The organism is Pseudomonas sp. WS 5078, assembly GCF_012985745.1.
In the GTDB taxonomy this organism is placed as follows: domain Bacteria; phylum Pseudomonadota; class Gammaproteobacteria; order Pseudomonadales; family Pseudomonadaceae; genus Aquipseudomonas; species Aquipseudomonas lundensis_A.
In genome coordinates, this window is sequence record NZ_JAAQWX010000001.1 from 572464 (window position 1) to 630134 (window position 57671).

Annotated in this window: 48 protein-coding genes (1 of these 48 running past the window's edge); 29 read left to right on the forward strand and 19 right to left on the reverse strand. The window is 53.7% G+C overall.

Annotated elements, in window-relative coordinates; translation table 11 throughout:
* The first annotated feature begins 266 nt into the window (after window positions 1–266).
* From HBN68_RS02665 to HBN68_RS02675, 3 genes are all read left to right on the forward strand, one after another.
* Window positions 267–1262, forward strand: coding sequence for a hypothetical protein (locus HBN68_RS02665; RefSeq protein WP_094988635.1), 996 nt, complete (start codon window positions 267–269; stop codon window positions 1260–1262).
* A gap of 359 nt (window positions 1263–1621) precedes the next feature.
* Window positions 1622–2860: a hypothetical protein gene (locus HBN68_RS02670; protein WP_141228730.1), complete on the forward strand. Its 1239-nt coding sequence runs from the start codon at window positions 1622–1624 to the stop codon at window positions 2858–2860.
* Window positions 2861–2957: 97 nt separating this feature from the next.
* The gene (locus HBN68_RS02675; RefSeq protein ID WP_094988638.1) at window positions 2958–3200 is read left to right on the forward strand and encodes a hypothetical protein; all 243 of its coding nucleotides are present in this window, start codon (window positions 2958–2960) and stop codon (window positions 3198–3200) included.
* A gap of 173 nt (window positions 3201–3373) precedes the next feature.
* Here HBN68_RS02675 and HBN68_RS02680 read toward each other — a convergent pair whose 3' ends face one another.
* From HBN68_RS02680 to HBN68_RS02690, 3 genes are read right to left on the reverse strand one after another with little or no spacing between them, the layout of a single operon-like run.
* Window positions 3374–6568, reverse strand: coding sequence for a hypothetical protein (locus HBN68_RS02680; protein WP_094988639.1), 3195 nt, complete (start codon window positions 6566–6568; stop codon window positions 3374–3376).
* A 10-nt stretch (window positions 6569–6578) separates the two neighbouring features.
* Window positions 6579–7994 carry a hypothetical protein gene (locus HBN68_RS02685; RefSeq protein WP_094988640.1) on the reverse strand — a complete coding sequence of 472 codons (1416 nt, stop codon included), beginning with the start codon at window positions 7992–7994 and terminating at the stop codon, window positions 6579–6581.
* A gap of 9 nt (window positions 7995–8003) precedes the next feature.
* Window positions 8004–9080 carry a WYL domain-containing protein gene (locus HBN68_RS02690; protein WP_094988641.1) on the reverse strand — a complete coding sequence of 359 codons (1077 nt, stop codon included), beginning with the start codon at window positions 9078–9080 and terminating at the stop codon, window positions 8004–8006.
* A gap of 602 nt (window positions 9081–9682) precedes the next feature.
* On the opposite strand from HBN68_RS02690, the gene HBN68_RS02695 reads away from it, so the two are divergent.
* The 3 genes from HBN68_RS02695 to HBN68_RS02705 all read left to right on the forward strand — a co-directional run bounded on the left by HBN68_RS02695 (window position 9683) and on the right by HBN68_RS02705 (window position 11919).
* Window positions 9683–10057 (forward strand): helix-turn-helix transcriptional regulator, encoded by a 375-nt coding sequence (locus tag HBN68_RS02695; protein ID WP_094988642.1) that lies wholly within the window; start codon window positions 9683–9685, stop codon window positions 10055–10057.
* A 344-nt stretch (window positions 10058–10401) separates the two neighbouring features.
* Complete coding sequence (locus HBN68_RS02700) at window positions 10402–10986, forward strand: hypothetical protein (RefSeq protein ID WP_139048432.1); 585 nt, start codon at window positions 10402–10404, stop codon at window positions 10984–10986.
* Between the two features lie 243 nt (window positions 10987–11229).
* Window positions 11230–11919 carry a hypothetical protein gene (locus HBN68_RS02705; RefSeq protein ID WP_047296908.1) on the forward strand — a complete coding sequence of 230 codons (690 nt, stop codon included), beginning with the start codon at window positions 11230–11232 and terminating at the stop codon, window positions 11917–11919.
* A 106-nt stretch (window positions 11920–12025) separates the two neighbouring features.
* Here HBN68_RS02705 and HBN68_RS02710 read toward each other — a convergent pair whose 3' ends face one another.
* Entirely contained in the window at window positions 12026–13354 is a 1329-nt protein-coding gene (locus HBN68_RS02710; RefSeq protein WP_047296909.1) for an anti-phage deoxyguanosine triphosphatase, read from the reverse strand.
* Between the two features lie 642 nt (window positions 13355–13996).
* Here HBN68_RS02710 and HBN68_RS02715 point away from each other — a divergent pair.
* Both HBN68_RS02715 and HBN68_RS02720 read left to right on the forward strand, forming a co-directional pair.
* A complete protein-coding gene (locus HBN68_RS02715; protein ID WP_262373386.1) occupies window positions 13997–14635 on the forward strand; it encodes a DNA adenine methylase in 639 nt (212 codons plus the stop codon).
* The gene (locus HBN68_RS02720) at window positions 14635–15468 is read left to right on the forward strand and encodes an 8-oxoguanine DNA glycosylase (protein WP_047296914.1); all 834 of its coding nucleotides are present in this window, start codon (window positions 14635–14637) and stop codon (window positions 15466–15468) included. The genes HBN68_RS02715 and HBN68_RS02720 overlap by 1 nt, the downstream gene beginning before the upstream one ends.
* A 592-nt stretch (window positions 15469–16060) precedes the next feature.
* Here HBN68_RS02720 and HBN68_RS02730 read toward each other — a convergent pair.
* The 14 genes from HBN68_RS02730 to dnaA form a co-directional block, all read right to left on the reverse strand.
* Window positions 16061–16666, reverse strand: a complete 606-nt coding sequence (locus tag HBN68_RS02730) for a 7-cyano-7-deazaguanine synthase (RefSeq protein ID WP_047296918.1) — start codon at window positions 16664–16666, stop codon at window positions 16061–16063.
* Complete coding sequence (locus HBN68_RS02735) at window positions 16663–17874, reverse strand: PfkB family carbohydrate kinase (protein ID WP_034139948.1); 1212 nt, start codon at window positions 17872–17874, stop codon at window positions 16663–16665. Before HBN68_RS02735 ends, HBN68_RS02730 begins: the two co-directional genes overlap by 4 nt.
* Window positions 17875–17894: 20 nt before the next feature.
* Window positions 17895–18215, reverse strand: coding sequence for a hypothetical protein (locus HBN68_RS02740; protein ID WP_047296922.1), 321 nt, complete (start codon window positions 18213–18215; stop codon window positions 17895–17897).
* A 204-nt stretch (window positions 18216–18419) separates the two neighbouring features.
* Window positions 18420–20324, reverse strand: coding sequence for an ATP-dependent helicase (locus tag HBN68_RS02745; protein ID WP_047296924.1), 1905 nt, complete (start codon window positions 20322–20324; stop codon window positions 18420–18422).
* A 2-nt stretch (window positions 20325–20326) separates the two neighbouring features.
* Window positions 20327–22309 (reverse strand): AAA family ATPase, encoded by a 1983-nt coding sequence (locus HBN68_RS02750; protein WP_047296926.1) that lies wholly within the window; start codon window positions 22307–22309, stop codon window positions 20327–20329.
* Window positions 22310–22502: 193 nt separating this feature from the next.
* Window positions 22503–24329, reverse strand: coding sequence for a TniQ family protein (locus HBN68_RS02755; RefSeq protein WP_080963860.1), 1827 nt, complete (start codon window positions 24327–24329; stop codon window positions 22503–22505).
* On the reverse strand, window positions 24329–25426 hold the full coding sequence (locus tag HBN68_RS02760) for a TniQ family protein (protein ID WP_094988644.1): 1098 nt from the start codon (window positions 25424–25426) through the stop codon (window positions 24329–24331). The genes HBN68_RS02755 and HBN68_RS02760 overlap by 1 nt, the downstream gene beginning before the upstream one ends.
* Before the next feature lie 36 nt (window positions 25427–25462).
* Window positions 25463–26398: a TniB family NTP-binding protein gene (locus tag HBN68_RS02765; protein ID WP_047296586.1), complete on the reverse strand. Its 936-nt coding sequence runs from the start codon at window positions 26396–26398 to the stop codon at window positions 25463–25465.
* Entirely contained in the window at window positions 26395–28356 is a 1962-nt protein-coding gene (locus HBN68_RS02770; RefSeq protein WP_047296584.1) for a DDE-type integrase/transposase/recombinase, read from the reverse strand. The genes HBN68_RS02765 and HBN68_RS02770 overlap by 4 nt, the downstream gene beginning before the upstream one ends.
* Complete coding sequence (locus HBN68_RS02775) at window positions 28337–28975, reverse strand: hypothetical protein (RefSeq protein ID WP_047296582.1); 639 nt, start codon at window positions 28973–28975, stop codon at window positions 28337–28339. The genes HBN68_RS02770 and HBN68_RS02775 overlap by 20 nt, the downstream gene beginning before the upstream one ends.
* Window positions 28976–29637: 662 nt before the next feature.
* The gene (gyrB, locus tag HBN68_RS02780) at window positions 29638–32055 is read right to left on the reverse strand and encodes a DNA topoisomerase (ATP-hydrolyzing) subunit B (protein ID WP_169962470.1); all 2418 of its coding nucleotides are present in this window, start codon (window positions 32053–32055) and stop codon (window positions 29638–29640) included.
* A 5-nt stretch (window positions 32056–32060) separates the two neighbouring features.
* The gene (gene recF / locus HBN68_RS02785; RefSeq protein ID WP_094995129.1) at window positions 32061–33164 is read right to left on the reverse strand and encodes a DNA replication/repair protein RecF; all 1104 of its coding nucleotides are present in this window, start codon (window positions 33162–33164) and stop codon (window positions 32061–32063) included.
* 21 nt (window positions 33165–33185) lie between these two features.
* Complete coding sequence (gene dnaN / locus HBN68_RS02790; protein WP_047278985.1) at window positions 33186–34289, reverse strand: DNA polymerase III subunit beta; 1104 nt, start codon at window positions 34287–34289, stop codon at window positions 33186–33188.
* 38 nt (window positions 34290–34327) lie between these two features.
* On the reverse strand, window positions 34328–35845 hold the full coding sequence (gene dnaA / locus HBN68_RS02795) for a chromosomal replication initiator protein DnaA (protein ID WP_169962472.1): 1518 nt from the start codon (window positions 35843–35845) through the stop codon (window positions 34328–34330).
* Between the two features lie 563 nt (window positions 35846–36408).
* Between dnaA and rpmH the strand changes: the two genes are divergently transcribed.
* The 21 genes from rpmH (at window position 36409) to glmS (ending at window position 56952) form a co-directional block, all read left to right on the forward strand.
* On the forward strand, window positions 36409–36543 hold the full coding sequence (gene rpmH / locus HBN68_RS02800) for a 50S ribosomal protein L34 (RefSeq protein WP_003213577.1): 135 nt from the start codon (window positions 36409–36411) through the stop codon (window positions 36541–36543).
* Between the two features lie 16 nt (window positions 36544–36559).
* Entirely contained in the window at window positions 36560–36961 is a 402-nt protein-coding gene (rnpA, locus tag HBN68_RS02805) for a ribonuclease P protein component (protein ID WP_202969404.1), read from the forward strand.
* On the forward strand, window positions 36954–37199 hold the full coding sequence (yidD, locus tag HBN68_RS02810) for a membrane protein insertion efficiency factor YidD (protein WP_094995127.1): 246 nt from the start codon (window positions 36954–36956) through the stop codon (window positions 37197–37199). The genes rnpA and yidD overlap by 8 nt, the downstream gene beginning before the upstream one ends.
* Window positions 37200–37201: 2 nt before the next feature.
* The gene (yidC, locus tag HBN68_RS02815) at window positions 37202–38887 is read left to right on the forward strand and encodes a membrane protein insertase YidC (RefSeq protein WP_094995126.1); all 1686 of its coding nucleotides are present in this window, start codon (window positions 37202–37204) and stop codon (window positions 38885–38887) included.
* Window positions 38888–38968: 81 nt separating this feature from the next.
* On the forward strand, window positions 38969–40336 hold the full coding sequence (gene mnmE, locus HBN68_RS02820; protein WP_169962474.1) for a tRNA uridine-5-carboxymethylaminomethyl(34) synthesis GTPase MnmE: 1368 nt from the start codon (window positions 38969–38971) through the stop codon (window positions 40334–40336).
* 778 nt (window positions 40337–41114) lie between these two features.
* Entirely contained in the window at window positions 41115–43007 is a 1893-nt protein-coding gene (mnmG, locus tag HBN68_RS02825; RefSeq protein ID WP_094995132.1) for a tRNA uridine-5-carboxymethylaminomethyl(34) synthesis enzyme MnmG, read from the forward strand.
* Window positions 43004–43648: a 16S rRNA (guanine(527)-N(7))-methyltransferase RsmG gene (rsmG, locus tag HBN68_RS02830; protein ID WP_094995124.1), complete on the forward strand. Its 645-nt coding sequence runs from the start codon at window positions 43004–43006 to the stop codon at window positions 43646–43648. Before mnmG ends, rsmG begins: the two co-directional genes overlap by 4 nt.
* Before the next feature lie 18 nt (window positions 43649–43666).
* The gene (locus tag HBN68_RS02835) at window positions 43667–44458 is read left to right on the forward strand and encodes a ParA family protein (RefSeq protein ID WP_094995123.1); all 792 of its coding nucleotides are present in this window, start codon (window positions 43667–43669) and stop codon (window positions 44456–44458) included.
* A 9-nt stretch (window positions 44459–44467) separates the two neighbouring features.
* The gene (locus tag HBN68_RS02840; protein WP_094995122.1) at window positions 44468–45340 is read left to right on the forward strand and encodes a ParB/RepB/Spo0J family partition protein; all 873 of its coding nucleotides are present in this window, start codon (window positions 44468–44470) and stop codon (window positions 45338–45340) included.
* 147 nt (window positions 45341–45487) lie between these two features.
* Window positions 45488–45895, forward strand: a complete 408-nt coding sequence (locus tag HBN68_RS02845) for a F0F1 ATP synthase subunit I (protein WP_003437994.1) — start codon at window positions 45488–45490, stop codon at window positions 45893–45895.
* A gap of 16 nt (window positions 45896–45911) precedes the next feature.
* Entirely contained in the window at window positions 45912–46781 is an 870-nt protein-coding gene (gene atpB, locus HBN68_RS02850; RefSeq protein WP_047279004.1) for a F0F1 ATP synthase subunit A, read from the forward strand.
* A 120-nt stretch (window positions 46782–46901) separates the two neighbouring features.
* The gene (atpE, locus tag HBN68_RS02855; protein ID WP_002555987.1) at window positions 46902–47159 is read left to right on the forward strand and encodes a F0F1 ATP synthase subunit C; all 258 of its coding nucleotides are present in this window, start codon (window positions 46902–46904) and stop codon (window positions 47157–47159) included.
* 57 nt (window positions 47160–47216) lie between these two features.
* Window positions 47217–47687 (forward strand): F0F1 ATP synthase subunit B, encoded by a 471-nt coding sequence (locus tag HBN68_RS02860; RefSeq protein WP_047279006.1) that lies wholly within the window; start codon window positions 47217–47219, stop codon window positions 47685–47687.
* A gap of 12 nt (window positions 47688–47699) precedes the next feature.
* The gene (locus HBN68_RS02865; protein ID WP_047279008.1) at window positions 47700–48236 is read left to right on the forward strand and encodes a F0F1 ATP synthase subunit delta; all 537 of its coding nucleotides are present in this window, start codon (window positions 47700–47702) and stop codon (window positions 48234–48236) included.
* Window positions 48237–48257: 21 nt separating this feature from the next.
* Complete coding sequence (atpA, locus tag HBN68_RS02870; protein WP_094995121.1) at window positions 48258–49802, forward strand: F0F1 ATP synthase subunit alpha; 1545 nt, start codon at window positions 48258–48260, stop codon at window positions 49800–49802.
* 50 nt (window positions 49803–49852) lie between these two features.
* The gene (gene atpG, locus HBN68_RS02875) at window positions 49853–50713 is read left to right on the forward strand and encodes a F0F1 ATP synthase subunit gamma (protein ID WP_019409117.1); all 861 of its coding nucleotides are present in this window, start codon (window positions 49853–49855) and stop codon (window positions 50711–50713) included.
* Between the two features lie 27 nt (window positions 50714–50740).
* Window positions 50741–52117, forward strand: coding sequence for a F0F1 ATP synthase subunit beta (gene atpD, locus HBN68_RS02880; protein ID WP_047279012.1), 1377 nt, complete (start codon window positions 50741–50743; stop codon window positions 52115–52117).
* A gap of 44 nt (window positions 52118–52161) precedes the next feature.
* Window positions 52162–52590 (forward strand): F0F1 ATP synthase subunit epsilon, encoded by a 429-nt coding sequence (locus HBN68_RS02885; protein ID WP_094995120.1) that lies wholly within the window; start codon window positions 52162–52164, stop codon window positions 52588–52590.
* 114 nt (window positions 52591–52704) lie between these two features.
* The gene (glmU, locus tag HBN68_RS02890) at window positions 52705–54072 is read left to right on the forward strand and encodes a bifunctional UDP-N-acetylglucosamine diphosphorylase/glucosamine-1-phosphate N-acetyltransferase GlmU (RefSeq protein WP_169962476.1); all 1368 of its coding nucleotides are present in this window, start codon (window positions 52705–52707) and stop codon (window positions 54070–54072) included.
* A 267-nt stretch (window positions 54073–54339) separates the two neighbouring features.
* Window positions 54340–55107: a DeoR family transcriptional regulator gene (locus tag HBN68_RS02895; RefSeq protein ID WP_094995118.1), complete on the forward strand. Its 768-nt coding sequence runs from the start codon at window positions 54340–54342 to the stop codon at window positions 55105–55107.
* 9 nt (window positions 55108–55116) lie between these two features.
* Window positions 55117–56952, forward strand: coding sequence for a glutamine--fructose-6-phosphate transaminase (isomerizing) (glmS, locus tag HBN68_RS02900; protein ID WP_169962478.1), 1836 nt, complete (start codon window positions 55117–55119; stop codon window positions 56950–56952).
* Window positions 56953–57150: 198 nt separating this feature from the next.
* On the opposite strand, the gene HBN68_RS02905 is transcribed toward glmS, so the two are convergent.
* On the reverse strand, window positions 57151–57671 hold the 3' portion of the coding sequence (locus HBN68_RS02905; protein ID WP_169962480.1) for a bifunctional GNAT family N-acetyltransferase/nucleoside diphosphate kinase regulator. 442 nt of this gene lie beyond the right edge of the window; 521 of the gene's 963 nt are visible here — the last part of the coding sequence; its start codon lies off the right edge, out of view — the gene reads right to left on this strand; its stop codon occupies window positions 57151–57153.

Sequence of the window (57671 nt, forward strand, 5' to 3'; positions counted from 1 at the left end):
CTGTCTTCACAGATCTAACAATCGGCAGCAGTTCAACCAAGTCGGCATTCACTGCATCTCACTCACACCCATCAGGCTTGTTGGCTCCTTCGTGTTCGTCGCTAGGGCCTGGTAACCCTCGCCCCCCACCCCGAGTCGTCAAGAACAGTTACCGTTAGATTATTTAGTGCACTGTATGCACACACAGGCTGGTTGCATAACCACTATCTGGCGGATTAACATCATGCTTCGTGGTAACGCCTCGCCCATGAATTGTGGAGTAGTCCATGTCCTCATTGCTCAAAGTAACTCACGAAATCAAATATCTGGACGAAATCAAAAGTCTTTTCACTATTGATTTTGAAGGACTATTGACCAAGGAAACATACAGCCATCCCCTGCGCTCATATCATTTGATCAGGTCAGAAGCACGGTGTCAGTTTCTCAAAAAAGGCAGCCGGTGCGGACAGGAACATTCACGAGGCTTCGCTGTGGAATGCAAAGATGGTCAGCACGTTTTAATCGGGAATTGCTGCGCTTTTAATCACCTTGGTCTCGATGACGATCAAGTTAAAAATACGTTTCGCCAATTATCCTCCGTAGAACGCATATCCATTCGCAGCCACAGAATAGGTAAAATGCTTGATCAGAGGTCTGAACTCCTCTCGCGTATTAAAAGCGCTCTTAAACAGCTGCGTTCGCTACAGCTAGATATATTTAAAATACATAAAGAATTTCCACCTTCGGTTATCGAAAACCTAGTGGAGCGCTGGCGCCGTGACTCTCTCCAGGTGACATGGGAATACCAAATCACCAAGAGGGACGAAAACGCGAAAGGCAGAGATGCTTTTGAACGTCGGTGGTATCCCCATATCTGCGGTTTTATAAAAGGGCTCGGTCTTTGGCTAGACCTTGATGCGCAAAAATACCAAGAAAGGTTGTATGCATTTCTTCATGAGGTCGAAGCCTTACCTACCAAAAAAAACCTATCCAAGGCTGATCTTGACTCCTCAGAGGCTGTTTTTCGAGAGCTTGGCGCAATCTCAGTTATTGAACGCGAGATCAGTGATCAACAAAAATTGCTCATTGATTTTCTTGAGCCCACCAACCTTCTGTTAACCGTACAGCTCGTTAAAAACCAAGCTCTTAGAGCAAAGAACGTCGAAGCAGTACAGAGGCTAACTTCGACGTTACTCGGAGTACGCCCCGATCATTTTGTAGCGACGCTTGATCAAGATATAAAGCAGCACTACGGTGCGACAGGCATACGTATCGCATCGTAATTAGAAGTGCCGCTCTACGCACCGAGCGTCAAAAATACTACCCACTACCTAACTTCCAGTTTTAGGCTTCCAGGCCGATAACAGATGTGAAGATAGTCAAAGAGGAACCTCACTCATGGCATTCGGATCACAAAACAGCGCCGCGCTAAATGTAGCAAGTCAGGCGGGTATAATTACGAAAGGCAAAGACATCTTTGACTCTTCTCATAACTGCGGCCGCGAGATGGGCTTCGAGTTGATGGGTGATCATTGGTGCTTTGGGATTCACGGCACTTGTTTCTTTGGTGACTTTTTATATCTTGTGAGCGTTTGATATGACTGCAATAGCGCTTTTGAACGCTGAGACGGACCCACATATTGTGGCTGACACACTGTTAAGTGTGGACGGGGAGGACCCACGGAAAATCAAAAAAATCTGGCTGCCTGCCCTTGGAGACGTGCAGTCGCAGTGGGGAGAAGGAGGTGATCGGTGGCATATATCGAGACTAGCACGGAAGACATTTGTTCTCCCCAATAACTCAGGAGTATTGGCGTTCGCAGGGTCGTGCACACCCGCTATTCATTTCCTCGACAATCTGTCCGAAGCATTTCGTAATAAGTATCAATATGACGAGTGCGCGAGAGTTGATAAAGAGCTGATAGATCGTGTCTTAAAACACTCACCGCGAGCAGGAGAGTTTTGGCTGCTAGGGGTCTTAATTGATGCGTCCGGCCATCGCACCCCCTATACACATAATTCGGTCAAGCGAATCGACACCCAGTTCTTTGGCGTCTGCTATGCAGCAGGAAGTGGGGCAGAGCTTGTTGGACAACTTATTGAGAGGGAGGACCACCGACTTCAGGGTGTGAAGACAGCTTCTGGGGCCGCGCTTTGGAGGACAACCGAGTACCTGGCTGAGAGCATCTCCTGCGAAATGCTCTATCGAGAAAGTGACTACCTAAACGGACTGGCGGTGAACTCACCGATCAGCGTTGGCTGCGGTGGTTTCTACGAGTGGTACAAAGTGCTGCCGCAGGGGGTCAAACCAATGAAATCCAGAGTAGATATTCATGTATCACTGCTCGACAAACAAAAACTGGTAATTACGCGAATTTATTTTTGCGAACAAATGCAAAACCCTAAGTTACGGCTCGTTGATTCAGCATTGCCGTCGCAAGATTATTATTTGTCGATCTTTAATTTGGGGCTCAAGCCTTGCGAAATCCCCATGGAGATGGAACTGACCGAATGGATGACAATTGTTCCTGAGGAAACTGTCGGAGTCCTGGTGCGTTCCTTTTTTAATAGCGACGGTATTGAAGTAGGTGCCACAGCACGCCAACTATCCGCAAGCGTATCTCCTAAGTCTGCAAAGCATCTGTTTGGTGAACCTCTCGATGTAGCTCGCGTTCGGCTTATTGTCTATTCTGGTGGGGTCGCGACCCTGAGCGCCGTGACCTCCTCGGCTGGAGAGCTGCCAAGCGCTCGCGTATTGGAAGTCAATGGCCGTGTCGCACTCGCATTAAACCAGACGACTATTACTGCGTTGTTGGAAGCGGCGTCACGTCTGTCGAATATCAATGATGAATGCGTCGATACGGATAAAGCTGCTGTTTAGATAGGCAGCATCTGGCCCTCACCAACCCTGCTGACGGGGCTCGAACTAAAGTTTTTTAATAGAGCCGAAAACTACTTTCTACCGAGGAAATTATTCAGTGGTTCGAGAGACTATTCGCATTACGATCAAACGTGGACTTTCAGCTGTTGCCGCAATGCTCAGCTTGGTTTCTGGAATGTTCTGGCATATTTCTGCCAAGCAACAGATGGACGCACTTGATGCATCGGCTGAGGCTGCCCGAAAGCTCACTGAACTTTCTATTCAATTTAACGTTTGGGCAGCGTACATGGCCGTAATTACCGGTATTTGTTTAGCCTGCGCTCTTTATTTTGAGGACTAACCTAACCAACTACACCTAGGGTGTTACCGCCAATGCACTTTTGACCCAGGGTCAACAACGCATCAGCGCCAACACGCTGGCCCGTCAGCGATGGGGTCAGGGCGACCCTGCCGCTGGCGAACCAGCTGTTGCAGCCTTGTACCTGGCTTCACCCCGATGGGGCGCCGGGTTCATCACTTGACCTGGCGGACGAAGGTTCCGACGCGCAGGTAGGTTTCGTGGGAGTCAGGCGCGTAAACGCACAGGGCGCCCTGGTCGTTGGCCGCGAAATACTTCCAAGTACCGTCCTCCAGCATGATTTCGTTGAACGCTTGCCCGTCGTGGCTAACGTGTATGCGTTGATGGTTATTGCGCGACGGGAACAGACTCAGGTCTTTGAGGTGGTAGCTGGTCTCGATAGTGAGCGCGTCCGACTGGCGCTTCCAGTCGTAGCCCTTCTGCGAAGTCAGCAGGTTGCCCCAGGAGAAGCACATCAGTTTGCCGCCCATTGCGGTGACCAGCGGATCATGGAAGGAGAGGTTGTCTTCAGGCCAAGTGCAGTTGCGCCAGCCCTTGCCCTGCACGTAGTACATCACCGACGAACTGGTGTTGGTCTTCTTCTTCACCATAGTGTAAAAGCTGCTGTACTTGCAGAACGCCAGCAGGCACGCCGTGCCCGGTATTACACGCAGATACTCTACTTGCTCGCCCTCGGACAGGTTCAGGCGACTATCCCAGCGTTTCCAGTTCGCGCCAGGTCCGTCGGCGCAGAAGAACAGCGCTTTTTCGTAGTTCGAGGTCTTGGTCGAGTCGAACAGGAAACCCTTATCGGTGTATTCGAACTCGGTGCGCTCTGTGAAACGCCAGAGCCATTGCCCATTGAACGAAACCAGATCTTCAGTGGCGGAAAACGTGTAGCTATCACTGACATCCGGGTACTGCGAACGTTTCCAGGTCAGGGCGTCGTGGGAGTAATAGAACACCTCTGAGCCCACCATCAGTACCCAAGTCCCGTCAATCACGTCGAGCCGGCGAATCCAGATGCGTTCATCGTCCACATTGGGCTTGACTGCCTGCCAATGCTCGCCGTCTTCGCTGCGGTAGAACTGTTCGTCATTGTCCACGATCAGCCACACCTTGCCATCAGTCTTGATATGGCGAATCTCTTCCGGATCGCAGGGAGGGTTTTCCATATCGTGCCAGTCAATCGCAAACAAGTGTCGCTTGCCGTCGTGCTCAAAGGTGACGGATTGTTTTTCCAACGCCTCGCGCAATTTCTGATGTTCGCGCTCCTCCTCCTTGCGTACCCTGGCCAGCACTACTGAGCTATCGAAATCGCCCCTGCGGAAGTAGCCGAGCTGATCATCCGCATCAGAGCAGGCATCGGAGAATGCCGTTAGCGTCCGGTCGATTTGGCGTTCGCAGTCGTCCAACTGGTGGTACCAGTCATCGTTTTCTGCAGAGTTGTCCAGGTCGTAGTCGGACCAGGAGATCTTGTTCTCGAACTCGATACGCGGCAGGCCCCATTGGGCGATCACGCGGTTGGCGGCGCTCAGTGCCGGGGCATTCGTAGCGATGAAGTCCTGTGCCTTGCGGCGTATGTCGTTGAGGCTGGACAGGACAGACTTGCGGCCGATGGTATAGGCTGCACTACTTGCAGCCGTCGCCATTTTTCCAAGGAAACCGTCATCGAGCGAGCCCATGAACGACGACCAATCGGTGGACTTGCTGGTGGCGGTCATGAGATCCATGGTCATGTTTGAGGCGTCCATGCTGGCGGCATAGAGCTGTTTCTCTGTGGCGATCCAAGACTGCTCGAAGCGCAACGCGCGATATCGCACGACGTTCTTCCAGCCCTGGGTCAGCTTGGCCAGGCCTGTTGCCGCCTTCAGCAGCTCCGCTTCGTCGCTCTCATTGAGCAGCGACAGTACCAGCGGTAGGCTTTCCTTGAAGTTGCCAGGCTTCAGGGCGGTCAAGATCCGCAGGATGCGCGGGTTCTCAACCTTCTTGCGGCACAAGGTCAGTAGGAAGAAGGCGTCGATGAGCCATGTGTATGCCTTATCATCGTCATTAAGGAGAGTTTGCAACGCTGATAGGTGTTCACGCTCCTTCATCGGATTGTCGGCGATGCCGAGAATCTGTGAGACCACCTCCGGGCAGGCACTGTGTTCGGCCAACAGTCCGAGAAACTCCTGGCCCGCGCCGTCCAGCGAGGCCGCGTTGTCGAAGCACAGCGCGAACAGGCGCAGGTAGGTGCGGCGCGCTTCGTCGTCAGCCTTGTCGAGGAAACTGTGGGCCTTGATGTCCGGCAAGTCGGAGGTTAGCGACAGGGTTTCAGGTTGCTCCTCGTCCGCAGGGCCGTCGGCGCTAACGTTGAAACCGTTTTGCTCCTTGTAGATGTCCAGCGCTACCAGGCTGCCGCCAATGACTTCGCCGATCAGGTCACGAACACCATAGTTGGTGTAGAGACCGCCGAATTCGTTGCCAAAGAATCGCGAGATGATTTTCTCCCGGGCCTCGTCGCTATTGCACAGCTCATCGTCGGTGAGGTCGATGATCTTTTCGTATTCCTCGGAGAGGAAGTAGAGTGCGTTGAAGCCAAGCCCCGAGATGTTTTTCTGGATGAAGTGCGAGTCCAGCACGTGGTCTTCGTTTACCGACAGTTCAATCATGCTGCGGTAGCGATCAATACCGAAGACCTCGATCTGGTCGATCACCTCGATAATGAACCCCAGCAGTTCGACTTCGTCATCGCAGTTGACCCCGAGTTTTTCCAGGGTGACCACCAAGTGATTGACATCGCGCTCGGTCAATTCGATGTCGCGATGGGCACGCATGAAGTCATAGGTCAGGTGCAAAATCAGCAGGTTGCTCGGAATGGATTTAAAGCGGCGCTTATTCGCCTCAATGTTCAGCGACCAGCTGTGGAAGCTAGTGCTGTTCTCGACGGTCTTCAGCCGGCTGTTGATCCGGTCGATGGCGGTTTCTAGAAAATCCCGAGTCTCGATGATGTAGTCGTTCATCGTGCCCAGGTTGTTGCGGATGACCGCGATGCTCTGCGCGTTGATTAGGTTCTGCTGTTGCAGTTGCTTGAGGTAGTGCCAGGCGTACTTCTGTATTTGCAGGGTGTCGACCTGATTCAGCAACTGGTTCTCGCTGGTCTTACCGCTGAGGCTGCTGGCGAAACGCTTAAGGAAGCCGGCCCCCGACTGTTTGTTCAACCGCTCTTGGCTACTCGTGATCAGACGCGAGGCATCCAGGGCCAGTTGCTGGGTTAAGGCAGCATTGGCTTTGTGGCGGTTGACGAGGGTGGTCACTGCCTCTAGCTCGGGCCCTTGCAGCGGCTCGTGGAAAATCTGCTCTTGTAGCTCTGTCGTTGTCTCGCTCATGGTTCCGGCCTTAAAGGGTGTTAATCTTGTTTTTCAGTCGTTTGCTTTGCGCTTCCAAGGTCTTGACCTGAGCGGCGAAGTGTTTCTCCGACAGATAAAGCCCCTTGCGAAAGTCGCCGTAGAACTGTTGCGAGACCTGCAGGTATTCCAGAGCTTCATGAACAGCGACGCCGTTGCTGACCACGCGCTCCGTGGCAACCAAGGTCAGCTGGAAGCTCTTCTCGATGTGGTTGTCCACAGCAATGTTCATCGCCAGTGTCGTGATCAAGCCGCCCACGATGCTGCCTACCAGCGCGCCAGCGGGACCGCCTATGGCACCAATCGCCGCCCCCACCGAGGCACCGCTTACACCGGCGCCTGTCAGCAGCAAACCCTTTCCGGTGCGGGCTTCCAGTTCTTCGGCGGTGATCCTGCCGACGGCGAACAACACTAGGTTCTGCACCACGTCCACCGCACAGACCGCCGCCCCGGCAATGCCACTATTAGCGAAGGTACGTTTGAACACCGAGCCGGCGAACAGACCAGGCATCGAGCGGGCTGCGATGCTGACACTCGCAGAGGCCACACCAGCCTTTAGCGCGCTGTCGCCGGCAGCGATGGCCGTGTTTTGTAGGATCAGCACGGTGGCCCGTTCGGCGGTGATCTCGCCATCTCTGACCTGACGGATGTACTGGAAGGTATTGATACTGCCGGCGATGACTGTGGTTACGATGGCCGCCGACCCTGCCGCGCGCATGCTTTGCTGGAAGGTCGCCTTGTTCAGGTAGCCCGTCTGCACGCTCTCATGCAGCTCTTTGCCGGAGGTCGACCCGGATCCGACGTGCTCAGCATCGCGCTTGCTCAACCCTGTGGACTGGACTCCCTCGGCGTCGAGGCGGCCAGCGGCCTTGTCATGCACTTTTTCGGCGGCCCGGGCGACCTCGGGGCGGGTGTCCCGATTTTTCAGCATGTCCTTGTGAGCTGACAGCTTGATGCCTTCAATCTGGTCGGACGGCCCGAGGAACACGTCGGCATTCTCGTAACGGTGAACCCCGTCCTTGCTTGAGCGAAACGCCTTCTGCGTGGCATCGGCGTTCTTGAAGTATTTCAGCTGTGCGCCCTGCAGTTGCGTATCGCCTTTCATGATGACGATGTCGTGAGTCATGTCGTTCTTCGCCAGCGGTGTTTTGGCGAAGTTATCGGTAAAGGCTCGCACATCCTTGTCCTTGAGGATGGCGTCTAGGTTGAACGACTCAGCGTGCCAGGTCTCCGCCGCGAAACCGCCCTTAATCGCTTTGTTCTGGGCGGTGGAAGCGATCTTGGCCATTATGTCATTGGTCTGGCTGATCTCGCCGACCATACGGCCGATCTTTTCCCCGGCCTGGGTGGGCCAGATCGGGCAAAGGCTGACCGAATGACTGATAAGTTTGTTTTCCTGCTTATCCATGAGAGAGCCTCAGACGTTGTGCTGAACGACGGCAGTGCCGACGCTGGAGTGAGTAGAGGCGGCAGAGACAAGCGCGTCCTCGTTCAGATAGAACTGCTGCATTGATTTCAGGCGCTGACGGATCTCGTCGACCCAGACCTGGGGTGCATGGACACGAATGTTCTCGTTGAGGCCGAAGATCCACCACAGGGTCTCGCGGTCCAGCGGGATCCTGGCACACAAGCGTTTCCAAGCCTGGTCGGGGAGGTCATGGAGGGATTGCTCGTCACTGAGTGGCGTCTCACTCAGTAACTCGGCAATTTGGGGGTGGATGTCCGCGACCAACTCAACGCACTCATCGCCCTGGCGTTGGCTGAAGCGCCCTCTGGCGATGTAGTCGTCGATGTTGAAGTTGGATTGCTCCCTGGCCTCGGCTTCCAGCATGCGGATCGACTGGATCCGGTGCAGGGCAAACTGGCGCACGTCGTCATAACCGTCCACCGATGCCAGCATGTAACTAATGGCATGCCGGGAGACGAGCCCGGCCGGGTGCAGAACCAGATGCTTTACACCACCTTTACTACGGCTGCGGTAGGCGACTTCGATCTGTCGACGTTCTAACAGGCTCCCCGAAACCGCTCGCCAGACCTCCAGAGCGATCTCCGCTGGCAGGAGAGTCTTGCCGTTGGGTATCGCACGGACGCGACGCGCCCAGTCTGCCAAGCCGTTGTTGCCCACATCACCGAGGAAATGCCGAGCTCGGCGAAACTGCGGGTTGAGCTGGTCGAGAACAGTCTGTGGCAGCAGTGTTGCCAGATGGCTTTCGGACAGGCATAGGGCAAGCGCGGTCGGCGCGTCCATGTCCTCCAGCCTCAGCGGTGCGTTTCGGGTGAAGCTCCAACGGAAGGGTGATTCACTCTCGTCACATAGCAACGAGAACGGCAGGGAGAGCCGGTTAAGGTCCCGCTGGATAGAGCGCAGCGTGACGGAAAAACCCTTGTCATGCAGCTTCTCCAGCAGGGTGGTGCTGGCTATACGCTGCGGCTCGGTAGGAATGAGGCGCAGCAGAGCGAACAGCCTGAGCAGCGTATCCTTCGCTTGAGACATAGAGACTACCTTGTTGTGCATCAGTCGCTGACGCCAGATTGGCCACGATGCTAATAAAAATGATGGCGCAGTGCTACTTCTCTAGCGTCGCACATGACTAAAGTCAGATGGGCACCCAACCCGTTCAGTGGCCTTCAGGCGCGTGGGCTTCCTTGTAACGCTTCAAGTCTTGGTATTCGCGGTATAGCTCACAGGCCTTCTTCAGCACAACAACACAACCGATGGCGGCAAGTAGGTTCTTCATGACAGTGGGCTCCTGGTGTTTTTTGCATCTTGTTATGGGGGAGCGACAAATCGTGTCGTCGCGGAGAGCTGTACACGGTCATAGCCGACTCTCCCTGACAAATAACGCGGCCGCGTTGAGGAGGCACTGATGGATGGCACTGCGGTCAGCCTGACTATCTAGGTAGCCGAGTCGATCGACTCGGGAGAGAGAAAACTGTAATCCCAGTACACGAAACGTGATGGCCCTTGACCAAGCTCGTCCAGAGCATTGCTGAGGATCTAGAGCAGCGAAAGCGATACTCAAACTATCTTACCCTTGAAATTAAGGGCAACCTAAAATACACTTTCGCTATCGCCACTCACCCCAGGTGCTCCCCATGCTTCCTTCACCCACTTCTCCCGACTTTCCTGCTGCCCTGAAAGCTCGGCGCGAACTCCTTGGATTGAGCCGCGCCGAGCTTGCCCGAAAGGCCAATATTCATGGCGTGATGCCCCGTCGCTATGAAGAATCTGACTGCGGGGAATTTGCGAGCCCCCGTGCCGACACATGGAAGAAGCTGAACGAGATTCTCTATCCCGAATTCACCATGAGTGCCGCGGTACTACAGGAGTCGTCCGAATCAACGACCAACACCAATACGCCAAGTGTTCCCTCTGGTGTCCGCGGTTTGAGCATCGCAGAGGCCAAAGCTGGCTTGGCAATCACCTTTGGGGTGGACATCGAACGTATCGAGATAATCATTCGCGGCTAAAGTACTGCACTCATCAGCATACAATTACAACTTAAGGGCAACTTATGAATACCCAGATCGCCGAGTGGGATGAGGCTTCGCGAGTCCTCAAGCAAAACGTCGCGGTAATGCCACTGGGACAGGAGTTCACGATTCGGCAGATAATCGGGAAACCATCCTGGGCACCGTTGCAACGTAAGACGCGTCATGACTTTGGCCGACACGTGCGGCGGAATCTTGAACAGTACGGGTTGGTGTTCGCACGCATGGCCGGACGAGTCCTCGTATACAAAAAGTCCCCTGTCTGAACCTGGCTTGGAGGTGTCTACGAAACCAGAGGCGATTCACTGAATTGGAATAGACATTTGACTACGATTGTTTGGGATAAAAAAGTGCTTGCAGCCGACAGAGCACACACAGGCGTATTTAAAACAACTTATAAAAGAAAGATTTTTTCGCCGGAAATCGAAACTTTTTTTGAGGGCTCGCAACTGATGGCTTTTGGCGGCGCAGGTCAATCAATGTATCTAAATACCTTCGAAAATATGTTACTGAAACAGCGTAGTACTTCGGTTAGCCAAGTAATGAATCAGCTAGCACAAGATGCTGCGCTTTCCGTGAAAGATATTAACACGAGCCTTCTTATCCTTACTGTTGATGCATGTTATAAAGTTTGGCTTGATGGGAAAAACCCCTTGTATGAGAACGTCACAAACACCTCAGTTGCCATTGGTTCAGGCGCTCGTTATGCACGCTCAATTTTGCCAAAAGCTGGAGCTTTCGCTGCTCTTGCAAGAGCTGCTCGTCGTGACAAGAAAACAAGCTGCCGCATCGACTGGATTGGCAAGGCTCCGGGAAGTAAGATTAAGTCAGCCTCGTATCGGGATCAGATTTGGGCACTGCTTAAAGATCGTATTCTGCTACGAAATTCATTCTCAGAAAATGATTAAGACTGTCACCTCTTTGAAATGGCTCCTCCCTTGCCACCGGATTGTAGGCCAGTAACCAAATTCGGACTTGTCCAAGCCTCTCGGATGGCGCCCAGCAGCTGGCTTCGGCTATACGCCAACTTGCTAGCAAGGCCCTACAGCTCTAAGATCGAACTGTATTAAGGGATAGCGCCGCACGCGATGAGCTGTGGATAAGTAGTATGACCGAATCCTTGGATTAGGCTATCAGGAAGGTAGATCTCAATGGATATCCCATCTCAGCATGTTTTTGAGGTGCTTTCAGGAAAAGGCATAGACGAGCTACATCATGCAAATAGTATCGCGACTGCTTGCCAGTTCTTAAGAAGCAAAGCTTTGATGTCTCGGGGCACCGTGGAGCGTATGGGATTGACGCAGACTGCGCAGTCCTCTGACGATGTAGATAAGCGATACAGCATCTGGTTTGATGTCTTTCTTGACTCCGTAGATATTCATGCGAGAGCAGGTCGTGCCAACGCCTATGGTCCTGTTCTTTTTGTCTTCGATCTCGCACTCATTGATCGAAACAAGACAGGCCGAATCTGGGTAACAAAAGAAAATCCGACAAAGTGGGCAGGGAAGTCGGACGAAGAAAGATGGTTCCAGAGCAAAAAAGAGTTAAATAACGATTTCGTCAGAGGAAGGTTCGATCAGATGATCGTATTGCGGCACTGTGGCGGATCACTGCCATTCGGTCGGCATCTGAAGAAAATCATCCTGGATGATCCAAAGCTGAAAACTGATGAGAACGTCAACATATATAGCATGGCAGTTGGAGCTCTTAGGCTTGCGATGCAAGATGCCAACATCGATGTTCCCATTGAGCGCAGGAGATGCAAAGCGCAATGTAAATGCAAGGCTCACTGGAGCGGTGACGATGAGCGTCTCTTTAAAATGTTTGATCCAAAGACCTAACTGATATTTCAATGTCGATGCTCAACACACTTTAAAAAAGCCCCCGGAAGATCCAAAAATCTAGCGGGGGTTTTGTTAGAAGACAAAATTTAGCTGCGCACCAAATTTACAATCTGTCAAAAATCGACCCTTTATGAGGGTAATAGATCTTTTCGTACAAACGGGTTGCATATTCATCTGTCATGCCAGAGATATAGTCACAAATAACTCGATTTTTTTGGCCGGCACTTTCTCCGCTGACATATCGCTTCCGAGTAGATGATGGCAAAAGCCGCTCGGGATCAGAGCTAAGAGCATCGAAAAGCTCAATCACCAGCTTCTGACCTTTAAATTCCAACTGCTGAACATTTGGGGTCTTAATTACCTTTGTTTTTACAAGATCAAAGATATGATCCAACAACGCTCTATGATTGTCATCCATATAGGCATTCCACTTGATAAGCGCCGTGGTCGCTGATGACATGCTGGATCGTTTTACCTCTGTTTTGAGAATAAATTGGTGAACTAGACCACCGATAGCTTTCTTTCGCTCGTAACTTTCTTCTGAGAACAGCTGGTTCGCCAATGTATTGCTATTCAGCTCACAATTACTGAAAAGACTCTCTTTGTCTTGATTCTGATCATCCCATGATTTTCTGGTGATCATTCCTAAAGAGATAGCATCCTCAAAGTCATGTAGGCTGTATGAAATATCATCAGCCAACTCCATAATCGACGTATCCAGCCCCTTGTATATTGGCTTTTTATGACCAGACTTGTGTTCTTTAAATGTTGTGAATTCAGCTTTTTCCGCTTCAGTTAGAGGCGCTAAAACCCAGTCCACCACATCACGCTCATCATCTAGGTAACACTTTGGAGGGTGCTGCTCTTGAGCCTTACACAGCCAGCGCTGAGGTGGGACTTGGCCATACGCAGTCGCGCCCACCAGGTCACTATACGGTGCGGGATATTTCAGGATGCCTAAAAGAAGGCGGCGAGTCGGATTCAAACCATGATCGGCAGTGTATTTATCCAATTTCGATAGGATGCGCAATGTCTGACCATTCCCCTCAAAACCACCGAAGTCTCGCATACACAAATTCAAGGCAACTTCGCCACCATGCCCAAAAGGAGGGTGCCCAATATCATGGGCCAAACAAATAGAACTCATGAGCGCTGAACGCGGCAGAGCCTCGATGATTTCCTCGTCATCCTGATGGTGGTCTTGAAGCCATCGCACAATCCCGACACCAATCTGCGCTACCTCCATCGAATGGGTAAGACGCGTGCGGTAAAAATCGCTCTCTCCCAAGCCCAACACCTGTGTTTTTGATTGCAAACGACGGAATGCCGATGAGTGAATCAAGCGTGCGTAATCACGCTCCCACTCCGAACGAACCTCACCACTACGGCGAGGATCTTCAGACAGGCGCATTTCCCAAATATTTCCAGCCATAAAACCTTCCCTGTGAGTTAATTTGAACGCTTATATTATCGGCTGCCATTATTGCTAATTTGAGGAGTTTTCCGGCCTCGATTTTACCAATAGCACCCAGCTTAATTAAATCGCCGTGGGTTAGCAGGCTTCTCTGTTCGCGTTGATTGGAAATTGCCCCACTCCACTCTGCCGATTAATATTCGACCCAAGGCAAGTTACTGACTCCGTATCAGATTAGCCTACGCTCTCCTATTCAAAAGCTGAGCATGATCCGTTGAAATACCAGAGTCACACCCCCCTCAGCAAGACAGCAGTTATTAAGGCAGCTTTTCGTCAGCGCCAACACTCCACGTCATCCTTGCCCAGTCACAGAGTTCCACCATCTGACTCTTCCTCAAGTCCGAACTCATTGAGTCGAGCGATCAAACCGTCCGCCCCGCGCCCGGCGGCACATCGACTGTAGTTGTCAGGCAACCTACCAACGGCGCGTTGCCTTTAATTACCTCAGTCTCTTGCGGGGTTCATCCACATTTCACTACTAATCCTCAACCGAACTCCACGCATGGTGGCCGTTCGGCGCTCCGCCTTGACATCATCGTCATTTCTGACGATGCTTGGCGCATGAGATATCCAGGCGGAAAAGGCAAGTGCTACCAGCGCTTGATCAACCTGATGCCACCGCATCAGACATACATCGAATCCCACCTTGGTGGCGGGGCCGTCATGCGCAACAAAAAGGCTGCGCAGCGAAACATTGGCTTGGACCTCGACGCCAAAGTCATTGAGCTCTGGCAAACTGAGCTTCCAGATACCTGCGAACTCCACCAAGTCGACGCAGTTGCATTCCTTGAGGGGTACTCGTTCGAAGGCCAGGAGCTGGTCTATGTCGATCCGCCCTACGTTCCGGAAACCCGCCGTCGAGAGAAGGTCTATCGCTGCGATTACTCGGAAGAAGACCACATCCGCTTGCTGCGGTGCTTGGTCGCTTTACCTTGCAAAGTGATGCTTTCGGGCTATGACTGTGATCTCTACAACCGCGAGCTCATCGGGTGGCGCAAGGTGAGTTTTCCAGCTAAGACCCATGTAGAGCTGCGCGAGGAGACGGTGTGGATGAACTTCGAACCTCCCAGCCGTTTGCACGACAGTCGATACATGGGCGAAACATTCCGAGACCGCCAAACCATTCAGCGTCGCCAAACCAGGCTCCGTACTCGTATCGAGAGCCTAGATCCCATTGAGCGACACGAGTTACTGCAATGGATGCAGGAACACTACGGCATTGCCGAGGAGGCCGCCTGATGCAATTAGGCGCTATTTTCATGGACCAAGCGGTCTTCAATGTCGAGCTGCCCAAAGCAGACGCCGAAGTTATTCCGGGCGTCCCGTGGGGAGCCATGGAGGCGTTCCCAACTCCTGCCTACTGGGCATACCAAGTGTACGCACGCCGTCTCACTGGCGATCGGATCAACTACAAGCTCGGGGCAACGCTGAAAGAAGAAGTTGGCGCGTGCTTGTTGGGGGGGCATGGCATCCCCGCTAGCGTCGGGCTCGCCGCCTTTCATCACGTCAAAGAACGCGGTGCCTTTGGCGACCAACCACCTTCAGAAGAAAGCCTGCTCGAGTGGCTGAAAGAGCCCCTTGTTATCGATGGTCGCCAAGTGCGGTACCGCTTCGCCACACAGAAGGCTCGCTACCTCAGCGCGGCTCTTCAGAAGCTGTCTGCTGAACGGCCTCCGTTAGGCTCCGGCAAAGCGCTGCGCGACTGGCTGCTGGATATTCCAGGCATTGGTTACAAGACCGCATCGTGGGTTGCCCGTAACTGGCTGGATGCGGACGACGTAGCAATCCTGGACATCCACATTCTCCGTGCCGGGCTACTGGGTAGGTTCTTCGAGAGCAACTTGACCGTTGAGCGACACTATCTGGAGCTGGAAGAGCAGTTCATCCGCTTCAGTAAAGGACTTGGCGTCAGGGCATCGGAGCTCGATGCCCTGATGTGGTTGGAGATGATGTCATCGCCCGCCACGGTGCACAGCATCATGGGCATGGGGCACCACGCACCTGATTCAGGTTCTCGTAGCAGACCCAAGAAGAGCAAGGCCAACCCCAGCCAACTTTCCCTGATCGGCTAGGGTACTGGCCCAAGGCTCACCGGTGATACCCAGCGGACAGAAGTTGAGTCCCTGGGCCGTCGCAGTTAATGCCATGACCGCGAGTAGCACCCCCGCGTCACGCCAAACAAGGCTGCATCCATCTTGGTATTTACCCAATGTTTTTCCGGGCTCGGCCAGAAACAGAATTCGTGTTGCCTCATCACCGCCCAGAACCCGCAGACTGAGTTCATAAAGGCCTGCAAGCTTGCCGGTCGAATGTCGGAGTTCCACCAGTTGGTGGGCCCTAGGCTCATACATCCACCATCGATCATCTTCGGGCCGCTTAACGACGATATGTATAGGGTGGATCGCTCCAGCCGAGGGGGCCGCTCGATGCTCCAAATCAAAACCTAGGTTTGACGTACCGGATCCTCGAGTTCTGCATGCATGCCAGAGGAAGGCTCCGAGCTGCAGGTCATAGACGACGCCGAACTCGCGATGCGACGCACGAGCATCCAAAACCTCGCCGAACGGCCGGTCTAACGCCTCCGAGGAAGCAGGGAGCGGGCAGACATCGCCAATTTCCCACTCGAGAGGCTCATACCGCTCAGGAGCCAGCCTTGGATTAGGGTCACCCAAGTCGATCCAAGTCATACCCCACCTCTTGAAACACTTCCATGTACTTGTTGCAGCCGCGGCAGTTGCCACATGCAACATACGACTTATGGCAGCTGTGCGCCCATGCCAGGAGACTCGCAGGGATGCCCGATTTGCGGACAAGCTCAGCAGTAGAAAACTCAATTGCTGGAGCCTCCACCACCATGCCGCCCTCCTGCAGGGAAAGTAGATGGCTGATCGCCGACATGAACTCTGGGGAGCCATCCCTATGGAAGCCATCCGATTTCACGGTACCCAACCACAGGTGCGTCACACCGAACGAGATTGCCTTCATAGCGGCCAGCGTAACCAGCATCTGATTCCGGTACGGCCACCAATCCGAGGCTGGAGCCAGACTGTTGGCTTGGCTACCTGCCATGTCTCCCGAGCCCAGCTGGCGGCAGTCAATCTCAATCACATGATGAGGGATTTCCAACAGTTGGCAGATCGTTCTTGAAGCCTCGATCTCGGCCTGCGCCGCGAGCTGGCCGTAGTTCAGGGTGAACGCGATGTCCGGGCGCTTCCACCAGGCAATCGTCAAGGAATCCATCCCGCCAGACAACAATAATCCCGTCTTCATAGCACTACCGCTTCCCAGACCATCTGATAGATCGCACTCACATAGTCATCGGTGATGCAGCAGTCGGAGCCTTCCATCATTTTCTTGTCCTGTTCGGACTCATTTTCCGCGTAGAAGACGACAGGTTTGTTCAACGCCCGAGCGTAGCCAATCTCGTAAATCGTGCCCGAGTCGAGCCCATCACCAATCGCAAAGAGAACGTCGCAATCACGCACCCCTTCGAGGTCCTTTTCGACCACGTCCTCAGCAGAGCCAAGACCGACGTCATGGTATGGGGAAAATACATCCAGCCCCATTGCCAGCAGGTCTCTGCGAGCCTGCCCGACCATCCAAAGCTCTGCGAGGGTGAAGAATGGCCCTGCGAGGTACACCTTAGGGGCGTAACCATCGCGATACCGAACTGACGGTTGCAGTGGGTACGGTTTGAAGCAAGCAAGTAAAGCCTGGTCGGGGAAGCCTTGATTTTCGCAATAAAAGGCCGTCGCAATGGAGGCAACCGAGGCGGCATCGTGAGCCGAAAGATCTTTGTCCATCCAGCCCAGTGCGAAGTGGGCGGCGAAGGTATCTCCCGAGCCGATCTTCCATACCCTTTCAGTGCGGTATGCAGGCACCGTCGAGATTGCGCCGTTGTCATACACCAAGGCACCCAGAGGCCCCATCTTGATAACAACCACCTCCGCGCGCTCCTGCTCGGCGAGCACGATTGCGAGTTCTTGTGCGGTCAAACCACTGGAAGAGGGAACCAACAGATTGGCCTCATGGCGGTTCAGGACCAGAGCCAGGTGCTTTGCTTCAGAGCCATTTGCCCTGAAGGACTCCGTACCGTCGGCATTCTGTGGGTCAAACACCGCGTACTCAGCATCAACTACTGCCGTTCCATCGATCATGCCGAATCGAAGCACCTTCTCGGCGCTAACCTGCAGCTTCGATTTGACGTGAGTACCCCGTCGAATATCTGGATTGGCGAGGCCATGGATGTACTCGAAAGTCACCGGTGCCTGCGCAGGCGTAGCATTGAACTGGAAACCTTCCGCGGCTGCGCGGGCATCAACGACGATTTGGGTGTCGCTATCTACACAGGCGTGTAATTCCGCCTGACCACCGAAACGAGCAATCGCCGTTGCTGCCCTCCCTGCCGACCCATAAATATCGTCCCACGCCGGGCGCATGCAGCGCTCTCGGTAGACGCCTCCTACGATGGTGATCATAGAGCTCTCCTTGCTCGAAATTAAATGTGGTAAACCCGAAGGCGTACTTGCCCGCCACCAACGTGCAGCACACGTGCCTGGTACTGTTCGCCCTGGCTCATGCAGCTTCGCAATTGGTTCAGATGTGGGTCGACAATCCCTCCTGCATCAGCGCCGTTCCAAAGTGCGGAGACGACTTGCTGGTTACCCGACTGCGAAAAGACAATGTCGAGGATGTCGTTGACGCTCAGCTGCCCAACCACCTGTGCTTTCGGTGAAGCTAGCTGGGTATCAAACTGAAGTGCCGCGCAGGAAGTGGTGGGTGTAGATGGACCCAGATAGCTACCGCCAGAACCAGACATTCGCATCTCCTTCGCGAGTCAAATTGAGTGCAAAGCAATATCACATCGGGAAGGCAAAAGGCCATAACATCCTCATGCTCTAGCGGCGACCGGCACAAACCAAGCATCGTCCCGTATCTGGATCAACGATTTCTCGGCAGCTGGGTGATTTTTCATCAGCGTCAACACACGATGCCGTTGTCTGGAAATGTCACCTGGAAATGATCAACTCGATCCAGTCGTGATTTGGACTCCGGCTTTAGTAAGCAGCTCGTAAAGCGTTGCAATTTTTGTTCGTGTGCCCCGCGAAGCACAGTAAGTGAATATGACCCGCTGTTTAGCACGGGTGAAAGCCACAAAAAATCCTGCCGTGGCCTCAATTTCATCCTGAGAAAAACTCCACCAAGCGCCATCATCCAGTCCGACAAAGATAACGGTGTGATACTCAAGGCCCTTGCTCTTGTGGATCGTCATTAAAGGAATTGCATGCACGCCTTCGTACATGTCGAGGGCGTGGGACCAGTCCTTACTGTGGAGCGAGCTGGATAAAAGATGTTCCGCCGTTGCGTCTAACACTTTTTCTAGCCAGCTCCCTTGGCCATAGGCGGCGTTGAAACGGATCACATGCTCTACACCCACGAAATTTAGGATGTCGTCAACAAGTGCGCGTGAGGCCACCTTACTTCTCGGGGGGAGGGAGTAGCGTGCAGCCAGTTCGGTTGCATAGGTGTCCAACACACGAGCGAGCCTACTCTGCCTGATTGAGTCATCGGCATCGATCCCTCTCATTGAGGCGAGCCAATTCTGGCAAGTCGACCAATAACTTCCCGCTCTCGGAGTCATTGATAACCGGAGAAAGTTGACCGCCAACTTCGAGATTTCCTCTGTCATCAGCTCCTGCAGCATTACTTTGCCGACCATTCCAGCTTCGTTACGCAGCGCCAGATTTTCGTTCGCGAAGGCAGGTTCCAAGAGTTCTGCATATTCTCCCGCCTTTTGTCGAACCAGTATGACGAAGTCTCGAGGAGTCAGTTTCAGGTCGGCAATATATGACGCTACTGATTGCGCTAACTGACGCGCTTCAGTTTTTGGACTCGGGAAGTCGAGAATTGAACAGCTTTCTCCGTCAATTGTGCCGTCAGTCTGAGATACCGGCTGCACAGCTTGTACATCTAACGCCTGGGCCAACACGTGCTGGATACGTACCAAGTCCGGCGAAGATCGGTAATTGTTGAAGAGCGAAGTCCGGACACCTCCGAAATCAGCATCAAAGGCAGAGAAAGGATCATCCATCGCCATTGCCCATCGCATGATCTGCTGCTTGTTATCTCCGACAGCAGTCACGATGGTTTCTGTGCCTCGAAAAATCGTGCTTACCAGATCGTACTGAACCCTGGTGGTGTCCTGGAATTCGTCCATGAACAAATGCGAATAGGTGAGGCGCAAGGCATCCCGCGCCATCGGATTGACTCGCAGCAGCAATTCAGCGAGACGGCCAATCATTGGGAAAGACAGCACACTTTTGCCACCGCCGTGGAGCGACACTCGCCAGAACGCATCTGCCGCCCATTGCGCGACAGTTGGGTCTGGCCATCCTTCTACAGGTAACGGTGAGCCGAGCAGGTGCCGACGCTCAAAGGTTTTAGACCCTATCTCACGCACATCATTTCTTGTTCCGATTACCGCAGGTGGCGGTGGAAGGTCATGGAGGTACTCGCGAAAATCTCGCTCCGTGTGAGTCGTGATCTCGTAATCGGGTCTTGGCCTCCAGCGGTCAGGTAATGCCTGACCGAAGCGGTCGACCAATCCTTTTGCAAACGCATCAAACGTCATGGAGTCGAAGCGGCTCGCATGGGAGTGGTGACAGCGCTGACGTACGCGTGCTGCCAGATTAGATGCCGCATCACGTTTGAAGCTGATAGCCAGAATGCGCCGTGGAGATGGCGCAGTGTCCGTCTGAAGGAGAAAGGCAGCGCGCTGCGCAAGCAGTTCTGTCTTGCCAGCGCCTGGTCCGGCAATAACGGACCGATTTTTTTTCGAACGAACCACTTTCAGCGCATTCGCTTCCAGAGCTTTAACCCCGACGGGTTTCCAATCCTCACGAGCAATTCGGCGTGACGAAACGGCCATAATCAGTCTCGCCTTAAGGAGTTGGAAATATGCCAAACGACTTCAGACAGAACTGTTGGCATTCGTGCAGTCAGGCTCGCCTTGCTGACTCGAGCCAATGCCGCCAAGTGCGTAGCTGGCTTGCTGTGCGTCAGGAAGTGGTACCGATAGCCCGGAAACAATGCGGGGTAATCCTCAAAGGGTCCCGTGTACACCGAAAGTCCTGGACCTGACGTCCCCAGCACAACCTCAGCGGCCTTATCAGCAGCCATGCGAGGACCTCCCCCTTTAGGAATAACGGCGGCATAGTCATCAGGGAAGGCTTTCAGCATGCCGAGATCAAGATCTAGTGGTGCTGAAAAGTAGACCCCGTATGGCTTCAAGCTGTTGATCCAACCCAGTAGGGTTGAATGGTCAGGCGAGTTGCTCCATCCGTGCATATTTGCGAATGCCGCATCGGCCAGAACGCCGCTTGTGGTTTCTAGCAATTTGGCCTTGGGCGCACCGAACTCAATGAGCTTCTCAATCGCTGTTTTCACTCGCCCCCACCCCCCACCATCACGGCCGAGGTCCAAGTCAAGCAGAGTCGCGTGAGGGATACCTAGGGCTTTAAGTAAGCGCCAAAAATATTGGACGTGTCGTCCACCGAGAGGGACGATCGCGACAAAAGCAGGGTCAATGAGAAGATCAAGTGCCTCGGCGAGCTGAGGGAGAACGATTCTTTCCGAATCGCCCTCGACAAGCAGAACGAACCTTGCGAAGTAGAGTTCGGGATAAGCCAAGATGGCCCCACGCACGAATTTGCTGGCTTCCACATCGTCAGTTGGCAGCTCAATTCGCTTCACAGTAGATACGCGGGTCTTTGCGTTACAGCGGCAGTAACGGACCTCGCTTGGATCGATTCGGCTAAGAACCGCCGGCGAATGACTCGTGATTATGGCCTGCGCACCGCTGGCCTCAGTCAACGATCGAACCTGGCGGATGATGCGAGCAAGGAAGTAGGGTGAAAGATGGTTTTCTGGTTCCTCAAGAGCAAACAGTGTGAGCGCGGGAATATGGAGTGCATCCTCTCGAAAACCGGCCACAGAACCTTCAACGACCTCACGCTCTAGGTCAAAAACAGCGGCGGCCAATGCAAAATAAAATAGCGACTGCTGTCCGTCACTGAGGGCTTCAATACCTCTTTCTCGCCCGTCAGGTCCCTGCTCAAATATGACTGCGATCTTGTTGATCACTTCCTCAAAACGTCGGCTCACCAGACTGAGCCTAGGCTTGGTATTGGAAGCGTCGTCATGCAGGTCGGCCCAGCGTGCTTGCAGAGCCTCGGTAATTGCAGTGATCGCAGACTCGCCTTCAAACGCAGCAGTCAGGCTCTCAGTCGCCTCTTGCACTTTGTCTTCGGTGTCGGAGGACCATTCAATGGCCCTCAGGAGACGGGCGGCCAGCGTGCCGGCAGTTGCTCGGATTTGGCCGGCGGCATCTCGACTTGCAGGGGTGTAATAAAGTTGTATGAGGCCCCGATCGGTCACTGCCACCGGTTGGTATTTGTCCTCTGCGGGCTCGTCATCTAAGCAATCGATCCAAAAAAGACTCTGTGACACCTCTCCCTCAAGCGTACCGTCGTCATCCCACTGTGCCTGAAGCCGCATTCGGCAAACGGGCGCCTGGGCTGCTCTCGTAATCAGCATGTGCCGAAATGAAGGGGCGATGGTTTCCGCGGTTGCAGACCCGTCCAACAATTCCGGGAAGGCAACGATCGCCTCGATGAAGAGCTCTTTTGAATCGCGGCTCTCAGGATCCTCTCCAGGAGCTAGGTGGAAATCCGAAAGTGATACGGTGCGCTGCGCCCGCGTGACCCCAAACAGCTTCGACATAGCCTGCAGAAGCGCAGTTTTACCCGCAGCGTTAGGGCCAACGATTGTGGTGACCTCATCTGAGATTGGAATGGAAATCTCATTCGGGCCGAAACAGCGAAAGCCAGATATCGTGATCGACTCGATGCGCACAGGTTCCCTCCTCAATGCGGTAACAGGCACACATGCTCGTTACTATTGGGCGAGGTTAACGCAGTAATAGTTCGCGCACAGCCCTTGAACCCGGATTTTTGTGCCATTTTCGCTTGTCAGGCCAAAACGTCGGGCTAACTGCGTGAGAGCAGCAAGCTGATTCCAGGCCCCCGAACAGCAGGCGAGAACACCCTTAATTGTTGGCGCTGGTGCGACTTTGACCCAGGGTCAACTCGACGTCGGCGCCAACAATCTGCATCAACCTAGGCCAAACGTATTGCCTGCAGTTGGCTCCCACCACTCCTGGACCAACAACGGGCAGAACTCCATGCTCACGCATAAGGGGAGGGATCGACTTCAAGGATGTTTTGTTGATTCTCGCCAATTCAGGACCGAGAACAAACGATTGGTTGAACTCCCTAATTGCTTCTTGGGGAACACAATGTGCTGTTCTACGACCAGACCGAATCGGGTAACTCGTCAGTAGCCCGCTGCGAATCAGGGCGTACGCGACCTCCTGTTTAATCCCGAGCAAGAATGCAGCCTCCACAACGCTGAGATTCGGGCTATTGCGATATATCGAGGAAATACGGTATCGAGGAACAAGCCATTTTCCCAGCGCAATACCATCATCGGGGTTCACAAAATATGCATTAATCTTACCTTTCTGAATAGAAGCAATAAGCTCGACGAAACTTCCTTTGGTCGGCAGTTCGAGCTTAGCAAGCTGTGTGACTGACACCAGCCCATCTGTCATGGGAGGGCAAGGAAGGGCCGTTCCCAAGTTAATCAGCGACGAGCCGTCTATCCACCATCGCTCCCCCGGCGATGGTTTTCCGCCTAAAGACCTCAGCAAGCCCGCATCTAGCAACTGACGGACACGTGGCTTGGTGATACTTAAACAACTAGCAGCTTCCTCTAGGCTTACCGCATGTTTGAGCTGCTCCGCGCGCACCGTAAGTTCTAAATAATCCACCACCAAGCCGTTGCGACCGGATGGATACTTCATTTCACGATGAGGTAGTTCACCATTAGCAACCATGCGGTGCAGTAAAGCGGATGGGACATTTACCTTTTTGGCAGCCGCCCGAATTGAGACCCAGCGGTGACTCGTGATGGTGTCCGAGCGAAGATATCGATTTCGTCGGGCCAATGGGCCCTCCCACCGACACTCGACGTAGCGTCCAAACGTATCTCGGATGAATTGAAAAGCGGCCCCCTTCAAACCGCTGTGAATATCTTTATACGTTTGCCCAAATACACTTCCAAGCTTCCAGCCTGGTACTGCTTGCCGGGTGATAGCGAGCTTATCCAGAAAAGCCCAGAAACCATGTGGCCAGTCTTTTAAAATCTGGCCGGCGGCGGTAGCCAGGGGAATGGCAACCGCCAAAGCGCCGGCTCCAGCCAGTTTCAATGGTTTATCTAATACCGAATGAGATTCACGAACTCCAAAACGCTTGGCAAGCTCGTGAAATTCGTTAATGGTCAGATGTGACAGAGGATCTGAATTTGTCGGCGCGTGTCTTAAGCGGCGTTCAAATTCGCAAGTTACCCACAAGGCCATGGGATCTGCTCTGATGGATCTGGCTCCAAACGAAAGCGATGTGCCGCACTCGGTACACTCAAACGTCGCCATGACCCCGGGCTTGAATTGCGCTCCACACACGGAGCAATGATCATGAAGGCTGTTTTTGTGGACCGGGCAACACGTCACCAAGGTGAGGTCCCATAAATCACGCCAATGCTGCGACTCCTCCAAGCATTGTGAGCAGCATTTCCTGTGCTGCGGGGACCATGCTTTGATGGCTTCGGTAGCTGGATGCAAAAGTTCCTCAACCGATAAAAGCCAACTCAAAGAAGAATGGATTTTTACCCATTCTTTCTGGCCCGCCGCCATGCAAGATCGATGCATGGCGACTACCTCCAGGCCGGCCAAACCATTGGTATGAGCTAAGCGATACAGATAACCGTATAAACTTTCATCCATTAACGGCTTGGGGGTAACCAGCAGTCCAAACATTATCGCTGCGGCTCCTCAAAGTCATCTTCGCGCCATGCCTGGGGAGTACTGAGGAACGAGCTGAATCCCTCAGAGATCAGTTTGAATGAGCTGCAGTCCAATTTGTCCATAGCCAGGTCGTGCACGTGAACCAAACTGCCGTAGACCGAATTAGGCGTCTCTTGCCATGAGGTAAAAACCCTGGCCCGTCGCAGAATTGAGAACATTCCGTTTGGCCAATCTGATAATCCAGCAGCTGCTCGCTCAAATTGTTGACGCACCAGTCCCATCGAAACGACACGGCGATTTAAACTCAGTGTCATGCCCTTTCGATCACTGGATATCGCGCCCAGAAACATAATCAACTTCAGCAAGTCATTGAGCCCAAGAGAGGCTAAGCGATCAATTTCAAGCCCACCCTCAGATCGCAATGAAGGGGTCTCGTGGCGCTTGTACACGCTGGCAATAAGGGAAGCAAGTGCGGTAGCCGGGGCACTCGCAGCCACAGATAGAAAATCGTCAAAGCAAGTACCACAGCGACACCTGCCCAACTCAGGTCTGTTGTCGCCAAGCGAGGCATAGCATGTTGGACACTGATCCCACAAATAGCAGCCATGTTCTTCACACACTGCTAGCGGAGCAAATGCCCAATAAACACGTGCATATCCATACGCCCTTATACACAAGGGGCAAATACGGTGAGTTTTGAGTGATACAGTGCGCGCTGTGAATTCATGGCCTCCGAGCCTCACCATGCCATCATCATCCTCGACCGGCATCGATTCAAGAAGAGCTTCGGCAGTGCTACCGGTGCACTTTTGTAGCTGGCGATTTCTGTTTTCTATCTGTCCATAGAACGAACCATTGGGCATGTCCAATGCGATTTTAAGTTGCGATATACCCAGTAAGTGATTGAGTTTTGCGACGCGGAACAAAAGGCTATCTAGCCCCTCCCAAGGCTGGAGATCGCTCTTCAAAAGCAAATCTACCTGCGGCACAGCAAGTTGATCAAACGCACGCTGCATCCGTGATTTAGCTTTCATCTGCGACTCAGCTGCACGAGCCTCCATCACAGATGCTTCCAAGGCTAAAAGATCTGCGTAAATATCGTTTTGCATATTTTTATCAATGCCGGGGTTACCCTCGGCAGCCTCTCAAGCAGAAGGGTGGTCAAAGTTCTCGAAAGGCTCACGACCGCCTATTAGCGGCCGGAAATCAAAAGACGTACTGAATGGATTTCTCTCACTTGGGACCTGACTCCACACCTCATCCTTGAACGCTTGGGAAAGTACATCGAGATCGATACCTTCAGTGCCGTTGTGCTGAACCAGCCACACGGCGCGATCCAGAATTTTGATCAAATAATCAATCAGTCCAAAGGACGCTAAATGAAAACGCTGCAGCATGTCTTTGGAAAGGAAGCTGATGCTCTGAACGGGCAACAAGCCTTGAATGGCCTTCAGCAAAGATGCAAATTGCTTCCATGTTTCCCCAGTAAACTCGTACCTTCCGTAATTAATGCTGGCTGAGAACCTTCGACGAAGCTGTTCATTGGCCCAAAGCAGTCCCTCTGTCCGTTTCAGCCCGACCAGCACTACAGTGATGTCGGTTTCGTTCATCAAACTTTTGATCCAATCCGCTGCCTCGTAAGCACCAACCTTTTTGTAATCCACAAGATGCTGTGCTTCATCCAGGATGATCATTGCGGTCCCCTGATTCTTCAGCAAAGTAACTATCCGAGTGAATTTATGCTCGGCAGAATGGCCGCGAGCTGTGGCGAACGGGTCCTTCATTGCAACCAAAACAGCCGTCGCGAGGTTCTTTTTTGACGGAGAGGAGGGCATTTCCACAACCAAAACCGACCGAATACGATCCGGATTTCCAACTGTTTCATTTCGTATGTACTCCCTCACCAGTGAGCTCTTGCCAACACCACTCGGCCCTTGGATAACAAGTCCTTTGCTATTCTGAGTCCTGACAGTGTCCTGATGGACCTCTTCCAAGCGCATGATCGCGTGATCACTTTGCGGGCTACGAATGAAATGGTGGCGTAGCGAAAATGCACTCTCTTGTCGCGTATTGGCGTTCATTTTTCCCCCCCCATATGGGGAGCGCGCGAAACAACTGTGTACGCAGGAATGGACTCCAGCACTACCTCGACGTCAAGAAAGTCCACAGGGTCTGGCATGCCTACCAGGGGTTGAGGCTGTTGAACACCGCTGCGATCAAGTTTCACTTTTGCCGCTTCACGGCGTTTACGAGCCTTCTGAGATCGTTTCAGATCTGCAACATCGGCCATGATGGCTCGGTAGGCTTGATGAATCGCGTCAAAGGTAGGTGACGACTTTCCTGATTGACGCAACTGCGCACGTGCCAGATCAAAGGTTTCACGACTCATACCAATGAGCCGTTTGTCTTTAGCTGGTACCAGGATAAACAGGTTCCTGAAACGGTCATGAACCCATACATATCCGAGCTCGTCGCGGTAACGGACTTGTATTTTCTCACCCTCCGCGAGCTTCATTTTTAACTCTGCAAGCTCTGGCGAGTGATAGACATGTGTCCCGACTTCAACCCCATAATGGTGAACGGGGCTGTCCTTACGTTTGGCCAGTACCGACTCCAACGCATCCAGATCAGTAGGCAGGCAGATGTGACGCTCTGCCTCTCCAGCAAGCCAAGCTTGTGCAGGACTTAGTTGAGACGGGAGGCCACGGTGTGGCCGTTGGTGATAAACGTCCACAATCCATTTGACCAGTTTGGTTTCAAGCTCAACAAGGGTTATGCAGGAGAGTGCCTCAGCCGGGTAATTGCCGCGCTCTCTGGTGTTTGAGAAAGTCGTACCTGGAAGTCGATGGATCAGACCGTCATTCAAAGTACGAAAAAAACGCTCCACTGCGCCTTTCTTTTGAGGTGCACGGGAGGCGGGATACATAATTTCAATGCCTAGTTCGTTAAATGCGCTAACTAGGTCACCTGCGTGGAATTCCGCCGCATTGTCAGGAACAATACGTGAAGGAAGCCCATGAGCTCTCCATTCGTTAAGCACTGCAGAAAATCGAGATAGCCAATCCGCTTTCGGTCGAATCGCGCGCTCGATTACCCGGAGCACGCTCTCGGTATTTGGAGCTGAAAAATGGATAAGGTATGCCATGACCATTCGAGAATGGCGATCAAGCACTATCGTCAGAAATGGTCTGCCGATGTGCTTACCTGTTTCATCGTCCACCACCAAAATGTCTAGCGGCGTGTGATCAATTTCCCAGCGATCAAGAATTTTCCTGACAATCAGTTTGCCTATCGCAGTTCGATGGAGCTGGTTTGCCGCGTGTTTGCCCAGACGCCCTTTGTCGACCTCATACGGGTCTAGACTGTCAACGTATCGCCTAAAAGTCATTTCAGACGGGACCACGAGCCTTTGAGAGGGCAACCGTCCCGCATTTATGTTGTCGATACGTGCCTTCAGCTCCGCATACACCGTAGATAAGAGTGGTCGTTCCAAAGTCAGATAGTCGGTATCGACTAGATCCGACACCACCTCCTCTAACTCCCCGACAATGATTCGAGATCGGCCTTTATCTCTGTGACGGGGGACCAATTTAACGACACTGCCAGTACGGAATAAAAGGATCCATCGCCTGATAGTCGACACTGACGGCGGAGTAATCGGATCATCCATCTCAATGGCAGCTTGTTGAATCAGGCTCTTCAGATCGTTGTTAGGTGGTAGCTTATGACTAATACAATCAATAAGACGTGTTAGATAGCATCGTCTCCGGTAGGCAGCAGCGGAGTGCTTCTCGGGGAAACACGTGATGTCAGGTGCTGCGTTTCGAACTATAGGAATCACGCCGAGATATGGTTGCTCCTCATCCACGAACAACTCTCTGGTGTCATAAAGTCTATAAAACTCTGCCTCCGTCATTTTAACGGGCTCCCCAAGCTCATCTACCCAAAGCAACTGACGATTCTTGAGTCGTTTTACAAGTGTTAACTTGGCACCGTTAAATATCACCACTAATTTCAGCTTAAGCGAAAAAGTTTCCATGACGGTGACCTCCTTGGAGATAGATTGGAGCACAAGGTGCTATAGGCTTTTCGAGGTTCACCCCGACGTAACCTAGTCCAAGCAGATGCCATGCTTTTTCACAACCTAACAACTCACAGAGTTCCTTAATCGTGCCGGGTTGATAGGTCTTTAAAAGCGCAACAGAACTTTCCGGGTCGCAATCAATGAGCATCATGCTCCGCCGGTAATACATCAAATCACGGAGATTGTTAGAGAACGGCTCAGCCAAGAGATATTCGTCACTAACAACTGTGAACACCCGATTGGTCTGCTTGAAGTGGTCTTCAATAGCCTCCATGCGCGAGCTGGTATGCCGGGTTAGGAGCCTTGCAGCGGGCTTAACCTCGAACCACTGCTCCGTTCCGTCGTGCAGCACTGCCCGGACGTCAGGGTAGTAGATGGCGCTGTACCCACCCATTTCGAAGGTTTCTTTGCTCGGCTGAACTTCGTATCGAAACACCTGAGGCGACAGCTCAAGAAGACTCAAAAAATACCCCTCAAGCTGGGATTCCCAAGGAATGGATTTGCCATTTTTCAGTGAGGGGAAAAAGCCCCGGAAGTGGCAGGATCTGCGGGTTACAACATTTCTTACGGCCATGACATTTCTCCAGGTCGAACGAGTCCTTGACGCAGAAAAATGCATGCGCCAGCGGACTCATGGAGGCTATTCAACAGGCAACACTGTGCCCTCGAGACGCCTCGATAAGGTCGAAAAATTGGGGAGAGTTGACATGCGCCGAAAAAAGGCAGAAATTACGAGCACCACACAAGTAATTCCTGCTTCATCTAGGCGCGGTCATCCTCCCAAGGTTGATCGCGTTTTTACATTCTGGCTTCCTCTTTCTGCATTTAGAATCCTTATACGCTAGCTCTGGCGCACATTACGTCAAACAATAAATTAGCCCCACCTCATGCATTCATAGCTAATTTTTGACTAACGATATTAAGCCAGGCGTTGACTACTGACAATTCCTTTATAGCTATATGAGCAAATAAAGCTGGATCTTATAGTTCCGTGTTATATGTGAAAAACTTCTATAAAATTTCATTTATATCGAGTTAGCGAATAACGTTTTCAATAAGGCTATTTCTCTAAATTTATTATAAAAATATGCATCCTTTATAACACTGAATCGCTTATCCAAAATTCTTCAAACAAGAGACACAAAAAAGCCAACGCTACATAGCGTTGGCTTTTTTGTGTTGCACAGTTCAACTATTTGTAAGAATTCTCATTTATTTTGAGAACCTACAGCCGCATCAGAAGTCCAGGTTGGAGACTGCCAATGCGTTGCTCTCGATGAATTCACGACGCGGTTCTACGGCGTCGCCCATCAAGGTATTGAAGATCTGATCGGCGCCGATCGCATCTTCAATAGTGACCTTCAACATGCGACGCACGCTTGGGTCCATTGTGGTTTCCCAGAGCTGATCGGGGTTCATTTCACCCAGACCTTTGTAGCGCTGAATGGTGTGACGCTTGGTGCTTTCAGCCATCAACCAGTCCAGTGCTTCCTTGAACTCGGTGACTTGCTTGCGGCGTTCGCCACGCTGAATGTAGGCACCCTCATCCAGCAAAGTACTCAGTTGCGCACCAAGGGTCACAACGGTTTTGTAGTCGTTGCTGCCGAAGAAATCACGGTTGAAGGTGATGAACGTCGAGTGGCCGTGGGAAATCAGTTCCACTTCCGGCAGCCATACGTTGCGCTCTGTGTCTTCGCGCAGGCTGGCCTTGTACACCAGGCCCGATTTCTCAACCAGACGCAGACGCTCTTCAAACTTGTCCATCCACGCCTGCATGGCTGCGTGGTCACCCAGTTGCTCAAGCGAAACAGCCGGCAGGTAGATGAAGTGCTCGGTCAGCTCCTGAGGGTACAGGCGCGAGAGGCGCTTGAGGGTTTTCATCACCATGCGGAAATCGTAGACCAAACGCTCCAGCGCTTCGCCAGAGATACCCGGGGCGTCTTCGTTCAAGTGCAGACTGGCGTCTTCAAGGGCCGACTGCGTCATGTACTCTTCCATGGCGTCGTCGTCTTTGATGTATTGCTCTTGCTTGCCCTTTTTCACTTTGTACAACGGCGGCTGAGCGATGTAGATGTAGCCACGCTCGATCAGCTCCGGCAACTGACGGAAGAAGAAGGTCAGCAACAGGGTACGGATGTGCGAACCGTCGACGTCAGCATCGGTCATGATGATGATGTTGTGATAACGCAGTTTGTCGATGTTGTACTCTTCGCGGCCAATACCGCAGCCCAGCGCTGTGATCAAGGTGCCAACTTCTTGCGAAGAAATCATCTTGTCGAAGCGGGCTTTCTCAACGTTGAGAATTTTACCTTTCAACGGCAGGATCGCTTGGGTACGGCGGTTACGTCCCTGCTTGGCGGAGCCGCCAGCAGAGTCACCTTCCACCAGGTACAGTTCGGATAGCGCCGGGTCTTTTTCTTGGCAGTCAGCCAGCTTGCCAGGTAAGCCTGCGATATCCAGCGCGCCTTTACGGCGGGTCATCTCACGGGCTTTACGGGCCGCTTCACGGGCACGCGCGGCGTCGATCATCTTGCCGACAACCAACTTGGCTTCGTTCGGGTTTTCCAACAGGAAGTCCGAGAAGTACTTGCCCATTTCCTGTTCAACAGCGGTCTTCACTTCGGAAGACACCAGCTTGTCTTTAGTCTGGGAGCTGAACTTCGGATCTGGCACTTTCACCGAAATAATCGCAGTCAACCCTTCACGGGCATCATCGCCAGTGGTGGCGACCTTGTGCTTCTTGGCCAAACCTTCGGCTTCGATGTACGTGTTGAGGTTACGCGTCAAGGCAGAGCGGAAGCCCACCAAGTGCGTACCGCCATCGCGCTGCGGAATGTTGTTGGTGAAGCACAGCAGATTTTCGTTGAAGCTGTCGTTCCACTGCAGAGCAATCTCTACGCCGATACCGTCTTCACGTTGTACGTTGAAGTGGAACACCTGGTTGACTGGCGTCTTGTTGGTGTTCAAGTAGTCAACGAATGCACGCAGGCCACCTTCGTACTTGAAGAGCTCTTCCTTGCCACTGCGCTCATCCTTAAGGACGATACCAACACCGGAGTTCAGGAAGGACAGTTCGCGAATACGCTTGGCCAGAATGTCCCAGCTAAAGTGAATATTCTTGAAGGTTTCTGCAGACGGTTTGAAATGGATCTGGGTACCGGTGGTTTCGCTTTCGCCCACGATCGCCATCGGTGCCTGAGGCACACCGTGGACATAAGTCTGTTCCCAGATCTTGCCGCTGCGGCGTACGGTCAGCACTAGAATTTCGGACAGGGCGTTAACAACCGACACACCTACACCGTGCAGACCGCCGGAAACTTTATAGGAGTTGTCGTCGAATTTACCGCCAGCGTGCAGCACCGTCATGATGACTTCAGCTGCGGAAACGCCTTCTTCTTTGTGCACATCAACCGGAATGCCACGACCGTTGTCGCGAACGGTGATGGATTCATCCGGATGAATGATGATGGTGATGTCGTCGCAATGGCCAGCCAGTGCTTCGTCGATGGAGTTATCGACCACCTCGAACACCATGTGGTGCAGACCGCTGCCATCGTCGGTGTCACCAATGTACATACCGGGACGTTTGCGTACGGCATCCAGGCCTTTCAGCACTTTAATGCTCGTTGAGTCGTACGTATTTTCTTCGCTCAATGCCTTCACTCCCGATGGTCGTGGGTCTGGGTGATACAGCCCTGTTCCACGTGGAACAGAGCAACTGGCGTTTCCGTCTGCCAGCCTTCCCTCAATAATTCGTGATCTACACAGGTGATAAACACCTGGCAGCGTAAGTCTTCCAACAAGCGACACAGTGCGTGGCGATGTTGCTCGTCGAGTTCAGACGGCAAATCATCCACCAGATAAATACATTGGCCGCGCCGTGCCTGGCTGACCAAATGCCCCTGAGCAATCCGCAAGGCGCAGACCACTAACTTTTGCTGTCCACGCGAAAGGATTTCTGCGGCATTGTGTCCGCCCAGCTTCAGACGTAAATCAGCACGTTGCGGTCCCGCCTGGGTATGACCCATTTGCTGATCGCGGTGGACGGACCCGGCGAGCACTGCGCTCAGCTCACGGTCTTTGTCCCACCCACGGTAATAACTCAGCGTTAACCCTTCGAGCTCCAACAATTCACTCAGGGTTTGCTCAAAGACTGGTTTCAAGGCTTTGATGTAGGCGCGTCGGTATTCATCGATTTCATCACTGGCCAGGCACAGTTCCCGGTCCCAGGCCGCTTGTGAAACGGCGTCGAGTGTACCATGCCGCAGCCATGAGTTCCGCTGCCGCAGGGCCTTCTGTAGCCGCTGCCAGGTCGACATGAAGCGCGGTTCGACGTGGAACACGCCCCAATCCAGAAACTGCCTACGGATCTTAGGTGCGCCTTCCAATAGACGAAAGCTGTCCGGGTTGATCAATTGCAGCGGTAATATTTCTGCCAGTTGCGCAGCACTGCGCGCATTCTGACCATCGATGCGAATCTGAAACTCCCCCTGCCGGTCCCGTGAAATACCCAGCGCACTGTGCCCGCCTTCAGCCAACTCAACCTGACCGAACACGGTGCACGTCTGTTGTTCATGCTGAATAACGGGGTTTAGCCGCACGCTACGAAACGAACGGGCCAGCCCCAGCAAGTGGATAGCTTCCAGCACACTGGTTTTTCCGCTGCCGTTGGCGCCGTACAAGATATTGATGCGGGGGGAGGGGGAGAACGTCACCGGGTGCAGGTTACGCACCGCGGTGACTGTGACACGACTGAGGGACATCTAGCGCAGGCTGTGCATAAGTTACAGGCGCATCGGCATGACAACGTAGGCCGAGTCGTCGTTGTCCGACTCTTGCACCAGCGCACTGCTGTTAGAGTCCGACAGGATCAGACGCACTTGCTCAGTGGTCATTACGCCCAATACGTCCAACAGATAGCTCACGTTGAAGCCGATCTCCAACGAACCACCGTTGTAGTCAACACCCACTTCTTCTTCCGCTTCTTCCTGTTCCGGGTTGTTGGCCTGGATTTTCAGCTGACCATTAGCCAGCTGTAGACGGATACCGCGGTATTTCTCGTTGGACAGAATCGCCGTGCGGCTGAACGCTTCACGCAGCGCCTGACGATCACCGATGACAGTTTTGTCGCCACCTTTAGGCAGCACGCGCTCGTAGTCCGGGAATTTGCCGTCTACCAGTTTGGAGGTGAAGGTGAATTCGCCTGTTGTTGCGCGTATGTGATGAGCCCCCAACACAATGCTGACTTCACCATCCGGCTCTGTCAGCAGGCGAGCCAGCTCCAGGATACCCTTACGCGGCACAATGACCTGGTGACGATCCGGCTGACCGATATCGGCTTTCATCGAACACATGGCCAGACGGTGACCATCGGTGGCGACGGCACGGATGATCCCGGCCGAAACTTCGAGCAACATACCGTTGAGGTAGTAGCGCACGTCTTGCTGCGCCATAGCGAAGCTGGTGCGCTCGATCAAGCGACGCAGCTTGCTCTGCTGCAGGTTGCACGTCAGTGAGCCTGGGCCTTCTTCGACGGTCGGGAAGTCATTGGCAGGCAGTGTAGACAGCGTAAAGCGGCTACGCCCGGCTTTGACCACCAGCTTTTGATCATCAAGCTTGATGTCGATCAGCGCATCGTTGGGCAAACTTTTGCAGATATCCATCAGCTTGCGCGCAGGTACGGTGATTTCGCCGGGCTCGGCCGGCTCTTCCAATTGCACGCGACCAACCAGCTCGACTTCCAGGTCGGTACCGGTCAGCGACAGTTGCTGGCCTTCGACAACCAACAGCACGTTGGACAATACCGGCAAGGTCTGGCGGCGTTCAACAACGCCTGCGACCAGTTGCAGGGGTTTCAACAGGGCTTCGCGTTGAATGGTGAAATGCATGGTCTAGTCCCTTGCCTTAATAAGCTGCGCTGGTGTCATCAGGTGGTCAGAGTTCGCAGCAGGTTCTTGTAGTCCTCGCGGATGTCCGCGTCGGATTCCTTGAGTTCGTTGATCTTGCGGCACGCATGCAAGACCGTCGTGTGGTCGCGGCCACCAAACACGTCACCGATTTCCGGCAAACTGTGGTTAGTCAGCTCTTTGGACAATGCCATGGCGACCTGACGGGGACGCGCCACCGAGCGCGAACGGCGCTTGGATAGCAAATCCGAGATCTTGATCTTGTAGTACTCCGCGACCGTGCGCTGGATGTTATCCACAGAGACCAGTTTGTCTTGCAGCGCAAGCAAGTCTTTAAGGGATTCACGAATCAGCTCGATGGTGATGTCGCGGCCCATAAAGTGCGAGTGAGCAATCACCCGCTTGAGCGCACCTTCAAGCTCACGCACGTTGGAGCGAATGCGTTGAGCAATAAAGAAAGCGGCATCGTGGGGCAAATCGACTTTGGCCTGATCGGCCTTTTTCATCAGGATCGCCACACGTGTTTCCAGTTCCGGCGGCTCGACGGCCACGGTCAGGCCCCAGCCAAAACGTGATTTAAGACGTTCTTCCAGGCCTTCAATTTCTTTCGGGTAACGGTCGCTGGTGAGAATCACTTGCTGACCGCCTTCAAGCAGGGCGTTGAAGGTATGGAAAAACTCTTCCTGAGACCGCTCCTTGCGCGCAAAGAACTGAATGTCATCGATGAGCAATGCATCCACCGAGCGGTAGAAGCGCTTGAACTCATTGATTGCGTTGAGCTGCAGGGCTTTGACCATGTCCGCTACAAAACGCTCGGAATGCAGGTACACCACCTTGGCATTCGGGTTCTTCTTCAGCAGGTGGTTGCCCACCGCATGCATCAAGTGAGTCTTACCCAGACCTACACCGCCATAGAGGAACAGCGGGTTGTAACCGTGTTTGGGGTTATCCGCCACCTGCCACGCCGCAGCGCGGGCCAGTTGGTTGGATTTACCTTCGACAAAGTTTTCAAAGGTGAACGTGCGGTTCAGGTAACTGGTGTGCTTGAGCGCACCTTCAACTTGAACGGTACGTTGTTCGGCGCGTACCGGCGCTTGTTGCGAACTGGCGCCAGCCATTGGATCGAAGCTGTCTCGCGACGGCTCTTCACTCGTCTGGGTAGCAGGCTTGTGCACAGGCGCAGGTGCTACTGCTGATTGGGCAGGAGCACTCGGGGCCACGGAGAGTGCGGCCACCTGTTGCGAGGCAGCAGCAGCCAACGGCGCATTGGGGGCCGCACGAGGGGCCGAACTGCGCTTGCTGCCTATTAATAAGGACAGCGCAGGCGCCATGCCATTGCTGTGCTCATTCAACAGCTCAAGCAAACGGCTCAGGTATTTTTCGTTCACCCAGTCGAGGACAAAACGGTTGGGTGCATACACGCGCAACTCGTCGCCTTCGGCTTCGACCTGTAGTGGACGGATCCAGGTGTTGAATTGCTGGGCAGGCAGTTCTTCGCGCAAAAGCTCTACGCACTGCTGCCAAAGTTCCACTGACACGGATATCCCCTAAGTTGAAAGCCGGTGAGGCAAAAACAGGCGCCATTGTAGCGAGCACGCGTTCACTTATCCACATGTAGGTTGCCTGTCTATAAGGAAGGAATGCGGTTTTATCCCTGAACAAAGCGACAAATGGTAGGTGCATAAGCTCTGTGGATAAGCGGGCCTAAGCCCGTTGTACAAGTGGGGGCGAAACCCTGTGCATAAGTCGACTGTGGATAAGTGGCCCTTTCATACACAGCTTTTCCGAAGGAGCAGCACAGGCAGAGCACCGCTTGTGGACAACCTTTTGAATCGCTGGAAGCTCGAATTTATAAGGCCTGTAGCGTTTTATCCACAGATGTTGTGCTCAGTAAGAGTAGTAAGTTCTTTAAAAGAGCTTTAAATAAACCGTTCTTTAATTTCTATAGCTGCGCAGAGAAAGGTCTGTGTAAAAAAGCCCACATCTATTTACCAGGAAAGGTTGGTTGGAAATTGACCTATTGGCTTGCATTCTCTAGAATCGCCGGTCTCTTAAAACGGGGGCCATTCCGGCCCGTTGTGGACGAACCAGGTAGCACGACATGAAACGTACTTTCCAACCAAGCACTATCAAACGCGCCCGCACTCACGGTTTCCGTGCACGCATGGCTACTAAAAACGGCCGTGCCGTCCTGTCGCGTCGCCGCGCCAAAGGCCGTGCGCGTCTGGCAGTTTGATAATCAGACAATGGTGGTGAGTCAGGACTTCAGTCGGGAAAAGCGGTTACTCACTCCCCGGCATTTCAAGGCAGTCTTTGACTCCCCCACCGGCAAGGTACCGGGGAAAAATCTCCTGCTCCTTGCGCGCAGTAACGGTCTCGATCACCCCCGCTTGGGGTTAGTGATCGGTAAAAAGAGCGTAAAGCTCTCCGTTCAGCGCAATCGCCTTAAGCGTTTGATGCGTGAATCGTTTCGTCTCCACCAGGATTCACTGGTCGGTTGGGATATCGTTATCGTCGCGCGCAAAGGTTTGGGTGACGTAGAGAACCCCGAATTGATTCAGCATTTCGGCAAACTCTGGAAGCGCCTGGCGCGTAATTCGCCAGTTCCAGCGGTTAATTCCGAAACTGTAGGGGTAGGCAGTCCTGATGCGTAAACTGGCACTCGTTCCGATCCAGTTTTATCGTTATGCCATTAGTCCTTTGATGGCCAGCCACTGCCGTTTCTACCCCAGTTGTTCCTGCTACGCGTTGGAAGCCATCGAAAATTATGGCGTTCTTCGCGGCGGCTGGCTGACCTTTCGTCGTTTAGGTCGCTGTCACCCGTGGAATCCCGGTGGTTATGACCCGGTTCCACCTATCCCTACCTCCCGTTCTTCTTCGATGGCCGAGTAATCATGGATATTAAACGCACGATCCTGATCGTCGCCCTGGCAGTCGTGTCCTACGTTATGGTTCTCAAATGGAACCAGGACTATGGTCAGGCTGCTCTGCCGACTCAGAATGTTGCCGCCAGCAGTACCACCGCGCCGGCTTTGCCCGACACGGTTCCAGGTAACAACGCTTCCAACAGTGCTGATGTCCCTAGCGCCACTGCTGATACCAGCACGCCGACCGAAACCCCGGTTGCTGCTAGCAAAGACTTGATTCACGTAAAAACTGACGTGCTGGATATCGCAATTGATCCACAGGGCGGTGACATTGCCCAATTGCGTTTGCCGCTGTACCCGCGCCGCCAGGATCACCCGGATGTTCCATTCCAGTTGTTCGATAACGGCAACGAACGTACCTACCTGGCGCAAAGCGGCCTGACAGGCGTGGATGGCCCGGATGCTCGTTCTTCCGGTCGCCCGGTTTTCAGCACTGAGAAAAAAACCTATGAGCTGGCCCCAGGCCAGGATCAATTGGTTGTTGACCTCAAGTTCAGCGAAAACGGCGTCAACTACATCAAGCGCTTCACACTCAAGCGTGGCCTCTACGATGTACAAGTCACGTATTTGATTGATAACGAGAGCGGCAAGCCGTGGAACGGCAACCTGTTCGCGCAATTGAAGCGTGACGCCAGCTCCGACCCGTCTTCCAGCACCGCTACCGGTACTGCTACCTACCTGGGCGCCGCCCTGTGGACAAGTGCAGAACCGTACAAAAAAGTGTCGATGAAAGATATCGACAAGGGTCAGCTGAAAGAGACCGTTCAAGGGGGTTGGGTAGCCTGGCTGCAACACTACTTTGTGACCGCGTGGATTCCTCAGAAAGGCGATAACAACGTCGTTCAGACCCGCAAAGACAACCAGGGCAACTACATCATCGGTTTCACCGGCCCAACGTTGACCGTTGAACCGGGTAAAACTGCTGAAACCAGCGCAACCCTGTATGCAGGTCCAAAGAGCCAGGGTGTACTCAAAGAGTTATCCCCAGGCCTGGAACTGACAGTTGACTACGGCATCCTGTGGTTCATTGCCCAGCCGATTTTCTGGCTGCTGCAACATATCCACAGCATTGTGGGTAACTGGGGTTGGTCGATTATCTTCCTGACCATGCTGATCAAAGGGATCTTCTTCCCTCTGTCGGCCGCCAGCTACAAGTCGATGGCTCGCATGCGCGCCGTGGCGCCAAAACTGGCCGCTCTGAAAGAGCAGTTCGGTGATGACCGTCAAAAAATGTCGCAAGCCATGATGGAGCTGTACAAGAAAGAGAAGATCAATCCACTGGGCGGCTGCTTGCCGATTCTGGTGCAGATGCCGGTCTTCCTGTCCTTGTACTGGGTACTTCTGGAAAGTGTTGAAATGCGCCAGGCGCCGTTCATGCTCTGGATTACTGACCTGTCGATCAAAGACCCGTTCTTCATTCTGCCGATCATCATGGGCGCAACCATGTTCATCCAGCAGCGTCTGAACCCGACACCGCCGGATCCGATGCAGGCCAAGGTGATGAAGCTGATGCCAATCATCTTCACCTTCTTCTTCCTGTGGTTCCCGGCAGGTCTGGTGCTGTACTGGGTTGTGAACAACTGCCTGTCCATCGCTCAACAGTGGTACATCACGCGTAAAGTTGAAGCTGCTACCAAAAAAGCAGCCGAGTAACTTACTCTGGTGAGCACCACTCAAAACGCCCCCTAGTGGGGCGTTTTGCTATCTGTCACTTTTGTTTTCGAGGCCTGTTTTATGAGTGTTCCGGCTGAAACCATTGCCGCTGTGGCAACCGCCCAAGGGCGAGGTGGCGTGGGGATCGTGCGCATTTCCGGTCCGCTCGCGAGCAAGGCTGCGCAGGCGTTCAGTGCTCGCGAGCTCAAACCGCGTTATGCCCATTACGGGCCGTTCTTCGGTGAAAACCGGGAAGTGCTGGATGAAGGGATCGCGCTGTATTTCCCCGGCCCCAACTCTTTTACTGGCGAAGACGTCCTGGAATTGCAAGGTCATGGCGGCCCTATCGTGCTCGACATGCTGCTGCAACGCTGCATTGAGTTGGGTTGCCGCCTGGCGCGTCCGGGCGAATTCAGCGAGCGCGCGTTTTTGAACGACAAACTCGACCTGGCCCAGGCCGAAGCTATTGCTGACCTGATTGAGGCGAGTTCTGCACAGGCTGCACGCAATGCACTGCGATCATTGCAGGGCGCCTTTTCACAGCGTGTGCATAACTTGACTGAGCAACTGATCAGTTTGCGTATTTACGTAGAAGCCGCGATCGATTTCCCGGAAGAAGAAATCGACTTTCTCGCCGATGGTCATGTGCTTGGCATGCTGGATAAGGTCCGCGAAGAGTTATCCACCGTTCAACGGGAAGCGGGTCAGGGTGCCTTGTTGCGCGATGGGATGACAGTCGTGATTGCCGGTCGGCCAAACGCAGGAAAATCCAGCTTGCTCAACGCGCTGGCCGGGCGTGAAGCGGCCATCGTTACCGAAATCGCAGGGACTACACGTGATGTGTTACGCGAACATATCCACATTGATGGCATGCCACTGCATGTGGTCGACACCGCGGGATTGCGCGACACCGAAGACCACGTCGAGAAGATCGGTGTACAACGTGCCCTCAAAGCCATTGGCGAGGCCGACCGTGTGTTGCTGGTCGTCGATGCGACGGCTCCGGAAGCTGATAACCCGTTTGCACTGTGGCCAGAGTTTCTGGAGCAGCGTCCTGATCCGTCAAAGGTCACGTTGATTCGTAACAAAGCTGATCTGACCGGGGAAGCCATTGCATTGGAAGTCAGCGATGATGGCCATGTCACCATCAGCCTGAGCGCCCGCTCAACTGAAGGTCTGGATTTACTGCGTGAACATCTCAAAGCCTGCATGGGGTACGAACAAACCTCTGAAAGCAGTTTCAGCGCTCGCAGGCGACACCTTGAGGCCTTGGGGCATGCCAGTGCTGCGTTGGAGCATGGTCGGTCGCAACTGACCTTGGCCGGCGCAGGAGAACTGCTGGCTGAGGACTTGCGACAGGCCCAACACGCATTGGGAGAAATCACAGGCGCATTTAGCTCAGATGATTTGCTGGGCCGAATTTTCTCCAGTTTTTGTATCGGCAAATGATCTGAAAAGCTGCTGGTTAAATTCGCGGCTGTGTCCATTTGCGCAGCCGCCGCAGTCCCCGTTACTGATAGGCACCCTGTACCTTTTCAGCTGCTAGGGGTCCTTCATTCCCCCAGAGGTATTAGTCCAGTCCGCCATTGATCCCGCCACGATGTGTGCGCCAGTTCTTGCTTCCCTCACAGCAGGGGTAGTTCTGGGCATCTTTGGAATGCGTAAGACTTACCCCACCTATGTGACGATGGGAGGCGTTCTTTTCATTTGCCTGCTGGCAAAACACGCCTGCTTGATGAACCGTTCATCGTCAAAATCGCCCTTGGATTCAAATAACGTCTGCCCCTGATGGGGGCAGGCGTTTTTTTTGCTGCCTGAAATGCAGGCACAGGGCTATTTTCTGTGGTTTAAGCCCTGTGTATAACTGGCCTTCAGGTCAGTGGGTAAGTAGGGGTCAAAACTGAAGATAACCCCGTCTGTGGATAAGTGGCGTTAATATCCACAGGCTTAAGGCAGTTATCCAAACACCTCATTGCTACATGACCACAGACTTTTGATCCTCTGTACAGTACGAGAAATAAGGCTCTTATGGATCTATCCACAGAAAAGTGGCTGTATAGAAATAAACATAAAAACAAAGCTTTAATAAATTTCTTCTTTATTTATTTTTCTATCTTGCCTTATCCACAGCTGGTTAAATTTTGTGCAAAGGGTTCTTTAAGAAGGGCGAAGTCCCTATACTTCGCGGTCTATCCAAAACTCCCTAGAAACAGGCACGAGGTGCGTGGTGAATTTCCCTTCCCGTTTTGCAGTGATCGTCATCGGTGGCGGTCACGCCGGAACCGAGGCTGCACTTGCTTCAGCACGCATGGGCGTAAAAACCCTGTTGCTGACCCACAACGTGGAAACCCTCGGGCAAATGAGCTGCAATCCTGCAATCGGCGGGATCGGCAAAAGTCATCTTGTTAAGGAAATCGACGCCCTCGGCGGCGCGATGGCAACGGCTACCGATAAAGGCGGAATCCAGTTCCGCGTACTCAATGGCCGCAAAGGGCCTGCGGTACGGGCAACACGTGCTCAGGCTGACCGCATTCTCTACAAGGCCGCAGTACGAGAAATCCTCGAAAACCAGCCCAACCTGTGGATATTTCAACAGGCTGCTGATGATTTGATCGTCGAACAGGATCAAGTGCGTGGCGTCGTGACCCAAATGGGTCTGCGTTTCATGGCCGATGCCGTGGTGTTGACCACCGGTACATTCCTGGGCGGACTTATCCACATCGGTATGCAGAACTATTCGGGCGGGCGAGCCGGTGATCCACCGTCTATCGCCTTGGCTCAACGCCTGCGTGAATTGCCTTTACGGGTTGGACGATTGAAAACCGGTACGCCACCGCGTATCGATGGCCGCTCTGTCGATTTTTCGGTCATGACAGAACAACCCGGGGATACGCCGATTCCGGTGATGTCGTTCATGGGCAATAAGCAACAGCACCCGGCCCAGGTCAGTTGCTGGATTACCCATACCAACGCGCGGACCCACGAAATCATTGCTTCCAACCTGGATCGCTCGCCGATGTATTCGGGTGTAATCGAAGGTATCGGGCCACGTTATTGCCCATCCATCGAAGACAAGATTCATCGCTTTGCCGACAAAGAGAGCCATCAGGTCTTCATCGAACCGGAAGGTTTGACCACGCACGAGCTGTACCCGAATGGCATTTCCACATCCTTGCCGTTCGATGTGCAAATCCAGATTGTGCAATCGATCCGTGGTATGGAAAACGCACACATCGTGCGTCCGGGTTATGCCATCGAGTACGACTATTTCGATCCACGTGACCTGAAATACAGCCTTGAAACCAAGGTGATCGGCGGCTTGTTCTTCGCCGGTCAAATCAACGGTACTACCGGTTACGAAGAGGCTGGCGCCCAAGGTTTACTGGCGGGAACCAACGCCGCGTTGCTTGCACAAGGCAAAGAAAGCTGGTGCCCGCGCCGCGACGAAGCCTACATCGGCGTGTTGGTAGATGACCTGATTACCTTGGGCACTCAGGAACCGTACCGGATGTTTACATCCCGCGCGGAATACCGTTTGATCCTGCGTGAAGACAACGCCGACATGCGCTTGACTGAAAAAGGCCGTGAACTTGGGCTGGTTGATGACGCTCGTTGGGCAGCCTTTTGTGACAAGCGCGAAAGCATTGAGCGCGAAGAACAACGCTTGAAAAGCACGTGGGTTCGGCCGGGCACGGAACAAGGTGATGCAATTGCTGCCAAATTCGGTACGCCGCTAACCCACGAGTACAACTTGCTGAATTTGCTGACCCGTCCTGAGATCGACTATGCCGGCTTGGTGGAAGTGACCGGGCAGGGGGCAATTGATCCGCTGGTCGCTGAGCAAGTTGAAATCAAAACCAAATACGCCGGCTACATTGATCGCCAACAGGATGAAATTGCCCGGTTACGGGCCAGTGAAAATACCAAATTGCCTGTGGATATCGATTACACGACCATTTCCGGTCTGTCGAAAGAGATCCAGAGCAAGCTGGGTGCCACGCGCCCCGAGACACTGGGTCAGGCTTCGCGTATTCCCGGCGTCACCCCGGCTGCGATTTCCCTGTTGATGATTCACCTGAAAAAACGCGGCGCAGGCCGCACGTTGGAGCTAAACGCTTGAGTTCGCTGGTCACTGCACAACACGCCGAAGAGTTATCCACAGGTGCACGCCAACTGGGCGTAAATCTGACAGAAATCCAGCATCAGCAACTGCTGGGTTATCTAGCCCTGTTGATCAAATGGAACAAGGCCTACAACCTCACGGCTGTGCGTAATCCTGACGAGATGGTGTCGCGCCATTTGCTCGACAGCTTGAGCGTCATGTCTTTCATCGAGAACGGCCGTTGGCTGGATGTTGGCAGTGGCGGAGGCATGCCTGGCATCCCTCTGGCGATTCTGTTTCCTGGCTCGCAAGTCACTTGCCTGGACAGCAACGGCAAGAAAACCCGTTTTCTGACCCAAGTGAAACTTGAGCTCAAGTTAGACAATCTTCAAGTTATCCACAGTCGGGTTGAAGAGTATCAACCTGAGCTGCCGTTCACTGGAATTGTGTCTCGAGCTTTCAGCAGCATGGAGAACTTCACCCACTGGACCCGTCATCTGGGCGACAGCGATACACGCTGGTTAGCCATGAAGGGCGTTCATCCTGCTGATGAGCTGGTAGCATTGCCCACTGATTTTCGTCTAGATAGCGAACACGCCTTGACCGTTCCGGGTTGCCAAGGCCAACGCCATCTGCTGATACTGCGCCGCACGGCATGATTGGGAACGCACGCAAGAATGGCTAAGGTATTCGCAATAGCGAACCAAAAAGGGGGGGTGGGTAAAACCACCACCTGTATCAACCTCGCGGCATCGCTGGTCGCTACCAAGCGTCGAGTGTTGTTGATCGACCTTGATCCACAAGGCAACGCCACCATGGGTAGCGGTGTGGATAAACACGGTCTTGAGAATTCGGTCTACGACCTGTTGATCGGTGAGTGCGATTTGGCGCAGGCCATGCACTACTCCGAGCACGGTGGTTACCAACTACTGCCGGCCAACCGGGATCTCACGGCTGCAGAAGTCGTGCTGCTTGAGATGCAGATGAAAGAAAGCCGTCTGCGTACAGCACTGGCGCCGGTTCGAGAAAGTTACGATTACATCCTGATCGATTGCCCCCCGTCATTGTCGATGCTGACCTTGAATGCGCTGGTGGCCGCCGATGGCGTCATCATCCCGATGCAGTGCGAATACTTTGCGCTGGAAGGGCTGAGCGACCTTGTGGATAACATCAAACGCATCGCGGAACTGCTGAACCCTAACTTGAAGGTCGAAGGCCTGCTTCGGACCATGTACGATCCGCGCCTGAGCCTGATGAACGATGTTTCGGCGCAGCTCAAGGAGCATTTCGGCGGTCAGCTCTATGACACGGTGATCCCGCGCAACATTCGTTTGGCCGAAGCACCGAGTTACGGTATGCCGGCGCTGGCGTATGACAAAAATTCCCGTGGCGCGATTGCTTACCTGGCCCTGGCGGGCGAGCTGGTTCGTCGTCAACGTCGTAGCCCCCGCACAGTTCAGCCAACTTAAGGAAATCCCATGGCCGTCAAGAAACGAGGTCTAGGACGCGGACTGGATGCACTGCTCAGTGGTCCTACGGTCAGCTCGCTGGAAGAGCAAGCGGTCAAGGTTGATCAAAGTGAATTGCAGCATTTGCCCCTGGACCTGATCCAGCGCGGCAAATATCAACCGCGCCGTGATATGGACCCGCAAGCCCTCGAAGAACTTGCCAATTCGATCAAATCTCAAGGCGTGATGCAGCCGATCGTTGTGCGCCCGATCGACGGCAACCGTTTTGAAATCATTGCGGGCGAACGTCGCTGGCGTGCAAGCCAACAAGCGGGCAAAGAGACCATCCCGGCGATGGTGCGCGATGTCCCGGACGAAACCGCCATCGCGATGGCACTGATTGAAAACATTCAGCGTGAAGACCTCAATCCGATCGAAGAAGCCATTGCCTTGCAGCGTTTGCAGCAAGAGTTTCAACTGACTCAACAACAAGTGGCTGATGCTGTGGGTAAATCCCGCGTGTCCGTGGCTAACTTGTTGCGGTTGATATCCCTGCCGGAAGTGATCAAAACCATGTTGTCCCACGGCGACCTTGAAATGGGTCATGCACGTGCGTTGCTTGGTTTGCCGGAAAACCAGCAGGTGGAAGGGGCGCGACACGTTGTCGCACGCGGGTTGACCGTACGTCAGACAGAAGCCCTTGTTCGACAGTGGTTGAGTGGAAAACAGGAACCCGCTGAACCGGTTAAACCTGATCCGGACATCGCACGCCTCGAACAACGATTGGCCGAACGCCTAGGCTCTGCGGTGCAGATCCGTCACGGAAAGAAGGGAAAAGGCCAATTAGTAATTGGTTACAATTCTCTGGATGAGCTCCAGGGAGTGCTTGCACACATCCGCTGAAACAATTCCTCGTGTAGCGCGCAGTCGGAAATCACTACCTGACAGTTGAATAGGGGATTAAGCGCCCCTATACTCTGCGCGCATTTTGTCGGCACAAATTATGCCAAGTTATTACTTTTGGCAGCCGGCCTTTGAGGAGCAGATGTGATGGAAACACGCACGCCAAACCGCTTGCCGTTCCATCGCCTAGCGGTTTTTCCGGTTTTACTGGCTCAATTTGTCGTTTTATTGCTGGCTGCTCTGGGGCTCTGGCAATGGCATGGAGTCGTCGCCGGATATTCGGGACTCTGCGGAGGCCTGATTGCTTTGCTACCCAATGTGTATTTTGCTCACAGGGCTTTCCGGTTTTCCGGCGCTCGAGCAGCGCAAGCCATCGTGCGGTCGTTTTACGCCGGCGAGGCAGGCAAATTAATTTTGACGGCAGTGCTGTTCGCGCTGACGTTTGCAGGTGTGAAGCCATTGGCGCCGTTAGCAGTATTTGGCGTCTTCGTGCTGACCCAACTGGTCAGCTGGTTCGCTCCCCTGCTAATGAGAACAACACTTTCGAGACCTTAGGGCGTTTGAGGCAACCATGGCAGAAACAACCGCTTCGGGCTATATCCAGCACCACTTACAGAACCTGACCTTCGGGCAGCTACCTGATGGCGGCTGGGGCTTTGCTCACACCGTTGCAGAAGCTAAAGAAATGGGCTTTTGGGCATTCCACGTCGATACACTCGGCTGGTCGCTGTTTGTAGGCCTGATCTTTATCCTCGTTTTCCGCATGGCGGCCAAGAAGGCAACTTCCGGTCAACCAGGCGCACTTCAGAACTTCGTAGAAGTGCTGGTGGAATTCGTTGATGGCAGCGTCAAAGACAGTTTCCACGGCCGCAGCGCCGTTATTGCTCCGCTGGCGCTGACAATTTTCGTGTGGGTGTTCCTGATGAACGCCATCGACTTGATCCCGGTGGACTGGATTCCTCAGTTGGCCATCCTGATCACTGGCGATGAGCACTTCCCGTTCCGAGCCGTACCGACGACTGATCCGAACGCTACCCTGGGCATGGCCCTGTCGGTATTTGCACTGATCATCTTCTACAGCATCAAGATCAAGGGTATTGGCGGCTTCATTGGCGAACTGACCCTGCACCCGTTTGGCAGCAAGAACATTTTCGTTCAAGCGCTGCTGATTCCGGTGAACTTCCTGCTCGAATTCGTGACGCTGATTGCCAAGCCAATCTCGCTGGCACTGCGTCTGTTCGGCAACATGTACGCTGGCGAACTGGTATTTATCCTGATCGCCGTAATGTTCGGCAGCGGCCTGCTTTGGCTTAGCGGTCTGGGCGTGGTGCTGCAATGGGCGTGGGCTGTTTTCCACATCCTGATCATCACCTTGCAAGCGTTCATCTTCATGATGTTGACCATCGTTTACTTGTCGATGGCGCACGAAGAGAACCACTAAGACCCGTTTCGGCGAGTCTGGTGCCCCTCTCGCTCCGGCGAGAGGGCGTCGCAAAATGATTTTGTTTTACCGCTTTAATCTAAAAACCTAAACCATACGACGTAAAAGTCGGGAGGAAAGATGGAAACTGTAGTTGGTCTAACCGCTATCGCTGTTGCACTGTTGATCGGCCTGGGCGCACTGGGTACTGCAATTGGTTTCGGCCTGTTGGGCGGCAAGTTCCTGGAAGGCGCAGCGCGTCAACCAGAAATGGTTCCAATGCTGCAAGTTAAAATGTTCATCGTTGCCGGTCTGCTCGACGCCGTAACCATGATCGGTGTTGGTATCGCACTGTTCTTCACCTTCGCTAATCCCTTCGTTGGTCAACTCGCTGGCTAATCACTCGAATTTTCGAGTTGATTAGAGTGATGGACAACGAACGAGCGAGGTGTTGGCGTGAACATTAATGCAACCCTGATTGGCCAGTCCGTTGCGTTCTTCATTTTTGTACTGTTTTGCATGAAGTTCGTGTGGCCTCCGGTCATCGCGGCATTGCAAGAACGTCAGAAGAAGATTGCGGCTGGACTGGACGCTGCTAACCGAGCAGCTCGCGACTTGGAGTTGGCCCAAGATAAAGCGGGTCAGCAACTGCGCGAAGCTAAGGCTCAAGCAGCTGAAATCATTGAGCAAGCCAAGAAACGCGGTACTCAGATCGTAGACGAAGCCCGTGAACAGGCTCGCGTTGAAGCTGACCGTGTGAAGGCTCAGGCTCAGGCCGAGATCGAACAGGAACTGAACAGCGTTAAAGACGCCCTGCGTACCCAATTGGGTGGCCTGGCTGTCGAAGGTGCTGAGAAGATCTTGGGTGCCACAATCGATCAAAACGCGCACGCGGAGCTGGTTAATAAACTGGCTGCTGAAATTTAAGCGAGGGCGATCATGGCAGAATTGACCACGTTGGCCCGACCTTACGCTAAGGCAGCCTTCGAGCACGCCCAGGCCCACCAGCAACTGGCCTCTTGGTCAGCCATGCTCGGCCTGGCTGCAGCAGTGTCGCAAGACGACACTATGCAGCGCGTGCTCAAGGCCCCGCGACTGACGAGCGCAGAAAAGGCCGCCACATTTATTGATGTGTGCGGCGACAAGTTCACTGTAGAAGCACAGAACTTCATCCATGTCGTTGCCGAAAACGACCGTCTCCCGCTGTTGCCGGAGATTGCCGCTCTGTTTGACCTGTACAAGGCTGAACAAGAGAAGTCGGTAGACGTTGAAGTGACCAGTGCTTTTGCATTGAACCAAGAACAGCAAGACAAACTCGCCAAGGTTCTCAGTGCACGACTCGACCGGGAAGTGCGCCTGCAAGTTGCGGAGGATGCCAGCCTGATAGGTGGTGTCATCATCCGCGCCGGCGACCTGGTTATCGATGGCTCGGTTCGCGGGAAACTCGCAAACCTTGCCGAAGCATTGAAATCTTGAGTTTGAAGGGGCAGCAGAGCAATGCAGCAACTCAATCCTTCCGAAATAAGTGAAATTATCAAGGGCCGCATCGAAAAACTCGATGTGACCTCTCAAGCCCGCAACGAAGGCACTGTCGTCAGCGTATCTGACGGCATTGTGCGGATTCACGGTCTGGCCGACGTAATGTACGGCGAAATGATCGAGTTTCCGGGCAGCGTCTTCGGCATGGCTCTTAACCTCGAGCAAGACTCTGTAGGTGCCGTAGTATTGGGCGCATACACGACTCTGGCTGAAGGCATGAGCGCCAAGTGCACTGGCCGCATTCTGGAAGTTCCGGTTGGTAAGGAACTGCTGGGTCGCGTAGTCGACGCACTGGGTAACCCAGTTGATGGCAAAGGTCCGCTGAACAACACCGAGACCGATGCGGTCGAGAAAGTTGCTCCAGGCGTGATCTGGCGTAAGTCGGTAGACCAGCCTGTACAGACTGGCTACAAGGCTGTCGATGCCATGATCCCTGTCGGCCGTGGCCAGCGTGAGCTGATCATCGGTGACCGTCAGATCGGTAAAACCGCTCTGGCGATCGACGCGATCATCAACCAGAAAGACAGCGGCATTTTCTGTGTATACGTAGCGATCGGTCAGAAACAATCGACCATCGCTAACGTGGTTCGCAAGCTGGAAGAAAACGGCGCGTTGGCTAACACCATCGTCGTTGCAGCCAGTGCTTCCGAATCCGCAGCGCTGCAGTTCCTGGCACCGTACTCCGGTTGCACCATGGGCGAATACTTCCGCGACCGCGGTGAAGACGCACTGATCGTTTATGACGATCTGTCCAAGCAAGCAGTGGCTTACCGCCAGATTTCCCTGCTGCTGCGCCGTCCACCAGGCCGTGAAGCTTACCCAGGCGACGTGTTCTATCTCCACTCCCGTCTGCTGGAGCGCGCATCCCGCGTTTCTGAAGAGTACGTTGAGAAGTTCACCAATGGCGCAGTGACCGGCAAAACCGGTTCCCTGACCGCATTGCCGATCATCGAAACTCAGGCTGGCGACGTTTCCGCGTTCGTTCCGACCAACGTGATTTCCATCACTGACGGTCAGATCTTCCTGGAATCGGCCATGTTCAACTCGGGCATCCGCCCTGCAGTGAACGCCGGTGTTTCGGTATCCCGTGTGGGTGGTGCCGCTCAGACCAAGATCATCAAGAAGCTGTCCGGTGGTATCCGTACCGCTCTGGCTCAGTACCGTGAACTGGCGGCATTCGCTCAGTTTGCATCTGACCTGGACGAAGCGACCCGTAAGCAACTTGAGCATGGTCAGCGCGTTACCGAGCTGATGAAGCAGAAGCAATATGCACCAATGTCGATCGCTGACATGGCGCTGTCGCTGTATGCCGCTGAGCGTGGGTTCCTGACTGACGTCGAAATCACCAAGGTCGGCAGCTTTGAACAAGCGCTGATTGCTTACTTCAACCGCGATCACGCCGACTTGATGGCGAAGATCAACGTGAAGGGTGACTTCAATGACGAGATCGACGCTGGCATGAAAGCCGGTATCGAGAAGTTCAAGGCCACCCAAACCTGGTAAGCCGCAGCGGGAGCCGCAAGGCTCCCGCTTGCTAACCTGATAGGTGTTACATGGCAGGCGCAAAAGAGATTCGCAGTAAGATTGCGAGCATCAAAAGCACGCAAAAAATTACCAGCGCCATGGAAAAAGTGGCGGTCAGCAAAATGCGCAAGGCACAAATGCGCATGGCTGCTAGCCGTCCTTATGCGGAGCGCATCCGCCAGGTTATTGGGCATTTGGCCAACGCCAACCCGGAATACCGCCACCCTTTCATGATCGACCGCCCTGTTAAGCGCGTTGGTTATGTTGTAGTGAGCAGTGACCGTGGTTTGTGCGGTGGTTTGAATACCAACCTGTTCAAGGCTTTGGTCAAGGACATGGCGGTAAACCGCGAAAACGGCGCCGAGATTGATCTGTGCGTGGTCGGCAGCAAAGGTGCGGCTTTTTTCCGTAACTTCGGCGGTAACGTCGTCGCTGCCATCAGCCATCTGGGTGAAGAACCGTCGATCAATGATTTGATCGGCAGCGTTAAGGTGATGCTGGATGCTTACCTGGAAGGCCGTATTGATCGCCTGTCCGTGGTGTCCAACAAGTTCATCAACACCATGACGCAACAGCCGACTGTGGAGCAATTGATTCCACTGGTGGCGACCCCGGATCAAGAACTCAAGCACCACTGGGACTACCTCTACGAACCAGACGCCAAAGAGCTGCTTGACGGCTTGATGGTGCGTTACGTGGAATCGCAGGTATACCAGGCGGTGGTCGAGAACAGTGCAGCTGAACAAGCTGCGCGGATGATCGCAATGAAGAACGCCACTGACAACGCCGGTGATTTGATCAGCGATTTGCAGCTGATCTACAACAAGGCGCGTCAGGCTGCGATCACCCAAGAGATCTCGGAAATCGTCGGCGGCGCTGCCGCGGTTTAACGGTTCAAATATTCAGAGGATCCAGCTATGAGTAGCGGACGTATCGTTCAAATCATCGGCGCCGTGATCGACGTGGAATTTCCACGCGAAAACGTACCGAGCATCTACAACGCGCTGAAAGTACAAGGCGCGGAAACAACTCTGGAAGTTCAGCAGCAGCTGGGCGACGGCGTTGTTCGTACCATTGCGATGGGTTCTACCGAAGGCTTGAAGCGCGGTCTGGACGTTATCGACACTGGCGCAGCCATCTCCGTACCGGTCGGTAAAGCGACACTGGGCCGGATCATGGACGTACTGGGCAACCCGATCGACGAAGCTGGCCCGATTGACACCGAAGAGCGTTGGGGCATTCACCGTCCTGCACCGTCCTTCGCTGAACAAGCTGGCGGCAACGATCTGCTGGAAACAGGCATCAAGGTTATCGACCTGGTTTGCCCGTTCGCAAAAGGCGGTAAGGTTGGTCTGTTCGGTGGTGCCGGTGTAGGCAAAACCGTAAACATGATGGAACTGATCCGTAACATCGCCATGGAACACAGCGGTTACTCTGTGTTCGCTGGTGTGGGTGAGCGTACTCGTGAGGGTAACGACTTCTACCACGAGATGAAGGATTCCAGCGTACTGGACAAAGTGGCACTGGTTTACGGTCAGATGAACGAGCCGCCGGGTAACCGTCTGCGCGTAGCACTGACCGGCCTGACCATGGCCGAGAAGTTCCGTGACGAAGGTAACGACGTACTGTTGTTCGTTGACAACATCTACCGTTACACCCTGGCCGGTACTGAAGTATCCGCACTGCTGGGCCGTATGCCTTCCGCAGTAGGTTACCAGCCGACCCTGGCCGAAGAGATGGGTACTCTGCAAGAGCGTATCACTTCGACCAAAAGCGGTTCGATCACCTCCATCCAGGCGGTATACGTACCTGCGGATGACTTGACTGACCCGTCGCCTGCAACCACGTTTGCCCACTTGGACGCGACCGTTGTACTGTCCCGTGACATCGCCTCCCTGGGTATCTACCCAGCGGTTGATCCACTTGATTCGACTTCGCGCCAGCTGGATCCGAACGTAATCGGCCAGGAACACTACGACACCGCGCGTGGCGTTCAGTACGTATTGCAGCGTTACAAAGAACTGAAGGACATCATTGCGATCCTGGGTATGGACGAGCTGTCGGAAACCGACAAGCAGTTGGTATCCCGTGCTCGTAAGATCCAGCGTTTCTTGTCTCAGCCGTTCTTCGTGGCTGAAGTCTTCACTGGCGCTTCGGGTAAATACGTTTCCCTGAAAGACACCATTGCTGGCTTCAAAGGCATCCTCAACGGTGACTACGACCACCTGCCAGAACAAGCGTTCTACATGGTCGGCGGCATCGAAGAAGCGATCGAGAAAGCCAAGAAACTGTAATTCGGGCGCCCGGAAACGGGCGCTAATCAGGTTGAGGCAATCAGATGGCTAATATGACAGTCCATTGCGATATCGTCAGCGCGGAAGGAGAAATCTTTTCCGGTCTGGTTGAGATGGTGATTGCGCACGGCAGCCTGGGTGATCTTGGTATCGCTCTGGGTCACGCTCCGCTGATCACTGAACTCAAGCCAGGTCCGATCCGCCTGATCAAACAGGGTGGGGAAGCCGAGGTGTATTACATCTCCGGTGGTTACCTCGAGGTTCAGCCGAACATGGTCAAGGTGCTTGCCGACACCGTGCAACGTGCTGCCGACCTGGATGAAGCCTCCGCTCAGGAAGCCGTCAAGGCTGCCGAGAAGGCCCTGAACGAAAAAGGCGCAGACTTCGATTACGGAGCTGCGGCTGCACGACTGGCCGAGGCCGCAGCTCAGCTGCGCACCGTCCAGCAGATCCGCAAGAAGTTCGGCGGCTAAGCCTCCTGCTTATTGTGTGATTGATTAAAAAGGGTAGCCTCGGCTACCCTTTTTCTTTTTCCGCGAAATACTTTTTGGTCGCATCCGCTGACCACCCAGGATTGGTAGCCAGTCATGTCTCTCGATATCGTAATTCTCGCAGCAGGTCAGGGCACCCGTATGCGTTCGGCCTTGCCCAAGGTTCTGCACCCGGTGGCCGGCAACTCCATGCTGGGCCATGTTATCCACAGCGCCCGCCAACTAAAGCCAACCGGTATCCATGTCGTCATTGGTCACGGTGCAGATCAGGTGCGCGAGCGCTTGGCTTCTGACGATTTGAATTTTGTTCTTCAAGACAAGCAATTGGGCACGGGCCACGCAGTGGCTCAAGCGCTGCCATTTTTGACCGCTGAGAATGTACTGATCTTGTACGGCGACGTGCCGTTGATTGAAGTCGACACGTTGCAACGTTTGCTTAAGCAAGTTACGCCGCAACAGTTGGGCTTGCTCACCGTAAACCTGGACGACCCGACCGGATACGGCCGCATCGTGCGTGACGCAGCAGGCAAGGTGTGCGCGATTGTTGAGCACAAGGATGCAACTGAGTCTGAGCGCACTATATCCGAAGGCAACACCGGCATTCTCGCGGTTCCGGCCAACCGTCTGGGTGACTGGATGAGCCGGTTGTCTAACAACAACGCTCAAGGTGAGTATTACCTGACCGACGTGATTGCCATGGCCGTTAACGATGGTTTGGTCGTCGCGACGGAACAACCGCACGACGCGATGGAAGTGCAGGGCGCCAATGACCGCAAGCAGCTTTCGGAATTGGAGCGTCATTATCAGCTACGTGAAGCGCGTCGCTTAATGGCGTTGGGTGTCACCCTGCGCGATCCGGCGCGTTTTGATGTGCGTGGTGACGTGACTGTCGGACGTGATGTGCTCATCGACATCAACGTTATTCTCGAAGGTCGTGTGGTCATTGAAGATGACGTGGTGATTGGCCCCAATTGCGTGATCAAAGACAGCGTTTTGCGTAAAGGCGTAGTGGTCAAAGCCAACAGCCATCTCGATGGTGCCGTCATGGGCGAGGGCAGTGATGCCGGGCCCTTCGCACGCTTGCGTCCCGGTAGCGTTCTCGATGCGCGGGCCCATGTGGGTAACTTTGTCGAATTGAAAAACACCCATTTGGGTGAAGACGCCAAATGTGGTCATCTGACCTATCTTGGCGACGCCGAGGTTGGCGCGCGCACTAACATTGGTGCCGGTACCATTACGTGCAATTACGATGGCGCGAATAAGTGGAAAACCGTAATGGGGGCTGATGTGTTTATTGGTTCCAACAACTCCCTGGTCGCGCCTGTGGATATCTCAGATGGCGCGACAACGGCTGCCGGTTCGACCATCAATCAAAACGTACCTGCCGAGCAACTTGCCGTTGGTCGGGCGCGTCAGCGCAACATCGAAGGATGGCAGCGCCCGGTAAAGCTGCCAAAGGCGTAATGCTGCGTTATCCACAGGGCAAATTCGTGCAGTGTGGGTAATTTGTATTGTTACAAATCCCTTAATAATCAGTAGTTTAAAAAAGCCCTTATCCATGAGCTGTGGATAAGGGCTTTTTTCATCCAATCGACCTGATTCTGCATGGCCTCTGATTATGGGGATTAGGCGAGTTATTCACAGGCAAAAAATCCAGAATTCCGTTGACGTCGAATTCGAGATCGGGTCTCATTGCTTTCGTTATCTTTCGAAACGAAACTTAAGGCGTTTATGTCAAAGCGCAATACTCCACAACGTAGACATAACATTCTTGCCCTGCTCAATGCGCAAGGCGAAGTCAGTGTGGATGAGCTGGCTAAACGCTTCGAAACTTCCGAGGTTACGATTCGCAAGGATTTAGCCGCACTCGAAAGTAATGGCCTGCTTTTGCGTCGTTACGGTGGTGCGATCACCTTACCGCAAGAGTTAGTGATGGACCCGTCCCAGTCGGTGTCGCTCTATAAGCAGGCGATTGCCCGGGCAGCAGTCAGTCTGCTCAAAGAGCATGCGCGCATCATCATCGACAGTGGCAGCACGACGGCTGCAATGATTCCTCAACTCGGTTTGCAACCGGGCCTGGTGGTCATGACCAATTCACTTCATGTCGCTAATGCCTTGAGCGAACTGGAACATGAGCCCGTGTTGCTCATGACTGGCGGAACCTGGGACCCGCACTCTGAGTCTTTTCAGGGCCAAGTGGCCGAACAGGTGCTGCGATCCTACGACTTTGATCAATTATTCATTGGCGCTGACGGCATCGATTTGCAGCGCGGCACCACCACGTTCAACGAGTTGCTGGGGTTGAGCCGGGTCATGGCCGACGTCGCGCGCGAAGTGATCGTGATGGTGGAGGCCGACAAGATCGGTCGCAAAATACCCAATCTGGAACTGCCCTGGAGCAGCGTCCATACCCTTATTACTGATGATCGCCTGCCGCAAGAAGCGCGCGAACAGATTCAGGCCCGAGGCATAACCTTGTTATGCGCGGCACTTAGTTAGGAGAACGTTATGTGTGGAATTGTTGGCGCAGTCGCTGAACGGAATATCACGGCCATTCTGCTCGAAGGCTTGAAGCGTCTTGAATACCGCGGGTATGACAGTGCCGGTGTCGCCGTATTTACGAATAATGGCACGCTGGAGCGTATGCGTCGCAACGGTAAAGTGGCAGAGCTTGAACAGGCACTGGCCGGCGAACCGTTGATCGGGCGTCTGGGTATCGCCCACACCCGCTGGGCCACACACGGTGCTCCCTGCGAGCGTAATGCGCATCCGCACTTTTCGGGTTCCGATCTTGCAGTTGTGCACAACGGCATCATCGAGAACCATGAAGCCCTGCGCGAACAACTCAAGGGGCTGGGCTACGTATTTACGTCGGACACTGACACCGAAGTCATTGCGCACCTGCTTAACCATAAGCTCAAAGATAATAACGACCTGACTGCTGCGCTCAAAGCCACCGTCAAAGAGTTGCACGGGGCTTATGGTTTGGCCGTTATCAGTGCCAAACAGCCGGACCGCTTGGTCGCTGCACGCAGCGGCAGCCCATTGGTGATTGGCCTGGGTCTGGGGGAAAACTTCCTGGCCTCTGATCAGTTGGCCCTGCGCCAAGTCACTGACCGGTTCATGTACCTGGAAGAAGGCGATATTGCTGAGATCCGTCGGGACAGCGTGCAGATCTGGGATGTGAACGGCCAAAACGTCCAGCGTGAAACCGTTCAATACACCGATGGCGCTGAAGCAGCAGACAAAGGCGAGTTTCGTCACTACATGCTCAAGGAAATTCATGAGCAGCCTTCGGTCGTCCAACGCACGTTGGAAAACCGCTTGGGTCAGGATCACGTCTTGGTTCAGGCCTTTGGTCCACAAGCAGCCGAGCTGTTTGCCAAGGTCCGTAATGTTCAGATCGTTGCTTGTGGCACCAGCTATCACGCGGGCATGGTCGCGCGTTATTGGCTGGAGTCGCTGGCGGGAATTCCTTGTCAGGTCGAAGTGGCCAGCGAATTCCGCTACCGCAAAGTGGTGGTCCAGCCAGACACATTGTTCGTTTCCATCTCGCAATCTGGCGAGACCGCTGACACCTTGGCAGCCCTACGTAATGCTAAAGAGCTGGGTTTCCTGGGCAGTCTGGCCATTTGTAACGTGGGCATCAGCTCGCTGGTGCGTGAGTCTGACCTGACACTTCTGACCCAGGCAGGTCGCGAAATTGGTGTGGCTTCCACCAAAGCCTTTACCACCCAATTAGTCGGGCTGCTGCTGCTGACGCTGTCGCTGGGGCAAGTACGCGGTACGTTGGAGGAGGGTGTAGAAGCCCAATTGGTAGAAGAACTGCGTCGCCTGCCTGCACGTCTGGGGGAGGCGCTGGCAATGGATGCGACCGTCGAAAAAGTTGCGGAGTTGTTTGCTGACAAACATCACACCCTGTTCTTGGGTCGTGGTGCTCAGTTCCCTGTGGCGATGGAAGGTGCGCTCAAGCTGAAGGAGATTTCGTATATCCATGCTGAAGCGTACCCGGCAGGAGAGTTGAAACATGGTCCGCTCGCGCTTGTGGATAACGACATGCCGGTGGTCACGGTCGCGCCGAATAACGAACTGTTGGAAAAATTAAAATCCAACTTGCAGGAAGTACGTGCGCGCGGTGGCGAACTGATTGTATTTGCAGACGAGCAGTCAGCCATGAGCAATGGGGAAGGCACGCATGTGATTAACATGCCGCACATCCATGATGTACTGGCGCCCATCCTCTACACCATACCGCTGCAGTTGTTGTCGTACTACGTTGCTGTACTTAAAGGGACAGACGTAGACCAGCCACGCAATCTGGCGAAATCCGTCACTGTGGAATAAATGCCCCGACGAGAAACAACGTTGAATTTAGAGCATTAAAACTGCCGCAGGAGCCGGTCTGTCCGACCGCCTCCTGCGTTTGACGTTTGGCGGCGCGCCAACCGGCAACCATTCAACGGGGCGCGCAGGCAAAAAAAGCAAGATCCCATCCTTGGGGATACTCGCGCCTGATGGACGAACACTGAGTTTAAAGCGCACTTACAGGTGGAAATCGCCTGCAGCTTCCGGCTGGTAAAGCACTTTTCTGATCTCAATCCGGCGAGTCCGATCAGAAATTCGCCAGTCGATGGCATCCCCTTCCTGATACCCCAAGATAGCGGCGCCGATGTCGGAGTACACGGAATGCTTGCCTGCGGTGCTGTCCGCATCTTCAGGGTAGACCAAAGCCACTTCGATCTCTTCGTCGTCCAACTGCAGCAATGCTCTGGAGTTCATCGTGACGACATTGCTTGCCACCTGCTGCGGTTTGACAACAATGGCTCGCTCAAGCTCATGTTCGAGTTCAACAACGGCCGGGCCAGACTCGAGCGCGATTAGACTCTCGAGCCTGGCCTTGTCGATTTCAGTAATGTAGATCTTGGTGGTGTCGCCAACGGCGCCTTCGCGCAAGCTCTGGAGATAGCGCCCCACCGTCATGGAAAACGACTTCAATGTTGGCGTTTCGCTTTCAAGCACAAAGCCGCTGCGCAGAAAGGCTTTCAGCGAGCGCGTATTGTCTG

Coding starts and splice junctions, on each gene's coding strand:
- HBN68_RS02770 (WP_047296584.1), bottom strand. CDS start 28,356: ATGGAAACTTTTTCGCTTAAGCTGAAATTAGTGGTGATATTTAACGGT.
- recF (WP_094995129.1), bottom strand. CDS start 33,164: ATGTCCCTCAGTCGTGTCACAGTCACCGCGGTGCGTAACCTGCACCCG.
- HBN68_RS02695 (WP_094988642.1), top strand. CDS start 9,683: ATGCTTCCTTCACCCACTTCTCCCGACTTTCCTGCTGCCCTGAAAGCT.
- atpE (WP_002555987.1), top strand. CDS start 46,902: ATGGAAACTGTAGTTGGTCTAACCGCTATCGCTGTTGCACTGTTGATC.
- HBN68_RS02735 (WP_034139948.1), bottom strand. CDS start 17,874: ATGATCACCATCGTAGGAGGCGTCTACCGAGAGCGCTGCATGCGCCCG.
- HBN68_RS02710 (WP_047296909.1), bottom strand. CDS start 13,354: ATGGCTGGAAATATTTGGGAAATGCGCCTGTCTGAAGATCCTCGCCGT.
- HBN68_RS02865 (WP_047279008.1), top strand. CDS start 47,700: ATGGCAGAATTGACCACGTTGGCCCGACCTTACGCTAAGGCAGCCTTC.
- HBN68_RS02720 (WP_047296914.1), top strand. CDS start 14,635: ATGCAATTAGGCGCTATTTTCATGGACCAAGCGGTCTTCAATGTCGAG.
- HBN68_RS02730 (WP_047296918.1), bottom strand. CDS start 16,666: ATGAAGACGGGATTATTGTTGTCTGGCGGGATGGATTCCTTGACGATT.
- HBN68_RS02740 (WP_047296922.1), bottom strand. CDS start 18,215: ATGTCTGGTTCTGGCGGTAGCTATCTGGGTCCATCTACACCCACCACT.
- atpB (WP_047279004.1), top strand. CDS start 45,912: ATGGCAGAAACAACCGCTTCGGGCTATATCCAGCACCACTTACAGAAC.
- HBN68_RS02885 (WP_094995120.1), top strand. CDS start 52,162: ATGGCTAATATGACAGTCCATTGCGATATCGTCAGCGCGGAAGGAGAA.
- HBN68_RS02745 (WP_047296924.1), bottom strand. CDS start 20,324: ATGGCCGTTTCGTCACGCCGAATTGCTCGTGAGGATTGGAAACCCGTC.
- atpA (WP_094995121.1), top strand. CDS start 48,258: ATGCAGCAACTCAATCCTTCCGAAATAAGTGAAATTATCAAGGGCCGC.
- dnaN (WP_047278985.1), bottom strand. CDS start 34,289: ATGCATTTCACCATTCAACGCGAAGCCCTGTTGAAACCCCTGCAACTG.
- rpmH (WP_003213577.1), top strand. CDS start 36,409: ATGAAACGTACTTTCCAACCAAGCACTATCAAACGCGCCCGCACTCAC.
- HBN68_RS02765 (WP_047296586.1), bottom strand. CDS start 26,398: ATGAACGCCAATACGCGACAAGAGAGTGCATTTTCGCTACGCCACCAT.
- atpD (WP_047279012.1), top strand. CDS start 50,741: ATGAGTAGCGGACGTATCGTTCAAATCATCGGCGCCGTGATCGACGTG.
- HBN68_RS02845 (WP_003437994.1), top strand. CDS start 45,488: ATGGAAACACGCACGCCAAACCGCTTGCCGTTCCATCGCCTAGCGGTT.
- HBN68_RS02685 (WP_094988640.1), bottom strand. CDS start 7,994: ATGGATAAGCAGGAAAACAAACTTATCAGTCATTCGGTCAGCCTTTGC.
- HBN68_RS02840 (WP_094995122.1), top strand. CDS start 44,468: ATGGCCGTCAAGAAACGAGGTCTAGGACGCGGACTGGATGCACTGCTC.
- yidD (WP_094995127.1), top strand. CDS start 36,954: ATGCGTAAACTGGCACTCGTTCCGATCCAGTTTTATCGTTATGCCATT.
- HBN68_RS02895 (WP_094995118.1), top strand. CDS start 54,340: ATGTCAAAGCGCAATACTCCACAACGTAGACATAACATTCTTGCCCTG.
- atpG (WP_019409117.1), top strand. CDS start 49,853: ATGGCAGGCGCAAAAGAGATTCGCAGTAAGATTGCGAGCATCAAAAGC.
- HBN68_RS02835 (WP_094995123.1), top strand. CDS start 43,667: ATGGCTAAGGTATTCGCAATAGCGAACCAAAAAGGGGGGGTGGGTAAA.
- HBN68_RS02755 (WP_080963860.1), bottom strand. CDS start 24,329: ATGTTTGGACTGCTGGTTACCCCCAAGCCGTTAATGGATGAAAGTTTA.
- HBN68_RS02760 (WP_094988644.1), bottom strand. CDS start 25,426: ATGCAAAACGATATTTACGCAGATCTTTTAGCCTTGGAAGCATCTGTG.
- yidC (WP_094995126.1), top strand. CDS start 37,202: ATGGATATTAAACGCACGATCCTGATCGTCGCCCTGGCAGTCGTGTCC.
- HBN68_RS02665 (WP_094988635.1), top strand. CDS start 267: ATGTCCTCATTGCTCAAAGTAACTCACGAAATCAAATATCTGGACGAA.
- mnmE (WP_169962474.1), top strand. CDS start 38,969: ATGAGTGTTCCGGCTGAAACCATTGCCGCTGTGGCAACCGCCCAAGGG.
- HBN68_RS02705 (WP_047296908.1), top strand. CDS start 11,230: ATGGATATCCCATCTCAGCATGTTTTTGAGGTGCTTTCAGGAAAAGGC.
- HBN68_RS02680 (WP_094988639.1), bottom strand. CDS start 6,568: ATGAGCGAGACAACGACAGAGCTACAAGAGCAGATTTTCCACGAGCCG.
- HBN68_RS02690 (WP_094988641.1), bottom strand. CDS start 9,080: ATGTCTCAAGCGAAGGATACGCTGCTCAGGCTGTTCGCTCTGCTGCGC.
- glmS (WP_169962478.1), top strand. CDS start 55,117: ATGTGTGGAATTGTTGGCGCAGTCGCTGAACGGAATATCACGGCCATT.
- HBN68_RS02775 (WP_047296582.1), bottom strand. CDS start 28,975: ATGGCCGTAAGAAATGTTGTAACCCGCAGATCCTGCCACTTCCGGGGC.
- glmU (WP_169962476.1), top strand. CDS start 52,705: ATGTCTCTCGATATCGTAATTCTCGCAGCAGGTCAGGGCACCCGTATG.